The organism is Rhizobacter sp. Root1238 (genome assembly GCF_001425825.1).
Taxonomy (GTDB): domain Bacteria; phylum Pseudomonadota; class Gammaproteobacteria; order Burkholderiales; family Burkholderiaceae_C; genus Rhizobacter.
In genome coordinates, this window is sequence record NZ_LMDM01000003.1 from 109,126 (window position 1) to 163,822 (window position 54,697).

At 71.5% G+C, this 54,697-nt stretch carries 55 protein-coding genes (2 of these 55 running past the window's edge); 25 read left to right on the top strand and 30 right to left on the bottom strand.

The features are described 5' to 3' along the window. Both ASC98_RS04365 and ASC98_RS04370 read right to left on the bottom strand, forming a co-directional pair. Positions 1-1,115, bottom strand: the 5' portion of a protein-coding gene (locus tag ASC98_RS04365) for a nitric-oxide reductase large subunit (RefSeq protein ID WP_056806041.1). 1,159 nt of this gene lie to the left of the window's left edge; only the first 1,115 of its 2,274 coding nucleotides appear in the window; it begins with the start codon at positions 1,113-1,115; its stop codon lies beyond the left edge, outside the window. A 31-nt stretch (positions 1,116-1,146) separates the two neighbouring features. Then, positions 1,147-1,455 carry a DUF2249 domain-containing protein gene (locus ASC98_RS04370; protein WP_056806044.1) on the bottom strand — a complete coding sequence of 103 codons (309 nt, stop codon included), beginning with the start codon at positions 1,453-1,455 and terminating at the stop codon, positions 1,147-1,149. Positions 1,456-1,671: 216 nt separating this feature from the next. Between ASC98_RS04370 and nirK the strand changes: the two genes are divergently transcribed. From nirK to ASC98_RS04385, 3 genes are read left to right on the top strand one after another with little or no spacing between them, the layout of a single operon-like run. Beyond that, a complete protein-coding gene (gene nirK / locus ASC98_RS04375) occupies positions 1,672-3,162 on the top strand; it encodes a copper-containing nitrite reductase (protein ID WP_056806045.1) in 1,491 nt (496 codons plus the stop codon). Position 3,163: 1 nt separating this feature from the next. Beyond that, positions 3,164-3,958 carry a formylglycine-generating enzyme family protein gene (locus tag ASC98_RS04380; RefSeq protein ID WP_056806047.1) on the top strand — a complete coding sequence of 265 codons (795 nt, stop codon included), beginning with the start codon at positions 3,164-3,166 and terminating at the stop codon, positions 3,956-3,958. Beyond that, positions 3,958-4,518: an SCO family protein gene (locus ASC98_RS04385; RefSeq protein WP_056806049.1), complete on the top strand. Its 561-nt coding sequence runs from the start codon at positions 3,958-3,960 to the stop codon at positions 4,516-4,518. The genes ASC98_RS04380 and ASC98_RS04385 overlap by 1 nt, the downstream gene beginning before the upstream one ends. A 3-nt stretch (positions 4,519-4,521) precedes the next feature. Here ASC98_RS04385 and ASC98_RS04390 read toward each other — a convergent pair whose 3' ends face one another. The 5 genes from ASC98_RS04390 to napE are packed head-to-tail and all read right to left on the bottom strand — an operon-like array spanning position 4,522 to position 8,624. After that, the gene (locus ASC98_RS04390) at positions 4,522-5,184 is read right to left on the bottom strand and encodes a NapC/NirT family cytochrome c (protein ID WP_056806051.1); all 663 of its coding nucleotides are present in this window, start codon (positions 5,182-5,184) and stop codon (positions 4,522-4,524) included. Positions 5,185-5,197: 13 nt separating this feature from the next. Then, entirely contained in the window at positions 5,198-5,665 is a 468-nt protein-coding gene (locus ASC98_RS04395; protein ID WP_082542255.1) for a nitrate reductase cytochrome c-type subunit, read from the bottom strand. A gap of 31 nt (positions 5,666-5,696) precedes the next feature. Then, positions 5,697-8,192, bottom strand: coding sequence for a periplasmic nitrate reductase subunit alpha (gene napA / locus ASC98_RS04400; RefSeq protein WP_056806052.1), 2,496 nt, complete (start codon positions 8,190-8,192; stop codon positions 5,697-5,699). Then, on the bottom strand, positions 8,146-8,463 hold the full coding sequence (locus tag ASC98_RS04405; RefSeq protein ID WP_235581164.1) for a chaperone NapD: 318 nt from the start codon (positions 8,461-8,463) through the stop codon (positions 8,146-8,148). Before ASC98_RS04405 ends, napA begins: the two co-directional genes overlap by 47 nt. A gap of 2 nt (positions 8,464-8,465) precedes the next feature. Next, the gene (gene napE, locus ASC98_RS04410; protein ID WP_056806057.1) at positions 8,466-8,624 is read right to left on the bottom strand and encodes a periplasmic nitrate reductase, NapE protein; all 159 of its coding nucleotides are present in this window, start codon (positions 8,622-8,624) and stop codon (positions 8,466-8,468) included. 278 nt (positions 8,625-8,902) lie between these two features. Here napE and ASC98_RS04415 point away from each other — a divergent pair, with 278 nt between their 5' ends. The 4 genes from ASC98_RS04415 (at position 8,903) to ASC98_RS04430 (ending at position 13,574) form a co-directional block, all read left to right on the top strand. After that, positions 8,903-9,544, top strand: coding sequence for a hemerythrin domain-containing protein (locus ASC98_RS04415; protein ID WP_056806060.1), 642 nt, complete (start codon positions 8,903-8,905; stop codon positions 9,542-9,544). A 4-nt stretch (positions 9,545-9,548) separates the two neighbouring features. Next, a complete protein-coding gene (locus ASC98_RS04420; protein ID WP_056806063.1) occupies positions 9,549-10,583 on the top strand; it encodes a S1C family serine protease in 1,035 nt (344 codons plus the stop codon). A 110-nt stretch (positions 10,584-10,693) separates the two neighbouring features. Next, positions 10,694-11,452 carry a winged helix-turn-helix domain-containing protein gene (locus ASC98_RS04425; protein ID WP_056806065.1) on the top strand — a complete coding sequence of 253 codons (759 nt, stop codon included), beginning with the start codon at positions 10,694-10,696 and terminating at the stop codon, positions 11,450-11,452. 16 nt (positions 11,453-11,468) lie between these two features. Then, entirely contained in the window at positions 11,469-13,574 is a 2,106-nt protein-coding gene (locus tag ASC98_RS04430; protein WP_056806068.1) for a PAS domain S-box protein, read from the top strand. On the opposite strand, the gene ASC98_RS04435 is transcribed toward ASC98_RS04430, so the two are convergent. Then, on the bottom strand, positions 13,531-14,328 hold the full coding sequence (locus ASC98_RS04435) for a Crp/Fnr family transcriptional regulator (protein WP_235581165.1): 798 nt from the start codon (positions 14,326-14,328) through the stop codon (positions 13,531-13,533). The two genes, ASC98_RS04430 and ASC98_RS04435, sit on opposite strands and share 44 nt — an antisense overlap. A gap of 255 nt (positions 14,329-14,583) precedes the next feature. On the opposite strand from ASC98_RS04435, the gene ASC98_RS04440 reads away from it, so the two are divergent. The 6 genes from ASC98_RS04440 to ASC98_RS04465 are packed head-to-tail and all read left to right on the top strand — an operon-like array spanning position 14,584 to position 20,595. Continuing rightward, on the top strand, positions 14,584-16,044 hold the full coding sequence (locus tag ASC98_RS04440) for a basic amino acid/polyamine antiporter (RefSeq protein ID WP_082542268.1): 1,461 nt from the start codon (positions 14,584-14,586) through the stop codon (positions 16,042-16,044). A gap of 17 nt (positions 16,045-16,061) precedes the next feature. Beyond that, entirely contained in the window at positions 16,062-17,291 is a 1,230-nt protein-coding gene (locus ASC98_RS04445; RefSeq protein WP_056806335.1) for an arginine deiminase, read from the top strand. A gap of 19 nt (positions 17,292-17,310) precedes the next feature. Beyond that, positions 17,311-18,309, top strand: coding sequence for an ornithine carbamoyltransferase (gene argF / locus ASC98_RS04450; RefSeq protein ID WP_056806076.1), 999 nt, complete (start codon positions 17,311-17,313; stop codon positions 18,307-18,309). Beyond that, positions 18,306-19,238, top strand: coding sequence for a carbamate kinase (locus ASC98_RS04455; protein WP_056806079.1), 933 nt, complete (start codon positions 18,306-18,308; stop codon positions 19,236-19,238). Before argF ends, ASC98_RS04455 begins: the two co-directional genes overlap by 4 nt. Positions 19,239-19,281: 43 nt before the next feature. Further along, positions 19,282-20,136, top strand: coding sequence for a universal stress protein (locus tag ASC98_RS04460; protein WP_056806081.1), 855 nt, complete (start codon positions 19,282-19,284; stop codon positions 20,134-20,136). 36 nt (positions 20,137-20,172) lie between these two features. Continuing rightward, the gene (locus ASC98_RS04465; protein WP_056806084.1) at positions 20,173-20,595 is read left to right on the top strand and encodes a universal stress protein; all 423 of its coding nucleotides are present in this window, start codon (positions 20,173-20,175) and stop codon (positions 20,593-20,595) included. On the opposite strand, the gene ASC98_RS04470 is transcribed toward ASC98_RS04465, so the two are convergent. Then, positions 20,585-23,263, bottom strand: coding sequence for a bifunctional acetate--CoA ligase family protein/GNAT family N-acetyltransferase (locus tag ASC98_RS04470; RefSeq protein ID WP_056819677.1), 2,679 nt, complete (start codon positions 23,261-23,263; stop codon positions 20,585-20,587). The two genes, ASC98_RS04465 and ASC98_RS04470, sit on opposite strands and share 11 nt — an antisense overlap. A 27-nt stretch (positions 23,264-23,290) precedes the next feature. Beyond that, positions 23,291-23,641, bottom strand: coding sequence for an alcohol dehydrogenase catalytic domain-containing protein (locus ASC98_RS32260; protein ID WP_056806089.1), 351 nt, complete (start codon positions 23,639-23,641; stop codon positions 23,291-23,293). 106 nt (positions 23,642-23,747) lie between these two features. On the opposite strand from ASC98_RS32260, the gene ASC98_RS04480 reads away from it, so the two are divergent. From ASC98_RS04480 to ASC98_RS04490, 3 genes are all read left to right on the top strand, one after another. Next, a complete protein-coding gene (locus ASC98_RS04480; protein WP_235581167.1) occupies positions 23,748-24,125 on the top strand; it encodes a high-potential iron-sulfur protein in 378 nt (125 codons plus the stop codon). 2 nt (positions 24,126-24,127) lie between these two features. Next, positions 24,128-25,960 carry a long-chain fatty acid--CoA ligase gene (locus tag ASC98_RS04485; protein WP_056806095.1) on the top strand — a complete coding sequence of 611 codons (1,833 nt, stop codon included), beginning with the start codon at positions 24,128-24,130 and terminating at the stop codon, positions 25,958-25,960. A 91-nt stretch (positions 25,961-26,051) separates the two neighbouring features. Then, entirely contained in the window at positions 26,052-26,519 is a 468-nt protein-coding gene (locus ASC98_RS04490; protein ID WP_056806098.1) for a universal stress protein, read from the top strand. Positions 26,520-26,553: 34 nt separating this feature from the next. Here ASC98_RS04490 and ASC98_RS04495 read toward each other — a convergent pair whose 3' ends face one another. The 3 genes from ASC98_RS04495 to hemN are packed head-to-tail and all read right to left on the bottom strand — an operon-like array spanning position 26,554 to position 30,318. Next, positions 26,554-28,146 carry an oleate hydratase gene (locus tag ASC98_RS04495; protein ID WP_082552751.1) on the bottom strand — a complete coding sequence of 531 codons (1,593 nt, stop codon included), beginning with the start codon at positions 28,144-28,146 and terminating at the stop codon, positions 26,554-26,556. Between the two features lie 13 nt (positions 28,147-28,159). Then, positions 28,160-28,888 carry a sulfite exporter TauE/SafE family protein gene (locus ASC98_RS04500; protein WP_056806341.1) on the bottom strand — a complete coding sequence of 243 codons (729 nt, stop codon included), beginning with the start codon at positions 28,886-28,888 and terminating at the stop codon, positions 28,160-28,162. A 5-nt stretch (positions 28,889-28,893) separates the two neighbouring features. Beyond that, positions 28,894-30,318, bottom strand: coding sequence for an oxygen-independent coproporphyrinogen III oxidase (gene hemN / locus ASC98_RS04505; RefSeq protein WP_056806345.1), 1,425 nt, complete (start codon positions 30,316-30,318; stop codon positions 28,894-28,896). 83 nt (positions 30,319-30,401) lie between these two features. Between hemN and ASC98_RS04510 the strand changes: the two genes are divergently transcribed. Continuing rightward, on the top strand, positions 30,402-31,115 hold the full coding sequence (locus tag ASC98_RS04510) for a helix-turn-helix domain-containing protein (RefSeq protein WP_162249347.1): 714 nt from the start codon (positions 30,402-30,404) through the stop codon (positions 31,113-31,115). A 45-nt stretch (positions 31,116-31,160) separates the two neighbouring features. Here ASC98_RS04510 and ASC98_RS04515 read toward each other — a convergent pair whose 3' ends face one another. The 14 genes from ASC98_RS04515 to ASC98_RS04580 form a co-directional block, all read right to left on the bottom strand. Next, complete coding sequence (locus ASC98_RS04515) at positions 31,161-31,391, bottom strand: hypothetical protein (RefSeq protein WP_157598245.1); 231 nt, start codon at positions 31,389-31,391, stop codon at positions 31,161-31,163. A 9-nt stretch (positions 31,392-31,400) separates the two neighbouring features. Then, positions 31,401-31,637 carry a hypothetical protein gene (locus ASC98_RS04520; RefSeq protein WP_056806104.1) on the bottom strand — a complete coding sequence of 79 codons (237 nt, stop codon included), beginning with the start codon at positions 31,635-31,637 and terminating at the stop codon, positions 31,401-31,403. 17 nt (positions 31,638-31,654) lie between these two features. Next, positions 31,655-33,115, bottom strand: a complete 1,461-nt coding sequence (ccoG, locus tag ASC98_RS04525; protein WP_157598243.1) for a cytochrome c oxidase accessory protein CcoG — start codon at positions 33,113-33,115, stop codon at positions 31,655-31,657. 4 nt (positions 33,116-33,119) lie between these two features. Continuing rightward, positions 33,120-34,031, bottom strand: a complete 912-nt coding sequence (ccoP, locus tag ASC98_RS04530; protein WP_056806108.1) for a cytochrome-c oxidase, cbb3-type subunit III — start codon at positions 34,029-34,031, stop codon at positions 33,120-33,122. Continuing rightward, entirely contained in the window at positions 34,028-34,192 is a 165-nt protein-coding gene (locus ASC98_RS04535; protein ID WP_056806111.1) for a cbb3-type cytochrome c oxidase subunit 3, read from the bottom strand. Before ASC98_RS04535 ends, ccoP begins: the two co-directional genes overlap by 4 nt. 12 nt (positions 34,193-34,204) lie before the next feature. Beyond that, on the bottom strand, positions 34,205-34,831 hold the full coding sequence (gene ccoO / locus ASC98_RS04540) for a cytochrome-c oxidase, cbb3-type subunit II (protein ID WP_056806113.1): 627 nt from the start codon (positions 34,829-34,831) through the stop codon (positions 34,205-34,207). Between the two features lie 18 nt (positions 34,832-34,849). Next, a complete protein-coding gene (gene ccoN, locus ASC98_RS04545) occupies positions 34,850-36,292 on the bottom strand; it encodes a cytochrome-c oxidase, cbb3-type subunit I (RefSeq protein WP_056806117.1) in 1,443 nt (480 codons plus the stop codon). 29 nt (positions 36,293-36,321) lie between these two features. Next, positions 36,322-36,516: a cbb3-type cytochrome oxidase assembly protein CcoS gene (ccoS, locus tag ASC98_RS04550; RefSeq protein ID WP_056806120.1), complete on the bottom strand. Its 195-nt coding sequence runs from the start codon at positions 36,514-36,516 to the stop codon at positions 36,322-36,324. Positions 36,517-36,523: 7 nt separating this feature from the next. Further along, positions 36,524-38,728, bottom strand: a complete 2,205-nt coding sequence (locus ASC98_RS04555; RefSeq protein WP_082542251.1) for a cation-translocating P-type ATPase — start codon at positions 38,726-38,728, stop codon at positions 36,524-36,526. Between the two features lie 78 nt (positions 38,729-38,806). Beyond that, positions 38,807-40,243: a PepSY domain-containing protein gene (locus ASC98_RS04560; protein WP_056806124.1), complete on the bottom strand. Its 1,437-nt coding sequence runs from the start codon at positions 40,241-40,243 to the stop codon at positions 38,807-38,809. An 87-nt stretch (positions 40,244-40,330) separates the two neighbouring features. Then, positions 40,331-40,729 carry a DUF2946 domain-containing protein gene (locus tag ASC98_RS04565; protein WP_056806127.1) on the bottom strand — a complete coding sequence of 133 codons (399 nt, stop codon included), beginning with the start codon at positions 40,727-40,729 and terminating at the stop codon, positions 40,331-40,333. Positions 40,730-40,768: 39 nt separating this feature from the next. Beyond that, positions 40,769-41,053, bottom strand: a complete 285-nt coding sequence (locus ASC98_RS04570) for a helix-turn-helix transcriptional regulator (protein WP_082542250.1) — start codon at positions 41,051-41,053, stop codon at positions 40,769-40,771. A 93-nt stretch (positions 41,054-41,146) separates the two neighbouring features. Further along, positions 41,147-41,791, bottom strand: coding sequence for a phosphoribosyltransferase (locus tag ASC98_RS04575; protein ID WP_056806134.1), 645 nt, complete (start codon positions 41,789-41,791; stop codon positions 41,147-41,149). Between the two features lie 40 nt (positions 41,792-41,831). Next, a complete protein-coding gene (locus ASC98_RS04580; RefSeq protein ID WP_235581168.1) occupies positions 41,832-42,929 on the bottom strand; it encodes a family 16 glycosylhydrolase in 1,098 nt (365 codons plus the stop codon). A 141-nt stretch (positions 42,930-43,070) separates the two neighbouring features. Here ASC98_RS04580 and ASC98_RS04585 point away from each other — a divergent pair, with 141 nt between their 5' ends. The 3 genes from ASC98_RS04585 (at position 43,071) to pssA (ending at position 47,799) form a co-directional block, all read left to right on the top strand. Beyond that, positions 43,071-44,162 carry a LacI family DNA-binding transcriptional regulator gene (locus ASC98_RS04585; RefSeq protein WP_235581169.1) on the top strand — a complete coding sequence of 364 codons (1,092 nt, stop codon included), beginning with the start codon at positions 43,071-43,073 and terminating at the stop codon, positions 44,160-44,162. Positions 44,163-44,327: 165 nt separating this feature from the next. Further along, positions 44,328-47,123 carry an AbfB domain-containing protein gene (locus ASC98_RS04590; RefSeq protein WP_162249346.1) on the top strand — a complete coding sequence of 932 codons (2,796 nt, stop codon included), beginning with the start codon at positions 44,328-44,330 and terminating at the stop codon, positions 47,121-47,123. A 61-nt stretch (positions 47,124-47,184) separates the two neighbouring features. Beyond that, positions 47,185-47,799, top strand: a complete 615-nt coding sequence (gene pssA / locus ASC98_RS04595; RefSeq protein ID WP_056806359.1) for a CDP-diacylglycerol--serine O-phosphatidyltransferase — start codon at positions 47,185-47,187, stop codon at positions 47,797-47,799. A 12-nt stretch (positions 47,800-47,811) separates the two neighbouring features. On the opposite strand, the gene ASC98_RS04600 is transcribed toward pssA, so the two are convergent. Then, entirely contained in the window at positions 47,812-48,768 is a 957-nt protein-coding gene (locus ASC98_RS04600) for a LysR family transcriptional regulator (RefSeq protein WP_056806138.1), read from the bottom strand. Between the two features lie 111 nt (positions 48,769-48,879). Here ASC98_RS04600 and ASC98_RS04605 point away from each other — a divergent pair, with 111 nt between their 5' ends. Together ASC98_RS04605 and ASC98_RS04610 are read left to right on the top strand one after the other, a co-directional pair. Next, the gene (locus ASC98_RS04605; protein ID WP_056806141.1) at positions 48,880-49,737 is read left to right on the top strand and encodes an oxidoreductase; all 858 of its coding nucleotides are present in this window, start codon (positions 48,880-48,882) and stop codon (positions 49,735-49,737) included. A gap of 16 nt (positions 49,738-49,753) precedes the next feature. Continuing rightward, the gene (locus tag ASC98_RS04610) at positions 49,754-50,716 is read left to right on the top strand and encodes a 2-dehydropantoate 2-reductase (protein ID WP_082542247.1); all 963 of its coding nucleotides are present in this window, start codon (positions 49,754-49,756) and stop codon (positions 50,714-50,716) included. A gap of 3 nt (positions 50,717-50,719) precedes the next feature. On the opposite strand, the gene ASC98_RS04615 is transcribed toward ASC98_RS04610, so the two are convergent. Then, positions 50,720-51,163, bottom strand: coding sequence for an NUDIX hydrolase (locus ASC98_RS04615; RefSeq protein WP_056806146.1), 444 nt, complete (start codon positions 51,161-51,163; stop codon positions 50,720-50,722). A 90-nt stretch (positions 51,164-51,253) separates the two neighbouring features. Between ASC98_RS04615 and ASC98_RS04620 the strand changes: the two genes are divergently transcribed. Both ASC98_RS04620 and ASC98_RS04625 read left to right on the top strand, forming a co-directional pair. Next, the gene (locus ASC98_RS04620) at positions 51,254-52,876 is read left to right on the top strand and encodes a DUF4139 domain-containing protein (RefSeq protein WP_082542246.1); all 1,623 of its coding nucleotides are present in this window, start codon (positions 51,254-51,256) and stop codon (positions 52,874-52,876) included. Positions 52,877-52,983: 107 nt separating this feature from the next. Further along, a complete protein-coding gene (locus tag ASC98_RS04625) occupies positions 52,984-53,352 on the top strand; it encodes a hypothetical protein (protein WP_056806149.1) in 369 nt (122 codons plus the stop codon). On the opposite strand, the gene ASC98_RS04630 is transcribed toward ASC98_RS04625, so the two are convergent. Beyond that, positions 53,353-53,763, bottom strand: coding sequence for a hypothetical protein (locus tag ASC98_RS04630; RefSeq protein ID WP_056806152.1), 411 nt, complete (start codon positions 53,761-53,763; stop codon positions 53,353-53,355). A 128-nt stretch (positions 53,764-53,891) separates the two neighbouring features. On the opposite strand from ASC98_RS04630, the gene ASC98_RS04635 reads away from it, so the two are divergent. Further along, on the top strand, positions 53,892-54,697 hold the 5' portion of the coding sequence (locus ASC98_RS04635; RefSeq protein WP_056806155.1) for a TonB-dependent siderophore receptor. 1,411 nt of this gene lie beyond the right edge of the window; the window shows 806 of its 2,217 coding nt (coding positions 1-806); it begins with the start codon at positions 53,892-53,894; its stop codon lies off the right edge, out of view.

The window sequence follows — 54,697 nt, forward strand, 5'->3', positions numbered from 1 at the left end:
ATCAGCGCCCAGAACAGCACGTCGACGCCGAGCTTCTGGAAGCGCGGTTCGGCGCCGGACAGCAGCGGGGCGATGTACAGGCCGGTGGCCAGCCAGGCGGTGGCGATCCAGAAGATGCCGACCTGCGTGTGCACGGTGCGGCTCACGACATACGGCAGCACCTCGGCCAGCGGGAGGCCGAAGAACGCATCGCCCTCGACCGCGTAGTGGGCCGTGATGGCGCCCATGCCGATCTGCAGCAGCAGCAGGCCCACCACCGCGAAGAAGTACTTGCGGGTCGCCTTCATCGACGGGGTGGCCGCCACCTGCAGGAAGGGGTCGGCGGCCGGCGGCACCGGATCGGCCTCGTGCTCGCGGCTGCCGTGGAACCAGACCATCGCGGCGATGCCGGCGATCAGCAGCACGATGCTCGCCATCGACCACATGGCCGCGGTGCCGGTCAGCGTGTTGCCCACCAGCGGCTCGTGCGGCCAGTTGCTGGTGTACGACAGGGCGGTCTCGCCGGGGCGGTCGGTGGCCGCGGCCCACGAGCTCCAGAAGAAGAAGGCCGTCAGCGCCTGGCGGTCGGCGGCGTCGGGAACGCTGCCGGCGCGCATCGCGTACTGGCTGCGCAGCCCGGCCAGCGCCGGGTCGCTGCCGAACAGGCTGTCGTAGTGGCTCGCGACGCGCCGGATCGCCAGCGCGCGGTCGTTCGACACCTTCAGCACGCCGCTCGTCTCGTCGTAGCCGTTGTGCCGCATCTCCTCGCGCAGGGTGACGCCGATCGCGGCGCGGTCCGCGCTCGACAGCGTCGGTTGCGCCTGCACGTGCTGGTCGAGGCGAAGCGCCTGCAGCGCCGACGCCTCGCGGTGCAGCCAGTCGGCCGACCAGTCGGGCGCCACGTAGGCGCCATGGCCCCAGACCGTGCCTTGCTGCTGGCCGCCCGAGGCGAGCCAGACCTGCTGGCCGGCCTGGATCTGCGCGCCGGTGAACAGCGTGCGGCCGTCGGCATCGACCACCGAGGCGGGAATGGGAGGGGCCGCCAGGTGGATCTGGTAGCCGAGGAAGCCGAGCGCGCCGAAGGACAGCACGAAGATCAGTGCCAGCCAGCGCCACAGGCGATGCGAGGGGTTCATGGAATGCTCCTTGGGGAAACCTGGGGAGGGATCAGGCCGCGCCGCCGCAGCCGCCGCAGCAGCCGCCGGCGGCATGGCGGTCCGGCACGGCCTGCCGGGTGATGCGCACGCGCCAGAGGGCGGGACCCGCCTGCACGTACTCCCAGCTGAAGGCGCCGGGCATCTCGGCGTGGAACTGGTGCTGCAGCGGCTGCGGGTCGTGGTCGTTCACCAGCTGCATCGACCTGCCGACCGGCAGCTTCCTGAAGGTCGAGAAGATCAGCGCGTGGCGTTCGTGCCGCGGGATCGGGCGGACGTCGATGACGGCAAGGGACGGGGCGGAAACCTGGGACGGGGACATGCGGGAATCTCCTGGCGTGGATGCGTTGCACGATAGATGCATGGCAGATGCATCTATCGTAGGAGGGCGACCGCGGCAGGGTCTTGACGCAAATCAATGCGGCATCGACGACGCGGCCGCTGTCGCCTTCCTTGACGGAACACAAACCCTCGCCGGCGACGCGCCCCTACTGTCATGCCGTCCCGATGGAGGGACGCATCCGTACCGGATCACAGCATGACCAACATCCTCAAGACAGCGACGGCCGCCGCACTGCTGGCCTGCACCCTGGGCCTGGCGCACGCCGCGGGCACGGCGCAGAAAGCGGTGCCGAAAACCGGCGACTTCGGCCCGCCCCAGGGCGCGCCCATCCACGCGGTGCTGACCAGCCCGCCCAACGTGCCGCCGCCGATCCATCGCAGCACGCCCGCCAAGGTCATCGTCGAGCTCGAGGTGATCGAGAAGGAGATGCAGATCTCCGAAGGCGTGTCGTACACGTTCTGGACCTTCGGCGGCACCGTGCCCGGCAGCTTCATCCGCGTGCGCCAGGGCGACACGGTGGAGTTCCACCTGAAGAACCACCCGGGCAGCAAGATGCCGCACAACATCGACCTGCACGGCGTCACCGGCCCCGGCGGCGGGGCGGCGTCCAGCTTCACCGCGCCGGGCCATGCGTCGCAGTTCACGTTCAAGGCGCTCAACGAAGGCATCTACGTCTACCACTGCGCCACCGCGCCGGTGGGCATGCACGTGGCCAACGGCATGTACGGCCTGATCCTGGTCGAGCCGCCGCAGGGGCTGCCGAAGGTGGACCACGAGTACTACGTGATGCAGGGCGACTTCTACACCGGCGGCAAGTACCGCGAGAAGGGGCTGCAGCCGTTCGACATGGAGAAGGCCATCGACGAGCGGCCGACCTACGTGCTGTTCAACGGCGCCGAAGGTGCGCTGACCGGCGACAAGGCGATCACCGCGAAGACCGGCGAGACGGTGCGGCTGTTCGTCGGCAACGGCGGGCCGAACCTGGTGTCCAGCTTCCACGTGATCGGCGCCATCTTCGACGAGGTGCGCTACGAGGGCGGCAGCAACGTGCAGAAGAACGTGCAGACCACGCTGATCCCGGCCGGCGGCGCGGCGGTGGTGAAGTTCACGACCCGCGTGCCCGGCAGCTACGTGCTGGTCGATCATTCGATCTTCCGCGCGTTCAACAAGGGTGCGCTGGCGATCCTGAAGGTCAGCGGGCCGGAGGACAAGTCGCTGTACTCCGGCAAGGAACTCGACTCGGTGTACCTGGGCGACCGCTCGCAGCCGAACATGAACGCGGTCGCCACCGCGACGCAGGCGGCCGCCGCCGGCACCTTGACGCTGCAGGACCAGGTGCGTGCCGGCGAGTCGCTGTTTGCCGGGACCTGCTCGGTGTGCCACCAGGCGAACGGTGCCGGCCTGCCGGGCGTGTTTCCGCCGCTGGCACGGTCCGACTACCTCGCGTCCGACCCGGCGCGCGCGATCGGCATCGTGCTGCACGGGCTGACCGGCAAGCTGAAGGTGAATGGCGGCGACTACGACTCGGTGATGCCGCCGATGATGCAGCTCAACGACGACGAGGTCGCCAACATCCTCACCTACGTGCTCAACAGCTGGGGCAACCCGGGCGGGCGCATCCTGACCGACGACGTGAAGCGGGTGCGCGCCGCCAGGCCGGTGGCGGCGACGGTCGCCGAGCACTGACGTGGGCACGACGGCCTGGATCGCCGCCGGTGCCTGCTGCATCGCGCTGCCGTGCGCGGCGCAGACGGTGGCGTATGTCGACATTCCGGCCGGCACGCTCGCGAGCGTGCTGGCACGCGATGCGCAGCAGCAGCCGCAAGCCATCGCCGCCTTCGCGATGCGCGCGACGCCGGTGACGGTGGGCGAGCTGCAGCGCTTCGTCGTCGCGCAGCCGCAGTGGCAGCGCGGGCGCGTCGCCACGGTCTTCGCCGATGCCGACTACCTGAGCGGCTGGCGCGACCCGGTCACGCCCGGCGACGGCTGGCGAGCCGACCAGCCGGCCACCGGGCTCAGCTGGTTCGCCGCGCAGGCCTTCTGCGAGGGCGAGGGCGGCAGGCTGCCCAGCTGGCCCGAGTGGGAGTACGTGGCGGCGGCCGACGAGACCCGTGTCGATGCGCGCGCCGACCCCGCGTGGCGCGCGCGCATCCTGGCGTGGTATTCGCGGCCGGCGACGCAGGCGCTGCCGGCCGTCGGCGGCCCACCCAATGCGTATGGCGTGCGCGATCTGCACGGCCTGGTGTGGGAGTGGGTGGACGACTTCAACGCGCTGCTGGTGAACCCCGACAGCCGCTCCGCCGACGACCCCGACAAGCTGCAGTTCTGCGGCGCCGGCGCCATCGACCTGCAACAGCGGGAGAACTACGCGGTGCTGATGCGCGTGGCCCTGCTGTCATCCCTCGACGCCTCGAACAGCACGCGCAGCCTCGGCTTTCGCTGCGTGCGTCCGCAGGCCCCCGTTCTGAAGGAGAAACACTGATGTTGAGAAGAACCTTGCTGGCCACGCTGCTGGCCTGTGCCGCCTCGGCGGGCGCCGCGCCGCGTTGGCCGGGCGATTCGGTCTACCAGCTCGACCTGCCGCTGACCGACCAGGACGGCCGGGCCATCGCGCTCGATGCCGGCCAGGGCCACCCGATGCTGGTCACGATGTTCTACACCTCGTGCCAGTTCGTCTGCCCGATGCTGGTCGACGCGCTGCGCGACACGCAGGCGGCACTGGCCCCGGCCGAGCGCGAACGCATCGGCGTGCTGATGGTGAGCTTCGACCCGGAACGCGACACCGTGCAGGTGCTGCGGCGCACCGCCGACGAACGGGGACTCGATGGCGCGCACTGGACGCTGGCCCGCACCGACGCGGCCGGCGCGCGCAAGCTGGCCGCGCTGCTGGGCATCCGTTTTCGCGCGCTGCCCGACGGCGACTACAACCACACCAGCCTGCTGGTCCTGCTGGATGCGCGCGGCCGCGTCGCCGGGCGCACCACGCGGCTGGGCAGCGCCGACCCGGCCTTCGTGCGGCGGATCCAGGCGCAACTGCGTTGAGCCTCAGCGTGCGGTGGCGGCGCCGGCTTCGGCCTGCGCCGCCTGCTCGGCCTTCGGCACCTGCTGCCCCGGCGTGTCGGTCGGGGCCTCGCCGGGCGGGATGTGCGGCAGCCGGTGCGCGATGCCCTTGTGGCAATCGATGCAGGTCTTGTCCTTGTTGGCCAGGTGGGTCGAGTGCATGGCCTGCGCGCGCACGCTCTGGCGCGTGAAGTCCATCGAGTCGTAGTTGTGGCAGTTGCGGCATTCCAGCGAATCGTTGGCCTTGAAACGGGCCCATTCGTGGCGTGCCAGCTCCAGCCGCTTGGCCTGGAACTTCTCCGGCGTGTCGATGGTGCCGAACACCTTGCCCCAGACCTCCTTCGACGCCTGCATCTTGCGGGCGATCTTGTGGGTCCACTCGTGCGGCACGTGGCAGTTCGAGCACACCGCGCGCACGCCGGAGCGGTTGGTGTAGTGGATGGTGCTCTTCAGCTCGGCGAACACGTTGTCGCGCATCTCGTGGCAGCTGGTGCAGAAGGCCTCGGTGTTGGTGGCCTCCATCGCGGTGTTGAAGGCACCCCAGAACGTCACGCCGGCGATGAAGCCGGCCAGCAGCAGGACGCCCAGGCTGTAGTGCACGCTGGGGCGGGCGAGGATGGTCCAGAAGCGGATCAGCAGGTGGCGCACGGCGGGCCTCCGGTCAGCGGTGGGCGGAGGAGGCGGCTGCCTTGCGCAGCACCGTGTCGACGTCCTCGAAGGTGTTGGCCACCAGCGCACGCACCGGCTCCTGCGCCACGTGGCACTGCTGGCAGAAGTAGCGGCGCGTCGAGATCTGCGCCAGCACCTTGCCGTCGCGGTCGATGTAGTGCGTGACGCTCACCGGCACCGCCTGGCTGAATTCGGTGCGGGCGCGGGCGTGGCAGTCCAGGCACTTGTTGAAGTTGCGGTCGACCTGGTAGCCGTCGACCCGGTGCGGGATGATCGGCGGCTGCATGTCGTAGTTGCGCATGCGGCGCTGGTCGTCGTTGACCGCATTGGCCAGCCGGGGCGGCACCGCGTCGTCGAGGATCGGGGTCGGGCCGCGCATCGCGTCCTGCAGCAGCGGCGGGGCCGCGGCGACCGCCGCGCACGCCAGCGCGCAAGCCAGGGCGCATGACCGCGCCAGCATTCGGAGTGCATTCATGGGTTCTCCCTGCGCCTCACACCGCGGCGACCTTCGCGATGCGCACCGCGCACTTCTTGAAATCGGTCTGGAACGAGATCGGGTCGGTGGCGTCCAGCGTGACCTTGTTGATCAGCTGGCTGGCATCGAACCACGGCACGAACACCAGCCCGCGCGGCGGCTTGTTGCGCCCGCGCGTCTCGACCCGCGTGCGCATCGCGCCGCGGCGCGAGGCGACCTCGATCTCGTCGCCGCGCCGCACGCCCAGCGCCTTCGCGTCGTCCGGGTGCATGAAGCAGACGGCGTTCGGCACCGCGCGGTGCAGCTCGGGCACCCGGCGCGTCATCGAGCCCGAGTGCCAGTGCTCCAGCACGCGGCCGGTGGACAGCCAGAACGGGAAGTCCTTGTCGGGCACCTCCGGCGGCGGCTCGTACGGCAACGCGTAGATCACCGCCTTGCCGTCCGGGTTGCCGTAGAACTGCCAGTCGCTGCCCGGCTTCACGTAGGGGTCCGAGCCTTCCTTGTAGCGCCAGCGCGTCTCCTTGCCGTCGACCACCGGCCAGCGCAGCCCGCGCACCTGGTGGTAGCGGTCGAACGGCGCCAGGTCGTGGCCGTGGCCGCGGCCGAAGGTCGCGTACTCCTCGAACAGTCCCTTCTGCGGATAGAACCCGAAGGCCTTCGCCTCGTCGTTCGCGTAGCCGGCCTCCACCTGCGAGGCCGGGAAGGCGTTGACCTGGCCGTTCTCGAACAGCACCTGGAACAAGGTCTTGCCGCGGTACTCCGGCTTCTTCGCGATCAGCTCGGCCGGCCAGACCTCCTCGATCCTGAAGCGCTTGGAGAACTCCATCAGCTGCCACAGGTCGGACTTCGCCTCGCCGGGCGCGCCGACCAGCTGGTGCCAGAAGTGCGTGCGCCGCTCGGCATTGCCGTAGGCGCCTTCCTTCTCGACCCACATCGCGGCCGGCAGGATCAGGTCGGCCGCCAGCCCGGTGACGGTCGGGTAGGCGTCGGACACCACGACGAAGTTGTCGGGGTTGCGGTAGCCCGGGTAGCCTTCCTGCGTCAGGTTGGCGCCGGCCTGCATGTTGTTGTTGACCATCACCCAGTAGGCGTTGAGCTTGCCGTCCTTGAGCATGCGGTTCTGCAGCACCGCGTGGTAGCCGGGCACGTCGGGGATGGTGCCGTCGGGCAGCTTCCAGATCTCTTCGGCGTGCGCGCGGTGCTTGGGGTTGGTGACCACCATGTCGGCCGGCAGCCGGTTCGCGAAGGTGCCGACCTCGCGCGCGGTGCCGCAGGCCGACGGCTGGCCGGTCAGCGAGAACGGGCTGTTGCCCGGCGTCGCGATCTTGCCGGTGAGCAGGTGGATGTTGTAGACCATGTTGTTCGCCCAGACCCCGCGGGTGTGCTGGTTGAAGCCCATGGTCCAGAACGACATCACCTTCACCTTCGGGTCGGCGTACAGCTCGGCCAGCGCCTGCAGGCGGTTCTTCGGGACGCCGCTCAACTTCGCGGTGTACTCGAGGTCGTAGGTGGAGACGAACTTCGCGAACTCGTCGAAGCTCATCGGCTTCGAGCCGCCGGCGGCGTTGGCGTTCTTCGCCGCCTTCTGCAGCGGGTGCTCCGGCCGCAGGCCGTAGCCGATGTCGGGGTTGCCGAGCCTGAACGTGGTGTGCTTCTCGACGAACGAGCGGTTCACCCGGCCGGTCGAGATGATGTAGTGCGCGATGTAGTTCAGGATCGCCAGGTCGGTCTGCGGCGTGAAGGTGAGGTCCAGGTCGGCCAGCTCGTACGAGCGGTGCTCGAAGGTCGACAGCACCGCCACCTTGACGTCCTTGCCGGTGAGGCGCCGGTCGGTCACGCGCGTCCACAGGATCGGGTGCATCTCGGCCATGTTCGAGCCCCACAGCACGAACGCGTCGGCGGCCTCGATGTCGTCGTAGCAGCCCATCGGCTCGTCGGCGCCGAAGGTGCGCATGAAGCCGACGGCCGCCGAGGCCATGCAGTGGCGGGCGTTCGGGTCGAGGTTGTTCGAGCGGAAGCCGGCCTTCATCAGCTTCAGCGCGGCATAGCCTTCCCACACCGTCCATTGCCCGGAGCCGAACATGCCGACCGCGGTCGGCCCCTTCTCCTTCAGCACCCGCTTGAACTGCCGCGCCATCTCGTCGAAAGCCTGGTCCCAGGAGACGTGCTGGAACTCGCCGTCCTTCGCGTACTTGCCGTCCTTCATGCGCATCAGCGGGCGCGTCAGCCGGTCCTCGCCGTACATGATCTTCGACAGGAAGTAGCCCTTGACGCAGTTCAGGCCCTTGTTGACCTCGGCCTCGAGGTCGCCGTGCGTCGCGACGACGCGGTTGTCCTTGACCGCGACGGTGACGCCGCAGCCGGTGCCGCAGAAGCGGCACGGGGCCTTGGACCACTTCAGCTCGGCGTTGTCGGTCGGGGTGGCCGCCAGGCCGGGCAATGGCAGGCCGGCGACCGCACCGGCGCTAGCCGCCGCCGTCTGCCGGATGAAGTCCCTGCGGGCGATCGGCATCGGAAATCTCCTCGTTCATGGAATCCAGGGTGTCGGCATGCTGGTAGACCAGCGCTGCCGACAGGACGCCGTCGGTGCGCTGGATCTGCTGCACCAGCGCGACCATCTGCGCGGCGCCGTCGGCTTCCAGCGTGACGACCAGCTTGCCGTTGGCGCCCACTGCATGGACGACGGCCTGCGGCAGGGTCGACAGCGTCGCCGCCAGCGCGGCGGCGCGAGCCGGCGTCGAATGGACGACCAGGCTCGCGATGTGAAGCTCGGGGGGGTGCACGCTCAACTCCCGGGCGGGCCGGCGAAGAGCTGGTAGATCCACACGAGGAAGCCGTAGCCGCCGACGACGCCGACCGCCAGCACCGGTGCGATCACCGCCAGCGACACGAGCAGCACGGTGCGCTCCTGCCGCTTCGTCGGGACGTCGGAAGCCTTGTTCATGGTGTTCTCCCTCGTCCGGCCGGCGCCTGCCGGGCCGCCCGCGTGAACGGCTGCGGGTGTACTCCCGCCGATCGGGCTTGTCAATTTCATCCGCACGAGGATAGGCAGGAACACCGATGCGCCGTTTGACGAATGTCAAAGGAACACCGATCCGCCGCTTGATGAAAGTCAAGCTTTCCCGCCACGCCCACGTGCCGCATCGCGGCGTTGACGCGCATCAAGGCACGTCGGCCGGCGCGGCGCGAAGCTGGAGGCCTTACGTCGGCCGGGACCCTGCCATGCAACACGCTGCCGTGCGCGTCATCCTCGAAGAGCACAGCGCCATGTCGGCGATGCTGCGCTCGATCAGCCTGCTGCTGGCCGACCACCGGCGCCGCGGCAGCCTGCCGGACTTCGGCGTGCTGCGCGCGATGCTGTTCTACGTCGACGAGTTCCCCGAGCGCCTGCACCATGCGAAGGAGAGCGAACTGCTGTTCCCGCTGCTGCGGCAGCGCACGACCGAAGGCGACGCGGTGCTGGACCGGCTCGACCGCGAGCACGCCGACGGCGAGCGCGCGATCCGCGTGCTGGAGCACGAACTGCTCGGCTTCGAGATGATGGCCGACACCGTCCAGTTGAGCGTGCGCCGCGATCGCTTCGAGCAGGCCATGCTGCGCTACATCGACTTCTACCTGGCGCACATCCGGGCCGAGGAGGCCGAGGTGCTGCCGCTCGCCGAGCGCGTGCTGACGGCCGATGACTGGGCCGCGCTGGACAGCGCGTTCTGCGCCAACCGCGACCCGCTGACCGGCCATCAACCGGATGACCACTACCGCCATGTCTTCAAGAAGATCCTGTGGGCCCTGCCGCCGCCGCTGGGCATCGGGCCGGCCATCTGCGACAACCACGGCCACGGCCACCGGCCGCCCGGCGGGCGCTGACGGGGTGCGGCGCCTGCTCGGCACGCTGCTGCTGGCCGCCGGGCTGGCCGGCTGCGCCGCGCCGTGGCCGTCGCCCGCGCCGGCCGCGGGCTTCGCGGCGGCGGTGAGCCGCGGCGGCGCGTTCGCGGTCGGCGTCTACGGCATCGGCGCGGACGATGCGGCGGACGCCGACGAGGCCTCGCTGCCGCGCGGCGACGAACTCGCGCCGTGGAGCACCGCCGAGCTGCCGGCGCGCATCGGCGCCGGTTTCTTCATCGACGAGGGCGGGGCGGTCGTGACCGCCGCGCACGTGGTGGCCGGTGCCGGCCAGGTGCTGGTGAAGCTGCCCGACCAGCGCGTCAGCGCGGCGCGCGTGCGGGCGATGGACCGCGACATGGACATTGCGCTGCTCGAGCTGGCTGCGGCGCCTTCCGTGGCACCGGTGTTCGCGCGCTCGGCCGCGCTGCGCGCCGGCGACTGGGTGCTCGCCATCGGCGAGCCGTACGGCCTGAACCGGTCGGTGGTGGCGGGCATCGTCGGCGGCCGTGCGCGGCATTTCGCGGAGGACGGCGAGGTGCTGTTCATCCAGAGCGACCTGACGCTGAACCCCGGCAACTCCGGCGGGCCGCTGCTGGATGCCCGCGGCGCGATCGTCGGCATGAGCCTGCGCACGGTGGTCGGCCCGTACGGCACCTCGGGCGTCAGCCTGTTCATGCCGATCGAGGTGGTGCAGCAGGTGGTGGCCGAACTGCGCAGCGACGGTGCCGCGCCCCGGCCGCGGCTGGGCGCCGGCTTCGAGGACGTGTCGCCGCTCGCGGCCTGGCACGCCGGCCGGCCGGATGCGCGGGGGGCCTTCGTCAACGCGGTGGCGCGCGGCAGCGTCGCGGCGTCGCTCGGCCTGCGCGTCGGCGACATCGTGGTCGGCATGAACGGCCGGGCCCTCGGCGACAGCGGCGACTTCGTGCGCGCGCTGCTGTCGTGGCGCACGCTGGCGGGCACGCGGCTGACGGTGTTCCGCGCCGGCGGCTACCTGGAGCTGCGCAGCGCGGCACCGCGCTGAGGCCGTGCGGTTCCGCAGGCGGGCAGGGGGCTCGGCCACGACTCCGCCGCGTATAGTGCTGCGGGCGGCTGGGAGGGCAGGCCGCCGACCGCGCAGCAAAGGGGCATTTCGTGACATCGCAGGGGGTTCCGCAGCACATCGCCGTGCTGGACGACGAGGTGGACATCACCCAGTTGCTCGCCAACTACCTCGGCGGCCAGGGTTTCCGCGTCTCGCAGGTCCACCAGGGCCGGGCGCTCGATGCCCTGATGTCGCTCGATCCGCCGTCGCTGGTGCTGCTGGACCTCGGACTGCCGGGCGAGGACGGTTTCGCGATCGCGCGCCGGCTGCGCGAGCACCACCAGTGCGGGCTGATCATCATCACCGGCCGCGGCGATGCGGTCGACAAGGTCGTCGGGCTGGAGATCGGCGCCGACGACTACGTGACCAAGCCGTTCGACCTGCGCGAGCTGCTCGCGCGGATCAAGTCGGTGCTGCGGCGCGTCGCCGCCCCGGCGGTCGCCGCCGTCGCCGCGCCGGCCGCGGCGCCCGCGGCCGCGCGAGGGCCGGCCGAGCGCCTGCGTTTCCTCGACTGGGAGCTCGACCTCGCCGCGCGCCGGCTGGCCAACCGCGCCGGCGTCGAGGTGGCGCTGACCAGCGGCGAGTTCGACCTGCTGAGCGTGTTCGTGCGCCACCCGGGCCGCGTGCTGTCGCGCGACTTCCTGCTCGAAAGCACGCGCGGGCGCGAGGCGGCGCCGTTCGACCGCACGATCGACGTGCAGGTCGGGCGCCTGCGCAAGAAGCTCGAAGCCGATCCCGAAAGCCCGCAGCTGATCAAGTCGGTGCGCAGCGCCGGCTACATGCTCGCGGTGCCGGTGGTGGGCGCCTGAACGACGGAGCCTTGTCATGCCACCGCACCGCCCGCCGCCGACGCCCGAAGAAGGGCGCCTGTTCCGGTCGCTGTTCTCCGCCTATCCCGATGCGCTGCTGCTGGTCGATGCGCAGGGTCTGATCGTGCGGGCCAACCCGGCGGCAGCCGCGCTGCTCGGCTACCAGGTGGAAGAACTCGTCGGCCTGCCGGTCGATGCGCTGGTGCCCGACAGCATCCGCCCGCGCCATGCGGCCTACCGCGGCGCCTACGGCATGAGCCCGAAGCCGCGCCCGATGGGCACGCAGCTGGAGCTGACCGCGCGGCGCAAGGACGGCAGCGAGGTGATCGTCGAGATCGCGCTGAGCCCGGTGCAGGACGACGGCCTGCCGTTCGTCGTCGCGGCGATCCGCGGCATCGCTGCGTACCCGCGGGTGCAGCAGGCGCTGCAGCAGGCCCGCTACAGCGAGCACGTCGCCAAGCTCGCGCGGCTGGCCGTCGACACCCGCGACCCGCAGGCGCTGCTGCGCCAGGTGCCGCAGATCGCCGCCGAGGGGCTGCAGGTCGAGACGGCAGTGGTCTACCTGCTGGAGCCGGACCGCATCGAATTCCGGCTCGCGGCCGGCGTCGGGCTGGGCGGCGACGAGGTCGAGGGGCGCCGCGTGCCGAACCGGCCCGACACGCCGCCGGGCTTCGTGCTCTGCGAGGGCCGGCCGGTGGTGGTCTCCAACTATGCGCGCGAGACGCGCTTCAAGGTGCCGCCGGACTTCCTGGCGAGCGGGCTGGTCAGCGGGCTGGGCGTGCCGCTGTCCGAACGCGGCAGCATCGTCGGCGTGCTCGCGGTGCGCAGCCGCGAGGCGCGCCGTTTCGGCGACGACGAGCTGCGCTTCCTCGATTCGCTGTCCAGCCTGCTGGCCGCCAGCCTGCAGCGCGTGCAGACCGAGGACCAGCTGAACCATGCCCAGCGCATGGAAAGCGTCGGCCAGCTGACCGGCGGCATCGCGCACGACTTCAACAACCTGCTGACCGTGATCCAGGGCAACCTGCAGGTGCTCGAGTACGAGCCGCAGGTCGCCGACGAGCCGCGGCTGCAGCAGATGCTGGGGGCCGCCACGCGGGCCGCGAAGCGCGGCGCCGAACTCACCGGCAAGCTGCTCGCGTTCTCGCGCCGCCAGCGCCTGGTGCCCACGCGCGTGGAGCCGGCGCTGCTGCTGCACTCGCTGGCCGACATGCTGCACCGCACGCTCGACGAGCGGGTGCAGATCGTCGTCGACGCGCCCGACGGCTGCCCCGGCTGCCGCGCCGACCCCGGCCAGCTCGAATCGGCCTTGCTCAACATCGCGATCAATGCACGCGATGCGATGCCCGACGGGGGCACGCTGTCGTTCGCCTGCCGTCCCTGCCGGCGCGTGCCGGCGCCGCTGGTGGCCGAGCTGGGCGAGGCGGCGCGGCGCGACGACGGCTTCGTCGAGATCAGCGTCTCGGACACCGGGCACGGCATGTCCGAGGCGGTGCGCGACCGCGCCTTCGAGCCGTTCTTCACGACCAAGGAGGCCGGCCGCGGCACCGGGCTCGGACTGAGCACGGTGTACGGCTTCGCCAGGCAGTCGAACGGCGCGGTGGCGCTCGATTCGGCGCCGGGCGCCGGCACGCGGGTCACGCTGTACCTGCCGCGCTTCGACCTGCCGAGCCTCGCCGAGGCGCGGGGCGAGGCGCCGGCCGCGTTGCCGCCCGGCCTGCGCGTGATGGTGGTGGAAGACGATCCGGAGGTGCTGGCGGTGTGCCGCAACTTCCTGCTCGCGCTGAAGTGCGAGGTGACGGCCCACGCGAGCGCCGAGCCGGCGCTCGCCGCGCTGGAGCAGGCGCAGCCGATCGACCTGCTGCTCAGCGACGTGATCCTCGGCGCCGGCCTGCGCGGCACCGACCTCGCGCGCCGGGCGACCGTGCTGCGGCCGGCGCTGGCAGTGCTGCTGATGTCGGGCTATTCGTCCGAGGCGATGGTCGGCGACGGCCTCGGCCTGCCGTGGGAGCTGCTGCGCAAGCCCTACTCGCGCGAGGAGCTGTCCGACGCGATGGTGCGTGCGTTGGTCCGGGCCGCGGTCACTGCAGCACCCGCGACGCCGGCGTCATCGCCGCCTGGATGAACGACGCGAGCGCCTCGGTGCTCGCGATGCACAGGTCGCGCCGGCCCTTCTCGGTGAAGCGGATCACGTTGCTGCGCGCCATGCGCGACAGCGCGCGGCTGACGCTCTCGAGCGTCATGCCGAGGTAGTTGCCGATCTCGGCACGCGTCATGCGCAGCGTGATCTGGTCGGCGCGCAGGCCGCGCTGCGACAGCGACTCGGCCCAGTAGCGCAGGAAGTCGGCGACGCGCGCATCGGCCGGCAGCGTGCCCAGCGACAGCAGCGAGTCGCGGTCGCGCGAGATCTCGCGGCTCATCGCGGCGTGCAGCAGGCCGAGCAGCGCCGGCTGGCGGGCCGCGGCGAGCAGCAGCGTGTCGTAGCGCACCGACCAGACCTCGCCGGTGTCCATCGCGATCGCATCGCAGCCGTACTGGCCGTGCGCGATGCCGTCGAAGCCCATCCAGTCGCCCTTGAAGTGCAGGCCGACGACCTGCTCGCGACCGTCGGCCGCGACGTTCAGCGTCTTGAAGAAGCCGGAATTGATGATGTAGAGGCACTGGAACCCCTGACCGCCCTGGAACACCGTGTCGCCGGCATGCACGATGCGGCGTTGCACCTCGACCGAGTCGGCCAGCAGCTTCAGCGATTCGTTGACCCGGGCGCACACCGTGCCGGCATCGGGGCGGGCCATGCTGCGCGAGGGCGCCGGCAGGGCGGACGTCGTCGGCATCGGCGGGCGGCTGGCGGACTCGGCGTGCAGCGTGGCGGTGTGCATGGAAGGTTCCTGGCTTGTTTCGTGGAATGAGCGAGAGCTTAGGAATCGCCTGTCAATGCAGCGCGACCGGGCGGGATCGCTGGGTATCGCTGGGTAACAGCGCGTGAACCGTTTGTGTCCGCTCGGTATCAGGCGCGCTGGCGATGCGCGGCACGGCGCCTGACGCGTCGATGGCTTGACGGGCATCAAGGCCGGCGCGGCCGTCCCCACTAGGCTGACTGCCTGCCCGATCGAGGGCTTTTGCAGGAGGTCGCCATGTCCACCGTCGTTGCCCCCCCGCCGCCCCGCCGGCGCCTGCCGGCCGCTGCAGGCGCGTCCGGCCGCGGGTTGCCGCTGGGGGCCCTGGCGAGCCTGGTGATCGGCTCGATGATCGGCTCGGGCGTGTTCTCGCTGCCGCAGAACATGGCGGCCGGCGCAGGTGCCGGCGCGATCCTGATCGGCTGGGGCATCACCGCGCTGGGCATGCTGTCGCTCGCGACGATGTTCCTGCAACTCGCGCAGGCCGAGCCCGGCGTGGCCGGCGGCGTGTACGGCTACGCCCGGGCCGGCTTCGGCGATTTCATCGGCTTCCAGTCGGCCTGGGGCTACTGGCTGTCGGCGCTGATCGGCAATGCCGGCTACCTGATCGTGATCGTCGCGGCGCTGTCGAACCTGCTGCCGGCGCTGGGGCTGGGTGCGGGCAACACCGGGGTGGGCGTCGCGCTCGCGTCGGCGCTGCTGTGGGCGTACCACGCGCTGGTGCTGCGCGGGGTGCGCACCGCCGCCGCCGTCAACACGCTGGTGACGCTGTCGAAGCTCGTGCCGCTGCTGATGTTCGTGGCGCTGGTCGCGCTGGCGTTCAAGGTGCAGGCCTTCTCGCTGTCGATGTGGGGCGATCCGAAGCTCGGGCCGGTGTTCGAGCAGGTGCGCTCGACGATGCTGGTCACGGTGTGGGCCTTCATCGGCATCGAGGGCGCGTCGGTGTTCTCCGGCCGCGCGCGCAGTGCCGGCGATGTCGGCCGCGCGACGATGATCGGCTTCGGCGCGACGCTCGCGCTGTACATGGCGATCACGCTGCTGTCGCTGGGCGTGGTGCCGCAGGCCGCGCTGGCGCAGATGGCCAACCCGTCGATGGCCGGCGTGCTGCAGCAGGTGGTCGGGCCGTGGGGCGCGGCGCTGGTGAACCTCGGGCTGCTGGTCTCGGTCGGCGGCGCGATGCTCGCGTGGACGCTGCTCGGCGCCGAGGTGCCGTACAGCGCCGCGAAGGAAGACGTCTTCCCGGCCGGCCTGGCCCGCGAGAACCGCCGGCAGTCGCCGGTCGCCGCGCTGTGGTGGAGCAACGGCATCGTGCAGGCGGTGCTGCTGCTGTCGCTGTTGGCCGGCAACGCCTACCTGGCGCTGATCAAGCTCGCCACCTCGACCATCCTGCTGCCTTACCTGCTGTGCGCGCTGTTCGCGCTGCGGCGCGGCACGGCCTCGCGCGGGCTGCTGCTGACCGGCGCGGTCGCGACGGTCTACAGCGCGTGGCTGGTCTACACGGCCGGGCCGGTGTACCTGTTGTTGACCGCCCTGGTGTACGCGCCGGGGCTGGTGGTGCATGCGCTGGCGCGGCGGCGCCGGGGCCTGCCGGTGTATTCGGGGGCGGGCGAGCAGGTGGGGGCCGTGCTGCTGCTCGCGGTGGCGTTCGTGACGCTCTGGCTGATCGCCGGCGGCACGCTGGACCTGCAGAAGATCTGAGAGGCGTGGACAAGGCGATGAACTGGGGCGTGCATTCGGAAATCGGGAGGTTGCGCAGCGTGCTGGTGTGCCGGCCGGGGCTGGCGCAGCAGCGGCTGACGCCGGACAACTGCCGCGCGCTGCTGTTCGACGACGTGCTGTGGGTCGAACGCGCGCAGCGCGACTTCGCGCACTTCGTGTCGGAGATGACGCGCCGCGGCGTCGAGGTGCTGGAGCTGCACGACCTGCTGGCCGAGACGCTGGCGCAACCCGAGGCCCGGCGCTGGGTGCTGCAGCAGCGGGTCGTCCCCGACAGCGTCGGCCTGGGCATGCTGGACGACCTGCAGGCGGCGCTCGCCGAGTTGCCGCCGGCGCGGCTGGCGGAGCTGCTGATCGGCGGCATGACCAAGGCGGAGCTGCCGTTCCGGCCGAACGGCTTGCTGGGCCCGTACCTGGACCTGCACGACTTCGTGCTGCCGCCGTTGCCGAACAGCCTGTTCACGCGCGACGCGAGCAGCTGGCTGTACGGCGGCGTCGTGCTGAACCCGATGTTCTGGCCGGTGCGCCGGGGCGAGACCTTGCTGAAGGCGGCGGTGTACCGCTTCCATCCGCGTTTCGTGAATGGCGGCTTCGAGACCTGGTGGGGCGGCGAGGTGCGCGACCACGGGATGGCGACGCTGGAAGGCGGCGACCTGATGCCGCTCGGCCGCGGCGTGCTGCTGGTGGGCATGGGCGAGCGCAGCAGCCCGCAGGCGGTGGTGCAGCTGGCGCACCGCCTGTTCGAGCACGGCGCGGCGCGGCGGGTGATCGCCGCGCAGATGCCGCGGGCGCGGGCGGCGATGCACCTGGACACGGTGTTCACGCCGTGTTCGCGCGAGGTGGTCACCTATTTCCCCGAGGTGGTGGACCGCATGGTGTGCCACGAGCTCGAGCCCGGCCCGCGCGGCGGGGCACCGCGCATCCGAACGCTGGCCGGCCAGCACCTGCTGGACGTGGTGAGCGCGGCGCTGGAGCTGCCGGCGCTGAACGCCATCGCGACCGGCGGCGACGACTTCGAGAGCGCGCGCGAACAGTGGGACGACGGCAACAACGTGCTGGCGCTGGAGCCGGGCGTCGTGATCGGCTACGACCGCAACACGCACACCAACCGGCGGTTGCGCGCGGCGGGGATCGAGGTGATCGAGATCCCGGGCGGCGAGCTCGGGCGCGGACGGGGCGGGGCGCACTGCATGAGCTGCCCGCTGAGCCGCGATGCGGTGGTGTTCTGAACGCGCAGGGAGACGCAACATGGCCTACAACCTGAAGAACCGCAACCTGCTGTCGCTCGACGAGCTGAACGCCCGCGACCTCCAGCACCTGCTGGAGATGTCGCACGAGCTCAAGCGCGCGAAGGCGGCCGGCACCGAGCAGCCGACGCTGCGCGGGCGCAACATCGCGCTGATCTTCGAGAAGTCGTCGACGCGCACCCGCTGCGCGTTCGAGGTCGCGGCGCATGACCAGGGGGCGCACGTCTCGTTCATCGGCCCGGGCGATTCGCAGCTCGGCGAGAAGGAGAGCGTGAAGGACACCGCCCGGGTGCTGGGCCGGCTGTACGACGCGATCGAGTACCGCGGCTTTGCGCAGCAGACCGTGCAGGAGCTGGCCGCGCATGCGGGCGTGCCGGTCTACAACGGCCTGACGAACGAATTCCACCCGACGCAGGTGCTGGCCGACCTGATGACGATGCAGGAGCAGTGCGACAAGCCGCTGCGCGAGATGCGGGTGGCCTACCTGGGCGACGCGCGCTACAACATGGGCGACTCGCTGCTGCAGGGCGCGGCGCTGATGGGCATGGACCTGCGCATCGCGGCGCCTCGCGCGCTGTGGCCGGCGGCCGCGATCCAGGCGCAGTGCGAGGCGCTGGCGCGGGTCAGCGGCGCGAAGCTGAGCTTCACCGAAGCGCCGTTGCAGGCGGTCGAGGGCGTCGATTTCATCTACACCGACGTGTGGGTGTCGATGGGCGAGCCGGAAGCCGCCTGGGCCGAGCGGATCGCGCTGCTGAGGCCCTACCAGGTGAATGCGCGGCTGATGGCGGCGGCGGGGAACCCGGCGGTGAAGTTCATGCATTGCCTGCCGGCCTTCCACAACCGGGCGACGCGGCGCGGCGAAGAGATGTTCCAGCGCTTCGACCTCGACGGGATGGAGGTGACCGAAGAGGTGTTCGAATCGCCGGCCTCGATCGTCTGGGACCAGGCCGAGAACCGCATGCACACCATCAAGGCGCTGCTGGTGGCGACGCTGGCATGAGGATCGTCGCAGCCCTCGGCGGCAACGCACTGATCCGCCGCGGCCAGCCGATGTCGGTGCAGGTCCAGCGCGACAACCTGGTGACCGCCGCCCGCGCCCTCGCACCGCTGGCCGCCGACCACGACCTGGTGATCACGCACGGCAACGGGCCGCAGGTCGGCTGGCTCGCGCTGCAGGCCGCCGCCTGGCAGGACAGCCGCGCCGGTGCCGGCGCCGACGCCACGCCGCTCGACGTGCTGGGCGCCGAGAGCGACGGCATGGTCGGCTACCTGGTCGAGCAGGCCCTCGCCTGCGAGCTCGGCGGCCACCCGATCGCGACGCTGCTCACCCAGGTGCGCGTCGATGCCGACGACCCGGCCTTCTCGGCACCGACCAAGCCGGTCGGCCCCGGCTACCGCCGGCCCGAGGTGCAACTGCTCGCCGCGCGCGGCTGGCAGTTCGCGCCCGACGGCGAGCTCTGGCGGCGCGTCGTGGCGTCGCCGCAGCCCCGGCAGATCGTCGAGCTGCCGGCGATCCGCCACCTGCTGAAGGCCGGCGTCGTCGTGGTCTGCGCCGGCGGCGGCGGCATCCCGGTCGTCGAGCGCGACGGGCTGCTGCACGGCATCGACGCCGTCATCGACAAGGACGCCGCCAGCGCCTTGCTGGCCCGCGAACTGCAGGCCGACATCCTGCTGCTGCTCACCGACGTCGACGGCATCCAGCTCGGCTTCGGCACACCGCAGGCGCACCGCCTCGCCGCCGCCACGCCGCGCTCGCTGCGGCGGCTCGTGCTGCCCGCCGGCTCGATGGGCGCGAAGGCGCTCGCCGCTGCCGGCTTCGTCGAGACCACCGGGCGGCGCGCGGCGATCGGCCGGCTCGACGACGTCGCCGCGCTGCTGGCCGGCACCACCGGCACGCAGGTCACGCGCGACGAGACCGATCTCGGTTGAGGTGCATCAACATGCCGCGGCGGCAGCGGCGTACCGTGGCGGCATGTCGCAACGCCTTGCCACCGTGAACCCGGTCCGCTCGATCCTGATGCTCGCGGACACCTCGCCGCGCACCGTCAGGCGGCTCACGGTGGCGCGCGAACTGGCCGAGCGGCACGACGGCGAGGTCACCGCGCTGTTCGCGGCGACGCCGCTGCACGCCGAATCCGACGGCCGCTTCGGTGCCGTCGCCGCGGCGGCCGCCACGCTCGCCGAACCCGACACGCGCCAGCTCGCGCGCGAACGGCTGCTGCAGGACCTCACCGGCGGCGAGGAACTCTCGCGCGTGCGCTGGGCCGAGGTCGTGCGCGAACCGGTGCTGCAGGCCGTCGTCCAGCATGCGCTGTGCACCGACCTGCTGGTGCTCGGCCAGCGCGACCCGTCGACCGCGGGGCACGACCTGCCGGCCGGCTTCACCGAATCGCTGCTGATCGAGAGCGGCAAGCCCGCGCTGATCGTGCCCGACCGCGGCATCGCGAGTTCCGCGCCCGACTGCGTGCTGATTGCGTGGAAGCCGTCGCGCGAAGCCGCCCGCGCCGTCGCCGCCGCGCTGCCGTTCCTGGCGCAGGCGCGCGAGGTGCACGTGGCGAGCTGGTCGCGCACCGCCGTCGTCGGCGCCGCCGGCGGCCTGGACATCGTCGGCCACCTGAAGGCCCACGGCATCGCGCCCGTCATGCACCAGCGCGGCCACGAGCCGCGTTCGATCGGCGACGAACTGACGGCGCTGGCCGCCGGGGTCGGCGCGCAGTGGCTGGTGATGGGCTGCTACGGCCACGGCCGGCTGCGCGAGCAGGTGCTCGGCGGTGCGACCCGCTCGCTGATGCACACCGCGCGGCTGCCGCTGCTGATGGTTCACTGAGTTCGACCCGCTTCCACCACCCCAAGGAGAGAGACCATGAAGATCCTGCTGGCCGTCGACGGCAGCGCCTGCACGAAGCAGATGCTGGCCTACCTGGCCGCCCACGACGAATTCCTCGGCGCGGGCCACGACTACACCGTGCTCACCGTCACGATGCCGGTGCCCGCCCATGCCAAGGGCTTCTTCGACCGAGAGACGGTCGCGAACTACTACCGCGCCGAAGCCGAGGACGTGCTGAAACCGGTGCGTGCCTTCGTCGCGCAGCAGAAGTGGAACGCCAGCTTCGTCGACAAGATCGGCCATGCGCCGACCGTGATCGGCGAGCTGGCCGACAGCGGCCGCTTCGACCTGGTCGTGATGGGCTCGCACGGGCACTCCAGCTTCGGCTCGATGGTGCTCGGGTCGGTGACGACCCGCGTGCTGAGCCAGTGCAAGACGCCGGTGCTCGTCATCCGCTGACCGGCGGCGCCTGCAGCGGCAGCACCAGCCGCAGCGCGTCGCCGTCGCCGCCTCGCTGCTCGAAGCCGAGGCGCTGCATGAAGGCGCGCATCGCCAGGTTGTCGTGCAGCACCAGCCCCACCAGGCGCTGCGTGCCCTGCGCGGCCTGGTAGGCGATCAGCTTGCCCATCAGCAACCGGCCCAGGCCGCGGCCCTGCAGGTCGCTGCGCACGACGACGGCGAACTCGGCCTCCTGGTTGTCCGGATCGACCGCGGCCCGCGCGACGCCCAGCGTCTCGCTCGTGCCGTCGGCGCTCGTGCGCACCGCGACGAACGCCATCTCGCGGGCGTAGTCGATCTGCGTCAGCCGCGCAAGCTCGCTGTGCGCCAGCTCGCGCCGCACATTGAAGAAGCGGAAGCGCAGGTCGTCCGGGCTCAGCTGTTCGACGAAGCGGCGGTGCGCCGGCTCGTCTTCCGGGCGGACCGGCCGCAGCGTCAGCGCCTCGCCCTGCCACGGCAGCGTCTCGACCAGGGCATCGGGGTAGGGCCGGATCGCGAAACGCGCCGCGCCGGCGACCGGTTCGCGGCCCAGGCGGATGCGGGCGTCCAGCGCCAGCACGCCGGAGCCGTCGGCCCACAGCGGGTTGATGTCGAGCTCGGCCAGTTCCGGCAGGTCGGCCAGCATCTGCGACACCGCGATCAGCACGTCGCCCACGGCGTCGAGCCGCGCGGCAGGGTGGTCGCGGTAGCCCGCCAGCAGGCGCGACACCGCGGTGCGCGACACCAGCTCGCGCGCGAGCGCCCGGTTCAGCGGCGGCAGCCCGATCGCCCGGTCGGCCAGCACCTCGACCGCGGTGCCGCCGTGGCCCAGCATCAGCACCGGGCCGAAGCTCGGGTCGATGCTCGCGCCGACGATCAGTTCCTGCGCCATCGGCCGGCTCGCCATCGCCTGCACGTTGAAGCCGCCGACGCGGGCCTGCGGGCGCTCCCGGCGCACCGTGTCGAGCATGCGGGCCGCGCCCGCGCGCAGCGATGCCTCGTCGGCCAGGCCGAGCGCGACGCCGCCGACGTCGGACTTGTGCGTGATGTCGGGCGACGCGATCTTCAGTGCCACCGGGTAGCCGATGCGGCCGGCCGCTTCGGCGGCGGCGTCGGCGTCCGCATCGACGCGCAGCGTCCGCACCACCGGGATGCCGTAGGCCGCGAGCACCGCCTTCGCTTCGTGCTCCTGCAGCAGCTCGCGGCCGTCGGCCCGCACCGCGTCGAACACCCGGCGCGCCGCGGCGAGGTCGGGTGCGGCGTTGCCGCTGGCGGTCGGCGTCTCCAGCAGCGTCGCTTGGTTGTGCCGGTAGCAACGCAGCATCGAGAACGCGTTGACCGCTTCTTCCGGCGTCGCGTAGTCGGCCACGCCGGCCTCGGCAAACAGGGCGCGCGCCTCGGCCACCGCGCCGTCGCCGAGCCAGCAGGCCATCAGGCGGCCGGTGGCCTCCCGGGCCAGCGGCAGCAGCGAGCGCGCGATGTCGGCGCTCGGCACGATCGCGGTCGGCGCATGCATGAACAGCACCGCGCCGGCCTGCGGCTCGGCCAGCACCGCCTGCAGCGCGTCGACATAGCGCTGCACCGGCGCGTCGCCGATGATGTCGACCGGGTTGCCGTGCGACCAGGCGGCCGGCAGCACCGCATCGAGCCGGGCCTGCAGCGCGGGCGTCGGCTCGGCCAGCGTCACGCCGCGGCGCGCGGCCGCATCGGCGGCCAGCACGCCGGCACCGCCGCCGTTGGTGACGAGCGTCAGGCGGTCGTCGCGGTTCGCACCGAAGCGCGCCAGCGTCTGCGCCGCGACGAAGAGGTCCTGCAGCGTGTCGACGCGCAGCATGCCGGCGCGGCGGATCGCCGCATCGAACACGATGTCGGAACCGGCCAGCGCGCCGGTGTGCGACGCCGCCGCGCGCAGGCCGTTGCCGGCGCGGCCGGCCTTCACGACGATGACCGGCTTGTTGCGCGCCGCCGCGCGCGCGGCCGACATGAACTTGCGCACGCTGCTGGGGGATCCGCCGATCGATTCGATGTACAGCAGGATCGCGCGCGTGTGCCCGTCGCTCGCCAGGTGGTCGAGCAGGTCGCCGAAATCGACATCCGCATGCTCGCCGAGCGACACCAGGTGCGAGAAGCCGATGCGGCGCGCACGGGACCAGTCGAGCACCGCGGTGACCAGCGCGCCCGACTGCGAGACGAAGGCCAGGTTGCCGGGCAGCGCGTCGGTGTGCGCGAAGCTCGCGTTCAGCCCGAGGCGCGGCGTCAGCAGCCCGAGGCAGTTCGGGCCGAGGAGGCGCAGCATGTGCGGCCGCGCGGCCTCGAGCACCGCCTGCTTCTGCGCGTCGGTGAGCCCGGCGGTCATCACGATCGCCGCGCGCGTGCCGAGCCGGCCGAACCGGTCGACCAGGTCGGCCAGCGTCTCGGGCGGCGTGCACAGCACCGCCAGGTCGGGCGGCGCCGGCAACTGGTCGGGGCGTGCGAAGACCGGCTGCCCGTCGAGCGTGCGCAAGCGCAGGTTCAGCGCGTGCAGCGGGCCGCGGAAGCCGGCCCGCAGGTTGCGCCAGACGGTGGCGCCGACGCTGGTGGGGCGGTCGGAGGCCCCGGCGACGGCGACCGATCGGGGTTCCAGCAGGCGGTCGAGGTGGCGGATGCTCATTCGTCAGTGTGACATCGACAGGCGCCATCACGGCGCGCTCGCAGGCTCGTGGTCGAGCGGCTGCATTGACGCACCGCAAGATCGCCTCGACGAGCGGAGCGGACAGTGCGACGACTTGTCAGGGAACCACCGATGAACGATGCCGATCCGGCGATGACGGGGCCCGAGGGCCTGAGCGATGCTGAAGCCGCCGCGCGCTTGCGGCAGGCGCGGCTTGACCGGCCAGTCGCCGCTGGCGGCATGCAGGTCGGTGTGGCACACGCCCGAGGCCTCGACCTTGACGAGGACCTGTCCGGGCGGCACGTCCGGCACCGGCACCTGTTCGATCTCGAGGGGCTGGCCGAATGCATGGACGACGGCGGCTTTCATCTGCGGCATGGCGCTTCTCCTGAAGGGGAACGCCACGATAGGCAGCATGCCGCGGGGGATGCTTGACGTGGCGCAAGCCGCGGCACGGGCCCGCACCGAAGAATCGAGCCATCCGATGAACCCTCGAGAGGACGACGGCATGGACCTGGATGGGAACTGCACGCGGCGCCGCTTCATCCGGCTCGTGCCGGCCGGGGCGGTGCTGCTCGCGCCGCTGGCGCCGGCGAAGCCGAAGCCGGCGCCGCCGCCGGACCCGTCGACCTACCCGCACCTGGACGAGCGCGACCCGCATGCGAAGGCGGTCGGCTACGTCGAGGACGCGACGCGCGTGGACCGCAAGGCCTACCCGAAGTTCAGGGCCGGCAGCACCTGCGACAACTGCGCGCTGTACCGCGTGGCGGCGCAACCCTGGTCGGAGTGCACGCTGTTCCCGCGCAAGCGGGTGGCGGCCGCGGGCTGGTGCGATGCCTACGTGCGGCGCGCGGCGGCATGACAATGCTCCGGATGACCCTTCCCGATCCGATCCTGTCCCGCGCCCGCACGCTGACCGAACTCTTCGAGGCGCGCGTGCAGCGCAGCCCCGAAGGCACCGCGTACCGCCGCTTCGATGCCGCGGCCGGCCGCTGGGGCGCGCTCAGCTGGCGTGAAGCCGCGGCCGCGGTGCAGCGCTGGACCTTCGCGCTCGCGGCGCTGCAGCTGCCGGCCGGCGCCCGCGTCGGGCTGCTGCTGCCCAATGGCGTCGACGCGGTCTGGGCCGACCTGTCGACGATGGCCGCCGGCTGCGTGCCGGTGCCGATGCATGCGCTCGACAACCCGGCGAGCATCGCCTGGATCCTCGGCGACAGCGAGGCGGCCGTGCTGATGGTGCAGGAGGCCGCGCAATGGGAGGCGATCCGCGCCACCGGCGTCGCGCTGCCGGCGCTGCGCTGCGTCGTCGTGGTGGGCGCGGCGGCGTCGGTGCCGGCGGGAGAGGGCGGCGCCGTTCCGGTGGTCGCCGCGGGCGACTGGCTCGCCGCCGGTGCCGGCGCGGCCGGGCAGGCGAGCGCCGCACCGCGCCCCGAGGACCTCGCCGCGATCGTCTACACCTCCGGCACCACCGGCAAGCCCAAGGGCGTGATGCTCACGCATGCCAACGTGGTCGCCAACGTGATGGCGGTGCTGGCGCACGTCGCGCCGGGGCCGGACGACGTCTTCCTGTCGTTCCTGCCGCTGTCGCACACGTTCGAGCGCACCGCCGGCTACTACCTGCCGATCGCCGCCGGCAGCAGCGTCGCGCATGCGCGCTCGGTCGCGCTGCTGGCCGAGGACCTGCGCACCGTGCGCCCGACGGTGCTGATCTCGGTGCCGCGCATCTACGAGCGCGTGCGCGCGCAGCTCGATGCGCGGCTGGCCGGTTCGCGCGCGAAGCGCTGGCTGTTCGACGCGGCACAGGCCGTCGGCTGGCGGCGCTTCTGCCGGCAGCAGGGCCTGCCCTGCGCGGCCAGCCCGTGGGCGGCGGCCGAGATGCTGGTGGCGCCGCTGCTCGATGCGCTGGCCGGCCGGCCGCTGCGGGCGAGCTTCGGCGGCCGGCTGCGGGTGGCGGTGAGCGGCGGCGCGCCACTCGCGCCGGCGCTCGCGCGCTGCTTCCTCGGCCTCGGGGTGCCGGTGCTGCAGGGCTACGGCATGACCGAGACCTCGCCGGTGGTCGCCGCCAACACGCTGGAGTACAACGACCCGGCCACCGTCGGCACCGCGCTGCAGGGCGTCGAGCTGCGCCTGGGCGAGAACCGCGAGCTGCAGGTGCGCGGCCCGAACGTGATGGCGGGTTACTGGAAGCGGCCGCAGGACAGTGCGCGTGCGTTCACCGACGACGGCTGGCTGCGCACCGGCGACCAGGCGTCGATCGATGGCGGCCGCGTGCGCATCCTCGGGCGCATCAAGGAGATCATCGTCACGTCAACCGGCGAGAAGATCGCGCCGGCCGACCTGGAGCTTGCGATCGCGGCCGATCCGCTGTTCAGCCAGGTCTTCGTGCTCGGCGAGAACCGGCCGTTCATCGCGGCGGTGGCGGTGCTCGACCGCACGCAGTGGCAGGCGTTGGCGCAATCGCTCGGCGTCGATCCGGCGCAGCCCGCGAGCCTGAACCTGCCGGCGGTGCAGCAGGCCGCGCTGCAGCGCATCGCGCGGCAGGCCGCCGCGTTCCCGCGCTACGGCGTGCCGCGTGCGGTGTGGGTGAGCCTGGACCCGTGGACGGTCGAGAACAGCCTGATGACGCCGACGCTGAAGCTCAAGCGCCACAACCTGCTGGCGCGCTTCGAGGCCGAGATCGACGGGCTGTACCGGCGCTGACGGCGGCCGCTGATCTGGATCAAGCCCGCGCGGCCGCGGGGTTCCCACACTGTCGCGGTGGCAGGTCGCCACGCCACCCGGGAAACCCATCATGTACCAACGCATTCTCGTGCCGATCGACGGCAGCGCCACCTCGATGCTCGGCCTGGACGAGGCCATCCGCCTGGCCAGGCTGACCGGTGGCCAGATCCGCCTGCTGAACCTGGTCGAGGACCCGACGCTGAGCGCCGGCTACGCGAGCTTTGCGGCCTATTCCGGCGAGGTGCTGCCGGTGCTGCGCCAGGCCGGCGAGGAGATCCTCGAGAAGGGGCGCGCCGTCGCGCTCGCCGCCGGCATCGCCGTCGACTCGCAGCTGTTCGAGGGCCTGGCCACGCGCCTGGCCGACGCGGTCGAGCAGGAAACGCGCCGCTGGGGGGCCGACCTGGTCGTGCTCGGCACGCACGGTCGCCGCGGCGCGAGCCGCTTCTTCCTCGGCAGCGATGCGGAGCAGGTGCTGCGCTCGTCGCCGGTGCCGGTGCTGCTGGTGCGCACGCCCGAAGCCGCCACGACGACTGCGTGAGCGTGTTGGTCGGCTGAGCCCGGCCGGCGGCGCGTCAGCCCACCAGCGTCTTCATCGCCGCCAGCGCGACCGCCGGGTCGGCGATCGCGTGGTACACGGCGGGGATCGGCCGTTCGATGCCGAGCAGGCCGTACACCGCATGCATCGCGCTGCGCACCGAATACTCGACGGTGAACACCACGTCCTCCGGGATCTCGACGTACTGGCCGAGCAGCGCGTAGTTCAGCGCGCCGCGCGGCACCACCTCCGGCCGGTCGCCGGCGCCGCGGCACGCGAACTCGCTGGTGATGTACGGCATCATCACCGGGATCGCGGTGCTGGTGGCCAGCAGCTGGTCGAGGATGTCGGTGAAGCCGAGGTGGCGCACCAGCTCCTCGAGGATCTCCCGGCCGGTGCAGTCGGCCATCGGCTTGTCGATGTAGTTGCCCGGCTTGTCGACGAACAGCCCGTAGCCCCACACCGTCCAGACGCCGTCCGGCTGGTTCGCGAAGTGCGGGGCGTGCGGCACGACGATCGACATCAGCCAGTTCGACGCCTTGAAGGTCATCAGCCCACCGGTGCCCGGCGCATTGCCGGAGAACTGGCGGATGCGCTCGATCAGTGCCGGGTTGCGCAGCGTCAGCGTGAACGACAGCCACTTGCTGAGGTCCACGTCGCCGCAGAAGGCCTGCGGGCGGCCGAAGCCCGGCGCCTTGTGCGCGAGCCGCTTCCACAGTGTCCACGCGCCTTCGAGCGGCTCGCGCACCAGCGTGGCCGCGCGGTCGTGGCCGCCGCGGCTCGCGTCGGCCGTCATCGAGCCGAGCGTCAGGAACACCTTGTCGTCGCGGGCGAGGTCGATCGCGAACGGCCGGCCGGCGCGCTCGCCATGCAGCCTCTCGATGCGCCGTCCGCCGCCCTCCTCGGCGAAATCGGCGTCCAGCACGCGGCTTGCGAGCTCGAACACCACGCCGTGCTGCGCGAGCCATTCCTGCATCGGCCGCACCACCGAGTCGTACTGGTTCAACGGCGTGCGGCGCACGCCGCCGAGCGTGTGGATGCGCGGGAATTCCTGCAGGAAGCGCAGCATGTAGCGGCGCAGCTCGACCGCGCTGTGCCAGTTCTGGAACGCGAAGGTGGTGCGCCACAGGGCCCAGAAGTTCGTCTCGAAGAAGTGCGGCGCGAACCAGTCGTCGATGCGGCGCGTGCCGAGCAGCCGTTCGGGCGTGACCAGCAGGCGCACCAGGTCGAGCCGGTCGTGCAGGTCGAAGCCGAGCGCGCTCGCGTCGAGGATGCGGTGCTCGCCGTCGATCAGCCGGGCTCCCGCGTCGGTGAGCACCTCGGCGTTGAAGGCCCACACCGCGTCCTTCACGCTGCGCGAGCGGTCGCCGGCGGCCGGCACGCTCGCGAGCACGTCCCACAGGCACACGTAGGCCTCCTCGGTCCACATGCGCCCGCCGCGGGTCAGGAAGCCGCCGATCGCATCGCCGCTGCCGTCGAGCGCGCCGCCGACGACCGGCAGCTCCTCGAGGATGCGGATGTCGCGGCCGCGCCAGCCGGCATCGCGGATCAGCAGGACGGCGGCGGACATTGCGGCGATGCCGCTGCCGACGAAGAAGGCGCGGGGAGAGGAGGGAAGGGGCATGGTCATGTCGAAAGGAGGATCAGGAGGTGGTACAGAAGAGCGCCGCGTCCGGCCACAGCCCGCGGCCGAGCGACCAGCCCGAGCCGAGCACCAGGCACAGGCCGGCGAGGCGGATGCCCCAGGCGAGCGCTTGCCGGTCGAGCCGGGTCCACAGCAGCGGAGCGCCCCACAGCGCGAGCGACGACGCGACGGCGAAGGCCGCCATCACGCCGGCGCCGGCCAGCGCGCCGTCGGCCAGCGCCGCGAGCACCAGCGCCGACTGCAGCAGCCCGCACGGCCACGCGACCCACAGGCTGCCGGCGGCACCGGCCTTCAGCGGCCCGGCCACCACCTGCCAGCCACCGGCGCGCGGCGCCTGCGCCGTCGCCGTCGCCGTTGCCGTTGCCGTTGCCGTTGCCGGTACCCGGCCGAGCTGCGCGAGCCAGCGCGGCTGCCGCCCGCTGGCCAGCAGCCACAGCCCGAGCGCGACGCCGGCGACGTGCAGCAGCGCCCACAGCGGGCGCAGGGCCGGCGTCGCCTGGGCCATCCAGCCGAGGGCCGAGACGCTGGAGGCGACCACGGCGCCGGCCAGCGCATAGCCGAGCAGGCGTCCGCCGTGGAAGGCAGCGGCGGCCCGCAGCGTGCGACCGCCCGCGCTGCCGCCGCAGGCGCGCACGACGGCGGCGCTGCTCGCGCCGCACATCGCCGCGCAATGCACCGAGCCGGCCAGGCCGAGCAGTGCGGCACCGGTGAACAGCGCAGTGCTCATCGTCGTCACAGCACGCGCGAGAAGCGCGCGCCGGTCGACGTGGTGCGGCCGCCTTCGCGCATCCGTGCGCGGGCGGCCTGCAGGTGGCGGTCGAACACCATCGCGATCGCACGCACCAGCAGCCAGCCGCGCGGGGTGACCCGCACGGTCGCGCCGTTCTCGATCTCGACCAGGCCGTCGGCGACGAAGACCTGCAGCGACGCGAGCTCGGGTGCGAAATACGCCTTGCCGTCGACCTGGTGCGACAGGCCGAGCGCCGCCAGGTCGACGCTGCCCTGGCACATCAGCGCCATGATCACGTCGCGGCGCAGCAGGTCGTCGGCATCGAGCGCGAGGCCGCGCACGACCGGGAAGCGGCGCTGCGCGAGCGCCTCGTAGTACTCCGGCAGCGTCTTCGCGTTCTGGCTGTAGCTGGCCCCCATGCGGCCGATCGCCGAGACGCCGAGGGCGACCAGGTCGCAATCGGGCTGCGTGCTGTAGCCCTGGAAGTTGCGGTGCAGCCGGCCGGCGCGGCGCGCGCGGGCGAGCGCGTCGCCGGGCAGCGCGAAGTGGTCCATGCCGATGTCTTCATAGCCGGCGGCGAGGAAACCGTGGATCGCGCCGCGCAGCATCGCGACGCGGTCGGCGCCGCCGGGCAGCTCGGCGGTGACGATGCGCCGCTGCGGCTTGAAGCGTTCCGGCAGGTGCGCATAGCCGTACAGCGCGACGCGGTCGGGCCGCAGCTCGGCGACCCGCGCGACGGTCTCGGCCATGCTCTGCGGCGTCTGTTTCGGCAGGCCATAGATCAGGTCGACGTTGATCGACTCGTAGCCCTGCACGCGCGCGGCGGCGACCAGCACGCGCACGTCCTCGAAGGGCTGGACGCGGTGCACCGCCTGCTGCACGTCGGGCTGGATGTCCTGCACGCCGAAGCTGATGCGGTTGAAGCCGAGGGTGCGGACGTGCGCCAGCCGTGCCGGCGTGACGGTGCGCGGGTCGACCTCGATCGAGATCTCGGCGTCGGGCAGCAGCCGGAAGGCGGCGCGCAGCGTCGACATCAGCCGCGTGAGTTCGGCATCGTTCAGGAAGGTCGGCGAGCCGCCGCCCAGGTGCAGCTGCGACACCGGCAGCCCGGTGCCGAGCGCGGTGACGTGCAGGTCGATCTCGACGGCGAGGGCGTCCAGGTATTCGACGGCGCGCTCGTGGTGGCGCGTGATCACCTTGTTGCAGGCGCAGTAGTAGCAGACCGATTCGCAGAACGGGATGTGCACGTAGAGCGACAGCGGGGCGCCGCTGGCGCCGCGCGCGAGCAGCGTGCGCTGGTACGCCGGCGCATCGAACGCCTCGCCGAAGCGGTCGGCCGTCGGGTACGAGGTGTAGCGCGGACCGGGCACGTCGAAGCGGCGCAGCAGGTCGTCGTCGAGCGGAAGGGAGGAGGTTGCAGAGGCCATGGCCGCACTGTCGCGCGGCGCGTGCCGCGGCGGTTTGCGCTGGATCAATCGGCGCCCGCGAGCGGCCTCCCACAATGGCTTCGATGAACCATTCCCCAGCATTGCCCGCCGAACCCGACTGCGCGCTGTGCGAGCGGCGCCACCTGTGCCTGCCGGTCGTGCGCGACGACCTCGTGTCGGCGGTGGCCGGCAGCGTGCGCCGGGTGGCGGCCGGCGACACGCTGTTCCAGCAGGACGAGGGCTTCGTCTCGCTGTATGCGGTGCGCAGCGGCAGCTTCAAGACCAGCGTCGGCACGCCGCCGCGCAACGGCCGCGTGACCGGCTTTGCCTTGCCGGGCGACCTGCTCGGGCTGGATGCGATCGATGCCGGGCTGCACCGCTGCCAGGGGATCGCGTTGCAGGATTCCGAGGTCTGCGAGCTGCCGTACGACCAGGTCGAGCAGGCGCTGGCGGCGTCGGGGGTGCTGCAGCGGCGCTTCCACCAGCTGATGAGCCGCGAGATCGTGCGCGACCATGCGCTGATGCGGCTGCTCGGCCAGCGCCAGGCGGGCGCGCGCATTGCGGCCTTCCTGCTCGGGCTGTCGGAGCGGGCGCAGGAGCGCGGGCAGTCGGCCGCCGAACTGCGCCTGCCGATGAGCCGCGAGGACATCGGCAGCCACCTGGGCCTGCGCATCGAAACCGTCAGCCACGTGCTGACACGGCTGCGCGCGTCGGGCTGCCTGCGGGTGCGCCTGCGCGAGATCGACATCGTCGACATGCCGGGCCTGCGTTCCGTGGCCGAGGGGCACGCTGCCTGAGTCGTGCGCGTGCGGATGCCGCTCCGCGAACCGTCGATCTGCTCGCTAGGGAGCGTCGCTCTCCAACAGCGCCGTCAGCGCCGACGACGTCGCGATGGTGCCCCAGAAGATCAGGAAGGTGACGCTGTAGATCGCGCGCGGCGACCAGCCGATCAGCGGGCCGCCGAACCACTGGAATTCATTCGGGTCGACCACCACGAAGACCAGCGCCTCCAGCACGCCCGCCATCATGAAGGCCGGCCACAGGATCGTGATGAAGCGGGTGCTGCGGATCATGGCGGCCGCTCAGGGTGCCGGCGTCGCGGCATGGTTGCGCGCCTGCTGCGCCGGCGCGGCCGCCGTCTTGGCCGCCGCGACGCGCGCCGCGGCGCTCGCCGGCTCGTCCAGCACCGGGTCGACGTGCGTCCAGGCCAGCACCATCGTCACGATGCCGGCCACCACCACGGCGGCCGGTCCGCTGATCACCAGCCACACCATCCTGTAGCGCCACCACGGCGGCGCGAGCGTCACGGTCGGGGTCATGCGTGTCTCCTTGTCGTTCAGCGTGGGACCATGAAGGTCGATTTCTCGTGCACCTCGGCGGCAGCGCCTTCGCCGCCCAGCCGCTCGATCTCGAACCGCATCGGGTGCGCGCCCGGACCGATCGCGGCCGCGCGCTGCGGCGGCAGCTGCACCCGCACCGCGAACCAGCGGGCTTCGGTGGGGCCCACCTCGACCTCCGGGGGGCTCGCGATCGTCGCCTGCTCGATGCCGCTCACGCGCACGCGGTAGCGTTGTGCCGATTCGGTCGCGTTCATCACCTGCAGGCGGTAGACGTTCTCGACGCGACCGTCCTCCACCTGGCGGGCCAGCGTGCCGCGGTCGCGCACCACGTCGACCTTGAACGGCTGGCGCAACGCGATGCTCGCGACGAAGCCGGCCGAGATCGCGACCATCACCGCACCGTAGACCAGCACGCGCGGACGCAGCACGCGGCGCAGCATCTGCGCCTGCGTCCAGCCGCCGGCCATGCCGTTCTCGGTCGCGTAGCGGATCAGCCCGCGCGGGTAGTTCATCTTGTCCATCACGCCGTTGCACACGTCGATGCAGGCCGCGCAGCCGATGCACTCGTACTGCAGCCCGTTGCGGATGTCGATGCCGGTCGGGCAGACCTGCACGCACAGCGTGCAGTCGATGCAGTCGCCCTTGCCGAGCGCCTTCGCGTCGGCGCTGCGCGGGCGCGAGCCACGCGGCTCGCCGCGCTTCTCGTCGTAGCCGATCACCAGCGTGTCGCGGTCGAACATCGCGCTCTGGAAGCGCGCGTACGGGCACATGTACTTGCACACCTGCTCGCGCATGTAGCCGGCGTTGCCGTAGGTCGCGAAGCCGTAGAACAGCACCCAGAACCATTCCCACGGGCCGAAGCCGAGCTGCAGCGCCTCGCCGGCGAGCACGCGGATCGGCGTGAAGTAGCCGACGAAGCTGAAGCCGGTCCACAGCCCGATCGCGATCCAGGCGGCCTGCTTGCCGCCCTTGCGCAGCAGCTTGTTCGCCGACCACGGCGCGGCGTCGAGCTTCATGCGCGCGATGCGGTCGCCTTCGAGATGGCGCTCGACCCACAGGAAGATCTCGGTGTAGACCGTCTGCGGGCACGCATAGCCGCACCACAGCCGGCCGGCCACCGCGGTGAACAGGAACAGCGCATAGGCGCTGAGCACCAGCAGTCCCGTCAGGTAGATGAAGTCCTGCGGGTACAGCACCAGGCCGAAGATGTAGAAGCGCCGCGCTTCCAGGTCGAACAGCAGCGCCTGGCGACCGTTCCAGGTCAGCCACGGCAGCCCGTAGAAGACCAGCTGCGTGGCCCACACCAGCACCCAGCGCCAGGCCGCGAACAGGCCGTGCACCGCGCGCGGGTAGATCTTCGCCTCGCTCGCGTACAGCGAGACGGTGGCCGCCGCGTCGGCGGCGACCGGCTTGATCGGGATCACCCGCTTCGTGTCGCGCCCGTTCATCTCGGCCATCGGGTCAGGGCGTCGCCGCCGGGCCGCGGTTCGACAGGCTCCACACGTACGACGCCAGCACGTGGATCTGCGCCTTGCCGAGCCGGTCCTTCTGCGCCGGCATCACGTTCAGCTTGCCGTTGTTGATCATCGCGGTGATGGCCTCTTCGCCCCAGCCGTGCAGCCAGATCCTGTCGGCCAGGTTGGGCGCACCGAGCGCCTGGTTGCCCTTGCCGTCGATGCCGTGGCAGGCGGCGCAGGCCATGAAGCGCGGCTTGCCGAACTGCGCGGTCGGGTCGTGCGCGCTGCCCGACAGGCTCAGCACGTACTGCGCGACCTCGTGGATCTCCTGCGGGCCGCCGATCGCCGCGGCCATCGGCGGCATCATGCCCTGGCGTCCCTCGGTGATCGTCTCCTCGATCTTCTCGGGCGTGCCGCCGTGCAGCCAGTCGCCGTCGGTCAGGTTCGGGAAGCCCTTGCTGCCGCGCGCGTCCGAGCCGTGGCAGGCGGCGCAGTGGTTGATGAACAGCCGCTCGCCGATCGCCATCGCCTGCGGCTCGGCCGCCAGCTTGTCGGCCGGCATCGTGGCGAAGCGCTCGTACAGCGGCGCCATCTCGGCCTGCGCGGCGCGCTGCTCGGCGTCGTACTGGCCGAGGCTGGTCCAGCCCAGGCTGCCGGCGGCGCTGCCGAAGCCGGGGTACAGGAACAGGTAGGCCAGCGAGAAGACCACCGTGAGCACGAACATCACCACCCACCACATCGGCAGCGGGTTGTTCATCTCGCGCAGGTCCTCGTCCCACACATGGCCGGTGCTGTTGTCGGCGGCCATCACCTCGCGGCGGCTCGCGATGAACAGCAGCACCAGGCAGGCCAGCAGGCCCAGCAGCGTCACCGCGCCGATGGTGATCGACCAGCCCTGGCTGAAGAAGTCGCTCATCGCGCATCTCCTTCGCCGCGTGCATTCTCGTCGCCGAACGGCAGGCGTGCCGCTTCGTCGAACCGCGACTGGTTGCGCCGCGACCAGGCCCAGGCGGCAATGCCCAGGAACACCAGCATCGACAGCACCGTCACGCCACTTCTGAGGTCGTTGACATCCATGGGGTCCATTCCTTACTTCACCGAGGTGCCGAGCACCTGCAGGTAGGCGATCAGCGCATCGATCTCGGTCCTGCCCTTCACGGCCTCGCCGGCGGCGGCGATCTCGGCATCGGTGTAGGGCACGCCGACGCGGCGCAGCGCAGTCAGCTTCGGGGCCATCTCGGCCGGGTCCAGCGCGGCCGTCGTCAGCCACGGATAGGCCGGCATGTTCGACTCGGGCACCACGTCGCGCGGGTTGAACAGGTGCACGCGGTGCCATTCGTCGCTGTACTTGCCGCCGACGCGTTGCAGGTCGGGGCCGGTGCGCTTGCTGCCCCACTGGAACGGGTGGTCGTAGACGAACTCGCCGGCCGTCGAGTAGTGGCCGTAGCGCAGCGTCTCGGCGCGGAACGGCCGGATCATCTGCGAGTGGCAGTTGTAGCAACCCTCGCGGATGTAGACGTCGCGACCGGCCAGCTGCAGCGCGGTGTAGGGCGCGAGGCCCGGCGTCGCCTGCGTGGTGGAGCGCTGGAAGAACAGCGGCACGATCTCGACCAGGCCGCCGACCGCGATCACCAGCAGGATCAGCACGATCATCAGGAAGTTGTTGGTCTCGATCTTCTCGTGCGAGAAGCCGGGGGTGGTGTGGGTATCAGCCATGGGGTGGTCTCCGCGGGCTCAGGCGTGGACGGGGCGCAGTGCAGGCACCGGCACCGGTGCGTAGCGACCCGAGGTGGCGGTCTTCACGACGTTCCAGGCCATGATCAGCATGCCGGCCAGGTACAGCAGGCCGCCGGCCAGCCGCACCACGTAGAACGGGAAGGTCGCCTTCACGCTCTCGACGAAGCTGTAGACCAGCGTGCCGTCGGGGTTGACCGCGCGCCACATCAGGCCCTGCATCACGCCGGCGATCCACATCGCGGCGATGTACAGCACGATGCCGACGGTGGCGATCCAGAAGTGCAGCTCGATCGCCCGCACGCTGAACATCTTCGTCTGGCCGAACATGCGCGGCACCAGGTAGTACAGCGTGCCCATCGAGATCAGCCCGACCCAGCCGAGGGCGCCGGAGTGCACGTGGCCGATGGTCCAGTCGGTGTAGTGGCTGAGCGCGTTGACGGTCTTGATCGACATCATCGGCCCCTCGAAGGTGCTCATGCCGTAGAACGACAGCGAGACGATCAGGAACTTCAGGATCGGGTCGTCGCGCAGTTTGTGCCACGCGCCCGACAGCGTCATGATCCCGTTGATCATGCCGCCCCAGCTCGGCGCGAGCAGCACCAGCGAGAACAGCATGCCCACGCTCTGCGCCCAGTCGGGCAGCGCGGTGTAGTGCAGGTGGTGCGGGCCGGCCCACATGTAGGTGAAGATCAGCGCCCAGAAGTGCACGATCGACAGCCGGTACGAGTACACCGGCCGGCCGGCCTGCTTCGGGATGAAGTAATACATCATCCCGAGGAAGCCGGCGGTCAGGAAGAAGCCGACCGCGTTGTGGCCGTACCACCACTGCACCATCGCGTCCTGCACGCCGGCATACGCCGAGTAGCTCTTGCTCAGGCTGACCGGAATGGCCGCGCTGTTGACGATGTGCAGCAGCGCCACCGCCAGGATGAAGGCGCCGAAGAACCAGTTCGCGACGTAGATGTGGCGCACGCGGCGCACCGCGATCGTGCCGAAGAACACCACCGCATACGACACCCAGACGATGGCGATCAGGATGTCGATCGGCCATTCGAGCTCGGCGTATTCCTTGCCTTGCGTGATGCCCAGCGGCAGCGTGATGGCGGCCGCGACGATCACCGCCTGCCAGCCCCAGAACGTGAAGGCCGCGAGCTTCGGCAGGAACAGCCGCGCCTGCGAGGTGCGCTGCACGACGTAGTAGCTGCTGGCGAACAGCGCGCAGCCGCCGAACGCGAAGATCACCGCGTTGGTGTGCAGCGGCCGCAGGCGACCGTAGCTGAGCCACGGGATGCCCAGGTTCAGCTCGGGCCAGGTCAGCTCGGCCGCGATGAACACGCCGACCAGCATCCCCACCACGCCCCACAGCACCGCTGCGAGCGAGAACCAGCGCACGCTCCAGTCACTGAAGACGGGCTGCGGGGCCGCGGATTCCTGAGTCATAGATCGCCTCTTCTTTCACCATGATTGCTTCACGGGGATTCTTGGGGCGACCGGTCTGCGCGGGTTTGCGCTTGATCAAGGGCAGCGTCGTCCGGGCCGAGGATTCGGCGGCCTTCGTCGTCCAGGTCGTCGAATTGGCCACGGTTCAGGGCCCAGCCGAACACGCCGAGCAGCGCGAGCACCAGCAGCGCCGACAGCGGGATCAGCAGGTACAGGATGTCCATGGAGCGTTCAGCGCGCGAGGCGCAGCGAGTTGGCAATGACCAGCAGCGAGCTGAGGGCCATGCCGAGCCCGGCGGCCCACGGCGGCAGCCAGCCGGCCAGCGCGAGCGGGATGCAGGCGGCGTTGTAGAGCGCCGCCCACGCGAGGTTCTGCCGCACCACGCGCACCGTGCGGCGGGCGGTGCGGCGCGCGGCGTCCAGGCCGTCGAGCCGGTTCGAGACGACGACAAGGTCGGCATTCGAGCGCGCGACCAGCGCGCCGTGGCCCATCGCGAACGACACGTCGGCCTGCGCCAGCACCGGTGCGTCGTTGATGCCGTCGCCGACCATCGCGACGCACCGGCCGGCCGCCTGTTCGCGCTGCACCGCGGCCTGCTTGGCCCCGGGGTCGGCCGCGCCGATCGCCGCGTCGGCGCCGACGCGGCGGGCGATCGATTCGACCCGCCGCGGCGTGTCGCCCGACAGCAGCACGCGCCGCCAGCCGGCCGCGCCGAGCGCGCGCATCGCGTCGACCGCGTCGTCGCGCAACTGTTCGTCGAATTCGAGGCGCAGCAGCGGCTGGCCGGCACGGCCGAGCCAGAGGCGCAGCACGTCGTCGCCCGCGGGCGCTGCCCCGACCCAGCCGGCGGCGCCGAGCCGCCATTCGACGCCGTCGCCGTCGCGTGCCGACAGGCCGTGGCCGGCGTGCTCGCCGACCTCGGACCACGCGATGCCGTCGTGCGGCACCAGCGCGGCCACCGCCTGCGACAGCGGGTGGCGCGACCAGCGCGCGAGCGCCGCGGCGCGCTGCAGCAGCGCGGCCTCGGGTTCTGGCGGGCTGCCCAGCACCCGCACTGCGGTGCAGCGCGGCTGCTGCTGCGTCAGCGTGCCGGTCTTGTCGAGGAACACCGTGTCGACGCGAGCCAGCACCTGCAGCGCCTCCAGCCGTTGCAGCAGCACGCCGTGCCGCGCCAGCCCGCGCGCGGCGGCGACGAACGCGGCCGGGGCCGCGAGCGACAGCGCGCACGGGCAGGTGACGATCAGCACCGAGACGACCACCCACACCGCGCGCGACGGATCGAGCAGGCTCCACGCCGCGCCGGCCCCGGCCGCCAGCAGCAGCACGCACCACAGGAAGGGCGCGGCCCAGCGCTGCGCCGCATCGGCCGCCGGCGACCGGCCGGCCAGCGCCTCGTGCATCTGCGCGACGATGCGCTCGTGCCGCGTGTCGCCGCCGCTGCGCTCGACCCGCATCACGACCGGCGCGCCGATGTTGAGGCTGCCGGCCACCAGCGTCGCGCCGGGCGGCTTGTCGACCGGCCGCGCTTCGCCGCTCAGCAGCGATTCGTCGGCCTGCGTGCGGCCTTGCAGCACGTCGCCATCGGCCGCGAAGGCCTCGCCGAGCGCCACCTGCACGCGGTCGCCGGGCCGCAGCGCGTCGCGCGCGACGCGCTCGGTCGAGCCGTCGGCGGCGAGCCGCAGCGCGGTGTCGGGCAGCGCCGACAGCGCACCGTCGAGCGCCTCGGCCGCCCGGTGGCGCGCCTTCATCTGCAGCCAGCGGCCGCCGAGCAGGAAGCTGACGAACATCGTCAGCGAATCGAAGTAGACCTCGTGGCCGAACGGGCCGCCGGGCTCGAACGCGGCGCCGGTGCTGGCGACGAAGGTGACGGCGATGCCGAGCGCCACCGGGACGTCGGCGCCGATGCGGCCGCTGCGCAGGCTGCGCCACGCGCCCTGGAAGAACGGCGCGGCCGACCACCACAGCACCGGCAGCGTCAGCACCCAGGCGCCCCAGTCGAGCAGCTGCTTCATGTCGGGCGCGAGCTCGCCGGGCGCCGCGACGTAGTGCGGCGTCGCGAGCATCATCGTCTGCATCGTGCAGAAGCCGGCGACGAACAGCCGCCACAGCGCGGCGCGCGATTCGCGCCGGCGCAGCGCGCGCGCCGGCGCGGGGGCGTCGGGCGCGGCGTCGTAGCCGGCACGGCGGATCGCGCCGATCAGCGCGTCGAGCGAGGTGCGGGCCGGGTCCCAGGTGATGCTGGCAGCGTGCGTCGCGGCATTCACGCTGCACCGGCCGGCACCGTCGACCGCGAGCACCGCCTGTTCGATCAGCCCGGCGCAGGCGCCGCACTGCAGGCCGGCGAGCTGCAGGCCGGCGCGTTGCGTCGCGGCGGTCGCGCCGGCGGCGGTGTCGCGGGCCGCGCGGTCGCGGGCGGTCGTCAGTGCAATGTCCACAAGGCGGAAGTCTGCTGCGTACGCCGCGCCGGCGACTTGATCCGGATCAAGCGGCGGGCCGGTCCGGGCGATCGGTCTTCAGAGCCCGAAGCGCGCCCGCCACGCACGCGGCAGCGCCGCATCGATCGCCCATGCGACCAGCATCGATGCGCCGAGCAAGGGATGGAGCAGCCCCAGCACCACCGCGATGGCGATGACGGAGCGCGCGAGGCGGTCGCCGTCCTTGCGCTCGGGCGCGGCCAGCCTGCCGCGAGGGCGGCGCTTCCACCACATCACGGCCGACGTGACAGCCAGCGCGACGATGGCCAGGCAGCCGGCCAGCATCACGAGCTGGTTCGGCAGGCCGAACTGGCGTCCGGTGTGCAGGCTGATTCCCCATTCGGTGGCCTTGCCGGCCACGCCGTAGTCGGCATAGCCCACGTCGATCAACGGCTGGCCGCTGTACTGATTCAGGTGGATGACGCGTTCGTGGGTGACGTCGTCCGGGAACAGCATCGCGGTGTAGACGCCGCGCGGGCCGTCGGGCAGGTTGACGCTGTAGCCCGCGGCGAGATGCAGCCGCTCGAAGGCCGTGATGGCGGCGTCGAGGCCGATGGCGCCCGGCGAGGACGCCGGCAGCGGTCCGCCGCCACCGTGCCCCGCGTGCTCCGCATGGGGGTCCCCCGCAGGCGCGGACGACAGCGGAACGGTCGCCTGGCCCAGCGTCCACGGCACCTCGCCTTGCTGCGCCATCGGCACCGTCGATGGCGGCGCCTTGCTCCACACGTACGCCGGGACGCCGATCCCCCAGGCGTTGGTCAGCGCGCCGAACTGGTGGCCCCAGAAGGCCGACCACGGCAGGCCGGTGACCGCGAGGAACAGGATGGCGATGGCCGCGAACGCGCCGGTGACGGCATGCAGGTCGCGCCACCACAGGCGCCTGGCCGGCGAACCGCGCACGCTGATCACGCCGCCGGTGCGGCCGCGCGGCCACCACAGGTATGTGCCGGTCACGACGAGCACGATGGCCCAGCCGGCGACGATCTCGATGCCGTGGTTGGCGACCGTCCCGGCGATGACGAGCGAATGGATGCGCTTGACGACGTCCATCGGCTTGCGGTCATCGCGCAGGTGGCCGAGGACCGCGCCGGTCGACGGATCAAGGTACATGGTGATGCGCTGGCCGCCGGCGGCCGCGATGCCGACCTCCACGCTGCGACCCGCCGCCGGGGCGGGCACGTAGCGCCTGACCTGGCCCGGAACGGCCGCGACCGCCCGCGCGACCAGCGCCTCGGGTGCCAGCGCCGTCGAGCTGGCCGCCGGCACCTGGAGCAGGTCGCGGTAGACGACGGCGTTGATCTCGTCGCGGAACAGGTACAGCGCGCCGGTGACGGCCATCATCACGAGAAAGGGCAGGCACAGCAGCCCGGCGTAGAAGTGCCAGCGCCACACGGCGCGGTAGAGGCTGCCCGACCGGGCAGCGATGTCGACGCCGGTGTCGGCGCTCGACTCGGAACGGGATGCGAGGTGATTCATCAAGACTCCTGGCGGCCGGCGCGACGGCGACGGCGCATGTGCAACGACGGTGGCCCGGCGGGGCGCCGGCCATCACGATCGGTGGGCTCAGGAGAGCGGCGGTGGCGCCCGCGACTGCGCACTCCGCCAGGCGACCGCGGTCGCAGGGGCACGGAGGAACAGCGCCGGGGCCTGGAACTGCAGCGAAGGAGGCCGCAGCTCGGCCGCCGAGGTCGGCGGCAGGCCCGGTGCTGCAGCGTGGACGCTGCAATACGGGCAATGCTCGAAGGCCTGTTCAGCGGGCGCGGCGGGGCTGCGCGGGTCGCGGGTGTCGTCGTCGACGCGCACCCGCTTCGCACCGAGCGCGGAGCAGATCTCCGCCCAGCCGCCCGACGACCCCATGCCCCGTGCCACGGCCTGGGAGATGGCCGGCGCCAAGGCGGCCATCAGGATCGCGAGACTGGCGATCCATGCGATGAGGCGTCTGGCCGAAGGGGCGCGTGGCATGCGCGGATGGTCGCACACCGCCGCGCGTTGCCGCGCGGATCAGTCTTCGCCGCTGCCCGCGTTGGCGTCGAACGTGCGGCGTCGTTCCGCCAGCGCGTCGTCGGGCATGGCGGCACGATGGCGCGGCGAGAAGCTCAGTTCATGCTCCAGCGCGCCGAGCAGTCGAAGCAGCTTGCCCGATCCGAATTCGGCGACGCCGCCGGACTCGAAGCGCGCGAGCGTCGACGGGGCCATGCCGCTCAGCTCGGCCAGGGCCTTTTGCGTCAGTCCTCGGGCTTGCCGGAGGCGGGCGATTTCTCGACCCAGTGATGGCAGGTTGTCCATGTGCTGTACTCGCGATGCGACCGGGTCGCGCTGCAGGGGTGAGGCCGTGAAATCAGCAACGAAGATATGCCATCTGCGGCATGAATGCGAGCTTCATTTCACCGCGGCGAGCAAGCCCTGAACCTCTTCGTCGCTCGTCTGCGCGAAGTCCTCGTACCAGCAGCCCACCGCACGGAACGGCTCGGGCAGCGTCGCGCAGACGAGTTCGTCGGCCTCGCGGCGCAAGGCCGCGCAGGTGCTGCGGGCGCCGGTCGGCACCGCGATGACGAGGCGCGCCGGCGCCATCGCGCGCAGGGCGCGGGCCGCGGCCCGCATCGTTGCGCCGGTGGCGATGCCGTCGTCGACCAGCAGCACGGTGCGCCGTGCGATCGCCAGCGCGGGGCGCGCATCGCGGTAGAGCCGCTCGCGCCGCGCCAGTTCGAGGGCCTCCGCCTGCGCGACCGCGTCGACCTGCGCCGCGCCGATGCCCAGCATGCGCACCACGCCGTCGTTCATCACCCGCACGCCGCCGCTCGCGATGGCGCCCATCGCGAGCTCCTCGTGGTCCGGCACGCCGAGCTTGCGCACGATGAACACATCGAGCGGCAGGCCGAGCGCCTGCGCCACCGCATGGCCCACCGGCACGCCGCCGCGCGGCAGCGCCAGCACCAGCGCGTCGGACCGGCCGCGGTAGGCCGACAGGCGCCGGGCGAGCACCTGCCCCGCATCGCGGCGATCGTGGAACAACGGCTCCTGCATCGACGACTCCTTCGTCAGCAGGGCCCACTGTGCCGCGGCGTCACTTCTTCTGCCAGACCTTCACGTAGTCGACCTCCATGCTGACCGGGAAGATCGTGTCGTCGACCGAGCCGCCCATGTCGCCGCCGATCGCCAGGTTCAACAGCAGGTACTGCGGCTTGTCGAACGGCCAGCTGGCGCTGCCCTGGTGCTTGTTGGCGTAGGTGTGGAACGGCTTGTTGTCGACGCCGATGACCAGGCTCTCGGGCGTCCAGGTCAGCTGGTAGTTGTGGAAGGCGCTGCAGGCATCGTTGATCCGCGTCTCGCCGCCGTCGCCGAAGGTGCCGGCCGTCGACGTGGTGTGGATCGTGCCTTCGATCGCGGTCGGGTTCTTGCCGACCTGTTCCATGATGTCGATCTCGCCGCCGGCCGGCCAGTCGCCGGTGGTGCCCAGCATCCAGATCGCCGGCCAGGTGCCGCGCCCGCACGGCAGCTTGGCGCGGATCTCGAAGAAGCCGTAGGTCCAGCTGGCCTTGCCGTTGGTGATCAGGCGGGCCGAGCTGTAGTCCTGGCCGCCGTAGTCCTTCGCGCTGGTCAGGCGCTCCTTGCGCGCGGTGATGACCAGCTTGCCGTCGCTGATCTTCGAGTTCTCGGTCCGCGCGACCGCGTAGTACTGCAGCTCGTTGTTGTACCAGCCGGTCGCGTTGGCTTCGGTGTCGTAGACCCACTTGCCTGCGTCCGGCAGCGTGCCGGTGTCGAACTCGTCGGACCAGACCAGCGTGTAGCCGGCGGGGGCGTTGCTCGGTGCGGGGGCTGGTGCCGGTGCCGGGACTGGCGCGGGAGCGGGAGCGGGGGCCGGGGCCGGCGACGGAGCCGGTGCGGGCGCTGGGGCCGGCGCTGGTGCCGGGGCCGGGGCAGGTGACGGAGCGGGCGCAGGAGCAGGTGCGGGTGATGGAGCCGGCGCGGGTGCGGGTGCGGGTGCGGGTGCAGGCGACGGTGCTGGCGCGGGGGCCGGGACCGGGGCCGGCGAAGGCGCCGAGCTGACCGGCGGCGGCGCTGCCGCGTCGTCGTTGCCGCCGCAGGCGGTCAGCGCGAGCACGCCGGCGCACAGCGCTGCCAGGCGGGCCATCGAATGAAGTCGGGTGATGTTCAGGGTCATGATTCTTCCTCCGGCGCGGAGCATGCCTCGCGCAGCGCCCACCACCCGCAAGCCCGGCGTGACGATCGCTACATGTTGTAGCTGCTCCCGTACCATACGAGTGCCGAGATCGCTCATATTAGTAATCCACCCGCCGTCGACATGCCCGCCAAAGCGCCGCCGCCCACCGAGCTCGCCCGCCGCGTCACGATGACCGATGTCGCGACGCAGGCCGCGGTGTCGCAGTCGACCGTCTCGCTGGTGCTCAACGGCATGACCGGCACCAAGCTGTCCGACGAGACCCGCGCCCGCGTGCTGCGCGTGGCCGCCGAGCTCGGCTACCGGCTGCCGGACCGCCGCGGCACGGCCGCCGCCCCCGGGCGCCGCGGCCGGAACCGCGCGGCGGCTGCGTCGACGCCGCTGATCCTCTACCTGGTCGACGAGGTCTCCACCAGCCCGCACCCGGTGCTGTCGATCGACGGCGCGAAGGACGAGGCCTGGAACCAGGGCGCGCTGGTGGCGGTGTTCGCGACGCGCTCGAATGCCGGCATCGAGGCCGCCGTGCTGTCGACGATGCTGGCCAACCCGGCGCTGATCGGCGTCGTCTACTCGACGATCTTCACGCGCCAGGTCAGCGTGCCGCCGCAGCTCGGGCGCGTGCCGACGGTGCTGCTGAACTGCAGCGAGGCCGAGCCCGCCGCGGGTGGCGAGCCGCGCTTCTCGTCGGTCGAGCCGTCCGAGGTGCTGGGCGGCTTCGTCGCCACCGAATGCCTGCTCGACGCCGGCCACCGCCGCATCGCGTTCATCAACGGCGAGCCGTGGATGGACGCCGCGCGCGACCGGCTGAAGGGCTACCGCCGCGCGCTCGCCAGCGCCGACATCGCCTACGACGCGGCGCTGGTGCGCGAGGGCGACTGGCATGTCGCGTCGGGCCACGACCACACGCTGGCGCTGATGAAGCGGCCGAAGCCGCCGACCGCGTTCTTCTGCGCCAACGACCTGATGGCCGTCGGCTGCCTCGAGGCGCTGCGCCAGCTCGGCAAGCAGGTGCCGCACGACGTGGCGGTGATCGGCTACGACGACCAGGAGATCGCGCGCCACACCAGTCCGCCATTGACCACGCTGGTGCTGCCCAACTACGAGATGGGGCGGCTGGCGGTCGAGATGCTGCTGGCGCAGGTCGCCGCGCCCGACGGCCGGCGCCGCCGTGTCAAGGTCGACGGGCGGCTGGTGCCGCGCCAGACGGTCGGCTGAAGTCCCCCCTCCTCACACGGCCTTACACCTGCGCGGTTGACGCGCAGGACCCGCCGTGCGCCTAATATTAATCAAATATTAGCGATGGCCGCGCACTGGCGCGAGCCGTCCGTCATCGGGCTGGTGCCGCAAACATCCCGTTCCGAGGCGACCGAAGGAGACACGATGAAGACCACCCACCGGCGATGGCTGGCGAGCCTGCTCGTCCCGTTGCTCACCGCGGGTTGTGGCGGCGGCAGCGATTCCGCCGCTGAACCGCTGCAGCAGGCGAACCCCTCCCACGAATCCGCCCAGGCCGTCAGCGCGCGCCTGACGACGCCGTGGACCGCGGCCGCGCAGCAGGCCGCGGTGCCGTTGCCCGAGTACCCGCGCCCACAGCTGACGCGTGCCGACTGGCTGAACCTGAACGGCACCTGGAGCTACAACGGCGGCAGCGCCGCGCCGAACGCCGACAGCCCGCCGGCCACCGCACCCGGCTTCCCGGCCAACCCGGAGCAGATCAAGGTGCCGTACCCGGTGGAGTCCTTCCTGTCCGGCATCCAGCGCATGAACGACCGCAACCTCTGGTACAAGCGCACGTTCACCGTGCCGGCCGGCTGGAGCGGCAAGCGCGTGAAGCTCAACTTCGGCGCGGTCGACCGCAAGGCCACCGTCTACGTGAACGGCCAGCAGGTCGGCCAGCACAGCGGCGGCTACGACGCGTTCAGCTTCGACATCACGCCCTACCTGCGCAGCGGCAGCAACGACCTGGTGGTCGGCGCCTTCGACCCGACCACCGGCGACGACATGCTGGGCAAGCAGACGCTGAACCCCGGCGGCATCTTCTACACGCCGAGTTCCGGCATCTGGCAGACGGTGTGGCTGGAGCCGGTGGCAGCGCCGCACATCACGCGCCTCGACATGACGCCCGACCTGCCGAACAACCGGCTGCGCATCATCGTGCGCGGCAGCGGGCTGGCCGGCCAGGCGATCGAAGCCATCGCATCGAGCGGCGGCACGCAGGTGGGCGTGGCCGCCGGCAGCGCCGACGCCGAGTTCAGCGTGCCGGTGCCGAACGCGCACCTGTGGTCGCCCGACGATCCGTTCCTGTACGACCTGAAACTGCGCGTGCGCAGCAACGGCGTGGTGGTCGACGAGGTCGGCAGCTACTTCGGCATGCGTTCGATCGCGGTCGGCACCATCGACGGCGTGCCGCGCCCGCTGCTGAACGGCAAGTTCGTGTTCCAGTACGGCCCGCTCGACCAGGGTTTCTGGCCCGACGGCCTGTACACCGCGCCGACCGACGACGCGCTGAAGTCGGACCTGCAGGCCATCAAGGACCTGGGCCTGAACATGGTGCGCAAGCACATCAAGGTGGAGCCGCAGCGCTGGTTCTACTGGGCCGACAAGCTGGGCCTGCTGGTGTGGCAGGACATGCCGCATGCGTGGGACGCCGAATCGAGCGCCGCGGTGCGCGCCAAGGTCGAGGCCGAAGACCGCGAGATCGTCGACGAGCACCGTTCGTCGCCGGCCGTCGTCACCTGGGTCATCTTCAACGAGAGCTGGGGCGACTTCGACATGGTCCGCATGGCCAACCAGTTCAAGGCCTGGGACCCGAGCCGGCTGACCGACACCCACTCGGGCATCAACTTCGCGCCGGGCGACCAGGGCACCGGCGACCTGATCGACAACCACGACTACCCGGGCCCGAGCGCGCCGGCGTACCAGCCGAACCGGATCTCGGTGCTCGGCGAGTTCGGCGGCAACGGCTTGCGCGTGGACGGCCACATGTGGAACCCGGCGTCGACCTGCTGCTACACGCTGTACCCCGATGCGGCGACGCTGACCAACGTCTACCTGGAGCAGGTGAACGGCCTGCGCGAGCTGGCGGTGTCGCGCGGGCTGAGCGCGGCGGTCTACACCGAGATCAGCGACGTCGAGGACGAGCTGAACGGTTTCCTGACCTACGACCGGCAGGTGCGCAAGATGGACTTCGCGCGGCTGAAGACGGCACACCAGGCGCTGATCGGCGGCGAGCCCTACCCGCGGCGCGGCACGTCGTATTCGTTCCGCACCGTGACGCCGGGCGTGACCAACCGCTACCTGCGGCATGCCGACAGCCTGGGCGTGACCGAGGTGGTCGATGCCAACAGCAGCGAGCTGCTGAAGAAGGACACGTCGTGGAAGGTCGTCAACGGGCTGGCGGACACCAGCTGCCTGTCGTTCGAATCGGTCAACCAGCCGGGGCAGTTCCTGCGCCACCAGAACTTCCGGCTGCGCATCGACCCGAGCGACGGCAGCGCGCTGTTCCAGGCCGATGCCACCTTCTGCCCGCGCAAGGCGCTGGACGGTGGCACGGGGTTGTCGCTGGAGTCGAAGAACCTGCCCGGCCACTATGTGCGGCATGCCAATGCGCAGGTGTGGCTGAACCCGTTCCAGGACACCAGCGGCTACCGCGCCGATGCATCGTGGGCGCCGGCCACCGGCTGGTGGCGCAGCAGCGTGCTGATCGGGGCGAACACGCTGCATTCGCTGCGCGTGCTGACGCCGGGCTATGACAACCGCTACCTGCGGCACCAGAACGCGCTGGCCTACACCGAGGTCGTCGCCGCGGCGAGCGATGCCACGCTGAAGGCCGACGCGAGCTGGCGCATGGTGCCGGGGCTGGCCGATGCGAGCTGCTACTCGTTCGAGTCGCGCAACTTCCCCGGCGAGTACCTGCGGCACAGCAACTCGCGCGTGCGCCGCGATCCGCTGCAGGACAGTGCGCTGTACCGGGCGGACGCGACCTTCTGTGCGCAAGGCACCGCCGACGGCAGCGCCGGCACGCGCTTCGCGGCATCGAACTTCCCGAACCGCTACCTGCGCCACTACGCGGCCGAGGTGTGGATCGCCGACGGGCAGGGCGGCAGCAGCTGGAACACCTCGGGCAGCTTCGATGCGGACACGAAGTGGGCGGTGGAGAACGCCTGGGCGCCTTGATGCGGCAAGGGCGGGCAGTCAACTAAACTGCCCGCCCTGACCGACGATGGAGCGCCAGCGCATGAAGCCGAAGCCGTTTTCGATGATCCGCGAGTTCCACCTGGCCGACTGGTTCACGCTCGGCAACGCCGTGTCGGGCACCGGGGCGCTGTTCTCGATGATGTCCTACCTCGCGAGCGCGAACCCGGTGCACATCCATTTCGCCTGCGCGCTGGTGGTCGCCGCGCTGGTGTTCGACATCCTCGACGGCCGCGTCGCCCGCTGGCGGCAGAAGGCATCGGCGCTCGGCCGCGAGCTCGATTCGCTGGCCGACGTGATCTCGTTCGGCGTCGCGCCGGCGATCATTGCCTACGGTTGCGGCATGCGCGGGCTGTACGACCGCATCGTGCTCGCCTACTTCGTGGCCTGCGGCGTGTCGCGCCTCGCGCGCTACAACGTCACCGCGGTGGCGATGTCGGACGAGAGCGGCAAGGTCACGCACTTCGAAGGCACGCCGATCCCGACCTCGATCGTGCTGGTGCTGATGCTCGGCGCGGCCGCCTGGTTCGGTGCGCTCGGCCCGGACCTGTGGTTCGGCGAGGTGATGATCGGCGCCCACTACTTCCACCCGCTGGTGCTGCTGTTCGGGCTCTCCGGCTCGCTGATGATCAGCCGGATCAAGATTCCGAAACCCTGATCGTCGTGCACGCTACCGCGCGCGCCGGGTGCGCGGCGGCTTCAGTTCATGCGGCTCCAGGAAGAACGCCGCATTGCCCGCCACCCGTTCCACCACCAGGTCGATGAAGGCGCGCACGCGGGCCGGTTGCGCGATGCGGCTGCCGTAGTACAGGTAAAGATTCAGGTGTTCGGTGACGTGCTCGGTGAGCACCGGCACCAGCTGGCCGCTGCGCACCCGCGCCGCCGCCGACACGCCCACCAGCTGCCCGATCGCGTGGCCCGACAGCACGGCATCGGCTTCCAGCTCGACGTCGTTGGTGCAGAACACCGGCGCGAAATGGCGCGACACGATCTCGGAGCCGACGCGGAACTCCCATGGCGCCACCTTGCCGGTGGCCGGGTGCCGGAAGCCGCTGCAGCGGTGCTGCGCGAGATCGTCGATGCTGCGCGGCGTGCCGTGGCGGGCCAGGTAGGCCGGCGTCGCGCACACCACCAGCTGCAGCGGGAGCAGCCGGCGCGAGATCACGCCGTCGGCCGGCGGCGTGCCGGCGCGGAAGCCGACATCCACCCGGTCTTCCACCCAGTTGCCGAGCCGGTCGTCGAGCTGCACGTCGGGCTCGATGTCGGGATGGCGGCTGCAGAATTCGTCGAGCACCGGCCACAGCACCGGCAGCATCAGCGAGCGCGTCGCGACGATGCGCAGCGGGCCGGCGATCTCTTCGCGGCCGCGGCGCGCGCCGTGCAGCGCACGCTGCAGCGTCGACAGCCCCGGCTGTGCCGCCTCGAGGAAGCGGCTGCCTTCCTCGGTCAGGCTGAGCCGGCGCGTCGTACGGTGGAACAGCCGCACGCCCAGGTGCGACTCCAGCTGCGCAAGCGCCTGGCTGGCCGCCTGCGGCGTGATCGCCTGGGCCGCGGCGGCCTGGCGCAGGCTGCCCAGTTCGGCGGCCCGGATGAAGGTGGCGATTGCCCGGAGTTCGTTGAAGGCCATGGTGGGATTGTCACGATTGGCTTGCGAATGTCGCCAGCGATTGTGGGCTAGTTCGATCGCAATCGGCTGCCTAAAGTGGCGTCACTCCATCTCCACATCAAGGACATCACCATGGCAACCTCTTCCGATTTCAAGCGCGTCTGGTTCATCACCGGTGCGGCACGCGGCATCGGCGCGCGCATCGTCGACGCGGCACTCGCCCAGGGCGATGCGGTCGTCGCCACCTCGCGCGATGCGAGCACGCTGGAACAGCGCTTCGGCGCGCAGCCCGGCCTGCTGGCGCTCGCGCTCGACGTGACCTCCGAGGCGCAATCGGCCGCCGCCGTCACGGCCGCGCTGGCCCGCTTCGGCCGCATCGACGTGCTGGTCAACAACGCCGGCTACGGTCTGCTCGGCGCGGTCGAAGAGGCGAGCGCCGACGAAGTGCGCCGCCTGTACGAGACCAACGTGTTCGGGCTGCTGAACGTCACGCGGGCGGTGCTGCCGGCGATGCGTGCGCGCCGCAGCGGCCATGTGATCAACCTGTCGTCGGTCGGCGGCTACCGCTCGGGCGCCGGCTTCGGCGTCTACTGCTCGACCAAGTTCGCGGTCGAGGGGCTGACCGAGGCGCTGCATGCCGAGCTGCAACCGCTGGGCATCCATGTGACGGTGGTCGAGCCGGGTTACTTCCGAACCGAGTTCCTCGAGCAGTCGTCGCTGGTGGTGTCGCCGCGCGTCGTCGACGACTACGCGCCGACGGCTGGCCAGGTGCGCGAGGCCGCGAAGCGCATCAGCCTGAACCAGCCGGGCGATCCGCAGCGCCTCGCGCAGGCGATGCTCGCGCTGGTCGAATCGGCGACGCCGCCGTTGCGCCTGCCGCTCGGCACCGACACGCTGCAGGCGATCCGCGACAAGAACGCGTTCGTCGAAGGCGAGACGAAGGCTTGGGAGCGGCTGTCGGCGTCGACCGATTTCCCGCAGGGCGCCTGAGCGGCAAGCAGGGGTGATGCATCTGTCGGACACTGCGGCCCTCGCCACTCCGAAGATGCCCATGGACCGCACGACCGTCACCCCCTGGACCGTTGCCGTGATGGGCGCCGGCGCTGTCGGCTGCTACTTCGGCGGCATGCTGGCGCGCGCCGGCCACCACGTGACGCTGATTGCCCGGCCGCAGCATGTGGACGCCATTGCGCGCGACGGACTGCGCATGCAGACGCGCACCTTCGACGAGCGCGTGCGGCTGCAGGCCAGCACCGAGGTGGCGGCGGTGCAGGGCGCGCAGCTGGTGCTGTTCTGCGTGAAGTCGACCGACACCGAAGCCGCCGCCGCGGCGATGTGCCCGCACCTGTCGCCCGGCGCACTGGTGCTGACGCTGCAGAACGGCGTCGACAACGACGAGCGCGTGCGCAGCGTGCTGTCGAACGAGGTGGCGGCCAGCGTGGTCTACGTCGCCACCGAGATGGCCGGGCCGGGGCACCTGCTGCACCACGGACGTGGCGAGCTGGTGATCGCGCCGAACGGCGTCTCGGCAAGTCTTGCCGGGATGCTCGCTGCGGCCGGCGTGCCGGCGACGATCTCCGACAACGTGCGTGGCGCGCTGTGGGCCAAGCTGGTCCTGAACTGCGCCTACAACGCGATCTCGGCGATCGGCCGCGTGCCGTACGGCCGCTTCGTCGACCACCCGGGCGTGCAGCAGGTGATGCACGACGTGATCGCCGAATGCCGGGCGGTCGCGCAGGCCGAAGGCGTGCAAGTGCCGGGCGATATCGAGGCCACGGTGTTCGGGCTGGCCGCGACGATGCCGGGCCAGTTCTCGTCGACCGCGCAAGACGTGATGCGTGGCAAGCCGAGCGAGATCGACCACCTGAACGGGCTGGTCGTGCGGCGCGGCGAGCGGCACGGCGTGCCGACGCCGGTCAACCGCGTGCTGCACACGCTGGTCACGCTGATCGAGGCGAATCCGCGCTGACGTTCAGCGGGCCGGCACGCACGGGTCGAACCCCGTGGCCAGCAGCGACGCGAGCGGCGCGAACAGCGGCTGCGGCAGCGCCGACCTGTCGAACCACTGCCAGCCGTCGCACTTGTCCGGTTCCAGCGTTGCCGGCTCGCCGAGCGTGTGCCGCGCCACCACGAAGACGGTCAGGAAGTGCTGGCGGACCTCGTCGAACACGTCGCTGGTGTAAGGGCCGCGCTCGCACGGGCCGAGCACCAGCCCGGTCTCTTCCAGCAGTTCGCGGCGCGCGCAGTCTTCGATCGACTCGCCGTACTCCAGCCGACCGCCCGGGGCCGACCAGGTGCCTGCGCCGTGCGAGCCGCGACGGCGGCCGAGCAGCAGCTTGCCGTCGCGCAGCACGAGGATGCCGACGCCCACGCCGATGCGCGGGGCAGGAGCAGGGGAGGTCGTGGGGGCGGTCATCGCACCGCGATTCTCCCCGCTCCACCGCACTTCACCCCGTTCGGGACCCTGCGGCGTATCAGCAAGCCTCTCCACCCGTGAAGGCCTGCCATGCCCGCCCTTGTGTCCACCGCGTTCCGAACCGTGCCCGGTCTGCTCGCTTCGCTGTTCCTGCTCGGCGCTGCCGCCGCCGAATCCCGCATCGCCCGCGTGACGGTCTACGCCGGCAGCGCGACGGTCGAGCGCGTCGCGCGCGCGCCGGCCGGCAGCCGCACGCTGAGCTTCGACTGCCTGCCGGCCGGACTCGACGTGCAAAGCCTGCAGGTGTCGGCCGACGCGGGCGTGCGCATCGGCGAGACCTCGGTGCTGATGCTGCCGCGCGCCAGCGCCCCGCGCTGTGCCGCCCATGCGCTGGACGGCCGCATCCGCGAGCTGGAGGAGCGCAAGGACGCACTGCAGGCCGAAGCCGAAGCGCTCGGCTTCGTGACCGGCTACCTGAAGGACGTGTCGGCCGGCAGCGGCGGTGAACCGGCGGCGCGCCGCGGCGCGCTCGATCCGAAGACCGTCGTCGGCAAGGCCGACGCGCTGCGGCGCACCGGCCAGGACGCGCTGCTGCAGCAGAGCCGCATCGCGCGCCGGAAGGCCGAGCTCGAACGGGAGCTCGCACCGCTGCAGGCCGAGCGCGCCCGCAGCCAGGGGTCCGGCGGGCAGGTGGCCACGGTGACCGTGACGCTCGCGACGGCGAGCGACGCCGATGTGACCTTGAGCTACCAGGTGCGTGGCCCGGGCTGGACGCCCAGCTACCGCGCGTTGCTGGACAGCGCGAGCCGCCAGGTGCGCATCGAACGCCAGGCGCTGGTGGCACAAGCCACCGGCGAAGACTGGCGCGGCGTGAAGTTGCTGTTGTCGACCGGGCAGCCGCGGCATGAAACCACCGGCCGCCTGCCGTCGCCCTGGCGGCTCGGCATCGAGGCACCGCCCGTGCCGCAGGTGCGCAACCAGCTCGCCCGCGACAAGATGGCCGGTGGGATGCTCGCCGCGCCGGCGGCCGCACCGATGGCCACCGAGATGGAAGCGCGCCAGCCGTTGCCGCAATTCGATGCCAGCGTGTTCGACGGCGCGTTCGCGACGCAGTTCAGCGTGCCGCAGCCGATCGACGTGCCGTCGAGCGGCGAGCGGGTCACGATGACGCTCGGCCAGCACGAGGACCGCGCGACGCTGGCGGTGCGCACCGCGCCGCAGCTGGACGCCAGCGCCTTCCTGGTCGCCGACCTGCCGGTGCCCGCCGGCGTGTGGCCGGCCGGGCCGATGCAGCTGTACCGCGACGGCGCCTTCGTCGGCCAGGGGCGCTGGGATGTGTCGGGCGCGGCGCGGCTGTCGTTGTCGTTCGGCCGCGACGACCTGGTGCGGGTCTCGGTGGCGCCCGAGCGCGATACCCAGGGCAGCAGCGGCTTCACTGGCAACCGCAGCGAGCGCAAGCTGGCGCGGGCCTACACGATCGAGAACCGGCACACCACGCCGATCAGCCTGCAGGTGCTCGAGGCGGCCCCGGTGTCGGTCGACGAGCAGGTGAAGGTGGCGGTGCAGTTCGCGCCGCAGCCGGCCGATCTCGCGTGGCAGGGGCAGCCGGGCGTCGCGTCGTGGACGCTCGACGTGCCGGCCGGCGGCAGCGCGCGTGTCGCGGCGGACTACGTCATCAGCCACCCGAAGGAGCTGCGGCTGACCGAGCGCTGAGCCGCGGCGGCACTTCGGCAAACCGTGCACCGCATCGCACGCCGCGCCGTCCGCGCACCGGACGGCGCGCAGCATGGGAACCACAGGCCCTTCCAGAAAGAACCGCCATGAGCATCACCGTCAGCGCCGCACCGTCCCCGCTTGCCTCGTACCGGTCGATCGGACCGATGCCGTTGCAGCCCGGGCAGTCCGCCTTCCAGGCGGCTTCGATCGGGGCCTTGCGCCGCCCGGCCGGCGATCCCGCCATCGAGGCGCCCGCCGCGAAGCCGGCCGAGCCCGGCGTCGATCACACGACGCGCAGCCCGGAACTCGTCGAGATGTTCGACTTCATGCTGCAGCAGCACATGCAGCAGCAATGCCAGAAGTCGCCGCTCGACGAGCACAAGTCCGAGGGCATCGCCGTCGAACTCGCGCAGGACAAGGTCAGCGAGCAGCGCAACTACGCGAGCCACCCGCACCTGATGCTGGCGGTCTGATCAGTCGCTGATCAGCTTGGTGCCGTAGAACGACAGCGTTTCGTTGAAGCGCATGCACGACTTGGCGGTGACCGTCGGCGCCATCTCCTGGTCGTAGCGGTCCTTGAAGCGCACGAACAGGCCGAGCGCAACGTCCTTGGCCTGCGCCGGCGTCACGCTGCCGGAGGCCAGCGCGTGCTTCTCGATGCGATCCATCGAGCTGACCAGCAGCGCGGCATGCGATTTCTCCCAGCGCTTCTGCGCCGCCATCGACGGGTAGCCGAGCTGGTCGCATTGCTCCGCGCCCTTCATCGCGAACGCGAAGTGCATCAGGTTGCTGGCAGCGTCCTTCTCGGTCATCGCGAACGCGGCACTGCCAGCCAGCTGCAGGACCGCGGCCAGGGCCACGGTGCGCAAGGAATTCAGCTTCATCGGTGGACCTCCCGGTCGCAAAGTTTGCGCGGCGATGGTAGCGCTGTCAGGCGAGCGCATGCAGGGCCGGGGCGGAACGGGTTCCACTAGAATGCGAACAATTCTTATTTGCTAATCCTGAGAATCCCATGAACCGTTGTACGCCGATCGCCTGCGTCACCGCGCTGGCCTGCCTGATGCCTGCCGTGCAGGCCCAGACTGCGCCCACGGCGCCCGAGGCGGCGGCCAGCGCGCCGGTGACGACGCTGCCCACCGTGAACATCAGCGCGAGCGCCGATGCGTCGGCCGCCGGGCTGACCAGGCCCTATGCCGGCGGCCAGGTGGCGCGTGGCGGGCGTGCCGGCATCCTCGGCACGCGCGACAACATGGAGACGCCGGTCAGCATCACCAGCTACACCAACGACCTGATCCAGGATCGCCAGGCGCGCGGCGTCGGCGAGGTGCTGCAGAACGACAGCGGCGTGCGCATCGCGCGCGGCTTCGGCAATTTCCAGGAGGCCTATTTCCTGCGCGGCTTCCTGCTGAGCTCGGACAACGTCGCCTACAACGGCCTCTACAGCCTGCTGCCGCGCCAGTACATCGCCACCGAACTGTTCGAGCGCGTCGAGGTGCTGCGCGGGGCGTCGGCCTTCCTGAGCGGCGCGAACCCGGGCGGCGACGGCATCGGCGGCTCGATCAACCTGCTGCCCAAGCGTGCCGCCAACCAGCCGCTGACCCGCGTGACGGCCGGCGTCAGCGGCCGGCAGGGCACGCTGTCGGCCGACGTCTCGCGCCGCTTCGGTCCGGACAATGCCACCGGCCTGCGCGTCAACGCGATCTACCGCGACGGCGAGACCGCGGTCGACGACGAGAAGGCCGAGCTCGGCGTGCTGTCGGTCGGGCTCGACTGGCACAGCCGCGACGTGCGCGTGTCGGGCGACATCGGCTACCAGGA

Excerpts from the sequence above, each read along its gene's own strand:
- ASC98_RS04370 (WP_056806044.1), bottom strand. The coding sequence starts at position 1,455 with ATGTCCCCGTCCCAGGTTTCCGCCCCGTCCCTTGCCGTCATCGACGTC.
- nirK (WP_056806045.1), top strand. The coding sequence starts at position 1,672 with ATGACCAACATCCTCAAGACAGCGACGGCCGCCGCACTGCTGGCCTGC.
- ASC98_RS04385 (WP_056806049.1), top strand. The coding sequence starts at position 3,958 with ATGTTGAGAAGAACCTTGCTGGCCACGCTGCTGGCCTGTGCCGCCTCG.
- ASC98_RS04395 (WP_082542255.1), bottom strand. The coding sequence starts at position 5,665 with ATGCTGGCGCGGTCATGCGCCCTGGCTTGCGCGCTGGCGTGCGCGGCG.
- napA (WP_056806052.1), bottom strand. The coding sequence starts at position 8,192 with ATGCCGATCGCCCGCAGGGACTTCATCCGGCAGACGGCGGCGGCTAGC.
- napE (WP_056806057.1), bottom strand. The coding sequence starts at position 8,624 with ATGAACAAGGCTTCCGACGTCCCGACGAAGCGGCAGGAGCGCACCGTG.
- ASC98_RS04415 (WP_056806060.1), top strand. The coding sequence starts at position 8,903 with ATGCAACACGCTGCCGTGCGCGTCATCCTCGAAGAGCACAGCGCCATG.
- ASC98_RS04430 (WP_056806068.1), top strand. The coding sequence starts at position 11,469 with ATGCCACCGCACCGCCCGCCGCCGACGCCCGAAGAAGGGCGCCTGTTC.
- ASC98_RS04435 (WP_235581165.1), bottom strand. The coding sequence starts at position 14,328 with ATGCACACCGCCACGCTGCACGCCGAGTCCGCCAGCCGCCCGCCGATG.
- ASC98_RS04440 (WP_082542268.1), top strand. The coding sequence starts at position 14,584 with ATGTCCACCGTCGTTGCCCCCCCGCCGCCCCGCCGGCGCCTGCCGGCC.
- ASC98_RS04445 (WP_056806335.1), top strand. The coding sequence starts at position 16,062 with ATGAACTGGGGCGTGCATTCGGAAATCGGGAGGTTGCGCAGCGTGCTG.
- argF (WP_056806076.1), top strand. The coding sequence starts at position 17,311 with ATGGCCTACAACCTGAAGAACCGCAACCTGCTGTCGCTCGACGAGCTG.
- ASC98_RS04455 (WP_056806079.1), top strand. The coding sequence starts at position 18,306 with ATGAGGATCGTCGCAGCCCTCGGCGGCAACGCACTGATCCGCCGCGGC.
- ASC98_RS04460 (WP_056806081.1), top strand. The coding sequence starts at position 19,282 with ATGTCGCAACGCCTTGCCACCGTGAACCCGGTCCGCTCGATCCTGATG.
- ASC98_RS04465 (WP_056806084.1), top strand. The coding sequence starts at position 20,173 with ATGAAGATCCTGCTGGCCGTCGACGGCAGCGCCTGCACGAAGCAGATG.
- ASC98_RS04470 (WP_056819677.1), bottom strand. The coding sequence starts at position 23,263 with ATGAGCATCCGCCACCTCGACCGCCTGCTGGAACCCCGATCGGTCGCC.
- ASC98_RS32260 (WP_056806089.1), bottom strand. The coding sequence starts at position 23,641 with ATGCCGCAGATGAAAGCCGCCGTCGTCCATGCATTCGGCCAGCCCCTC.
- ASC98_RS04480 (WP_235581167.1), top strand. The coding sequence starts at position 23,748 with ATGAACCCTCGAGAGGACGACGGCATGGACCTGGATGGGAACTGCACG.
- ASC98_RS04485 (WP_056806095.1), top strand. The coding sequence starts at position 24,128 with ATGCTCCGGATGACCCTTCCCGATCCGATCCTGTCCCGCGCCCGCACG.
- ASC98_RS04490 (WP_056806098.1), top strand. The coding sequence starts at position 26,052 with ATGTACCAACGCATTCTCGTGCCGATCGACGGCAGCGCCACCTCGATG.
- ASC98_RS04495 (WP_082552751.1), bottom strand. The coding sequence starts at position 28,146 with ATGACCATGCCCCTTCCCTCCTCTCCCCGCGCCTTCTTCGTCGGCAGC.
- ASC98_RS04500 (WP_056806341.1), bottom strand. The coding sequence starts at position 28,888 with ATGAGCACTGCGCTGTTCACCGGTGCCGCACTGCTCGGCCTGGCCGGC.
- hemN (WP_056806345.1), bottom strand. The coding sequence starts at position 30,318 with ATGGCCTCTGCAACCTCCTCCCTTCCGCTCGACGACGACCTGCTGCGC.
- ASC98_RS04510 (WP_162249347.1), top strand. The coding sequence starts at position 30,402 with ATGAACCATTCCCCAGCATTGCCCGCCGAACCCGACTGCGCGCTGTGC.
- ASC98_RS04515 (WP_157598245.1), bottom strand. The coding sequence starts at position 31,391 with ATGATCCGCAGCACCCGCTTCATCACGATCCTGTGGCCGGCCTTCATG.
- ASC98_RS04520 (WP_056806104.1), bottom strand. The coding sequence starts at position 31,637 with ATGACCCCGACCGTGACGCTCGCGCCGCCGTGGTGGCGCTACAGGATG.
- ccoG (WP_157598243.1), bottom strand. The coding sequence starts at position 33,115 with ATGGCCGAGATGAACGGGCGCGACACGAAGCGGGTGATCCCGATCAAG.
- ccoP (WP_056806108.1), bottom strand. The coding sequence starts at position 34,031 with ATGAGCGACTTCTTCAGCCAGGGCTGGTCGATCACCATCGGCGCGGTG.
- ASC98_RS04535 (WP_056806111.1), bottom strand. The coding sequence starts at position 34,192 with ATGGATGTCAACGACCTCAGAAGTGGCGTGACGGTGCTGTCGATGCTG.
- ccoO (WP_056806113.1), bottom strand. The coding sequence starts at position 34,831 with ATGGCTGATACCCACACCACCCCCGGCTTCTCGCACGAGAAGATCGAG.
- ccoN (WP_056806117.1), bottom strand. The coding sequence starts at position 36,292 with ATGACTCAGGAATCCGCGGCCCCGCAGCCCGTCTTCAGTGACTGGAGC.
- ccoS (WP_056806120.1), bottom strand. The coding sequence starts at position 36,516 with ATGGACATCCTGTACCTGCTGATCCCGCTGTCGGCGCTGCTGGTGCTC.
- ASC98_RS04560 (WP_056806124.1), bottom strand. The coding sequence starts at position 40,243 with ATGAATCACCTCGCATCCCGTTCCGAGTCGAGCGCCGACACCGGCGTC.
- ASC98_RS04565 (WP_056806127.1), bottom strand. The coding sequence starts at position 40,729 with ATGCCACGCGCCCCTTCGGCCAGACGCCTCATCGCATGGATCGCCAGT.
- ASC98_RS04570 (WP_082542250.1), bottom strand. The coding sequence starts at position 41,053 with ATGGACAACCTGCCATCACTGGGTCGAGAAATCGCCCGCCTCCGGCAA.
- ASC98_RS04575 (WP_056806134.1), bottom strand. The coding sequence starts at position 41,791 with ATGCAGGAGCCGTTGTTCCACGATCGCCGCGATGCGGGGCAGGTGCTC.
- ASC98_RS04580 (WP_235581168.1), bottom strand. The coding sequence starts at position 42,929 with ATGACCCTGAACATCACCCGACTTCATTCGATGGCCCGCCTGGCAGCG.
- ASC98_RS04585 (WP_235581169.1), top strand. The coding sequence starts at position 43,071 with ATGCCCGCCAAAGCGCCGCCGCCCACCGAGCTCGCCCGCCGCGTCACG.
- ASC98_RS04590 (WP_162249346.1), top strand. The coding sequence starts at position 44,328 with ATGAAGACCACCCACCGGCGATGGCTGGCGAGCCTGCTCGTCCCGTTG.
- pssA (WP_056806359.1), top strand. The coding sequence starts at position 47,185 with ATGAAGCCGAAGCCGTTTTCGATGATCCGCGAGTTCCACCTGGCCGAC.
- ASC98_RS04600 (WP_056806138.1), bottom strand. The coding sequence starts at position 48,768 with ATGGCCTTCAACGAACTCCGGGCAATCGCCACCTTCATCCGGGCCGCC.
- ASC98_RS04605 (WP_056806141.1), top strand. The coding sequence starts at position 48,880 with ATGGCAACCTCTTCCGATTTCAAGCGCGTCTGGTTCATCACCGGTGCG.
- ASC98_RS04610 (WP_082542247.1), top strand. The coding sequence starts at position 49,754 with ATGCATCTGTCGGACACTGCGGCCCTCGCCACTCCGAAGATGCCCATG.
- ASC98_RS04615 (WP_056806146.1), bottom strand. The coding sequence starts at position 51,163 with ATGACCGCCCCCACGACCTCCCCTGCTCCTGCCCCGCGCATCGGCGTG.
- ASC98_RS04620 (WP_082542246.1), top strand. The coding sequence starts at position 51,254 with ATGCCCGCCCTTGTGTCCACCGCGTTCCGAACCGTGCCCGGTCTGCTC.
- ASC98_RS04625 (WP_056806149.1), top strand. The coding sequence starts at position 52,984 with ATGAGCATCACCGTCAGCGCCGCACCGTCCCCGCTTGCCTCGTACCGG.
- ASC98_RS04630 (WP_056806152.1), bottom strand. The coding sequence starts at position 53,763 with ATGAAGCTGAATTCCTTGCGCACCGTGGCCCTGGCCGCGGTCCTGCAG.